At 66.2% G+C, this 57,671-nt stretch carries 48 protein-coding genes and 3 tRNA genes (1 of these 51 running past the window's edge); 11 read left to right on the forward strand and 40 right to left on the reverse strand.

Annotated elements, in window-relative coordinates:
* Positions 1 to 107: 107 nt before the first annotated feature.
* The 7 genes from ACREPD_RS07425 (at position 108) to ACREPD_RS07455 (ending at position 6,882) form a co-directional block, all read left to right on the forward strand.
* On the forward strand, positions 108 to 401 hold the full coding sequence (locus ACREPD_RS07425) for a DNA adenine methylase (RefSeq protein WP_431598724.1): 294 nt from the start codon (positions 108 to 110) through the stop codon (positions 399 to 401).
* 161 nt (positions 402 to 562) lie between these two features.
* On the forward strand, positions 563 to 1,000 hold the full coding sequence (locus tag ACREPD_RS07430; protein ID WP_431598725.1) for a hypothetical protein: 438 nt from the start codon (positions 563 to 565) through the stop codon (positions 998 to 1,000).
* Positions 1,001 to 1,220: 220 nt separating this feature from the next.
* Positions 1,221 to 3,353 carry a TonB-dependent siderophore receptor gene (locus ACREPD_RS07435; RefSeq protein WP_431598726.1) on the forward strand — a complete coding sequence of 711 codons (2,133 nt, stop codon included), beginning with the start codon at positions 1,221 to 1,223 and terminating at the stop codon, positions 3,351 to 3,353.
* Positions 3,347 to 3,646, forward strand: a complete 300-nt coding sequence (locus tag ACREPD_RS07440) for a hypothetical protein (protein WP_431598727.1) — start codon at positions 3,347 to 3,349, stop codon at positions 3,644 to 3,646. The genes ACREPD_RS07435 and ACREPD_RS07440 overlap by 7 nt, the downstream gene beginning before the upstream one ends.
* Complete coding sequence (locus tag ACREPD_RS07445) at positions 3,646 to 3,909, forward strand: hypothetical protein (RefSeq protein WP_431598728.1); 264 nt, start codon at positions 3,646 to 3,648, stop codon at positions 3,907 to 3,909. Before ACREPD_RS07440 ends, ACREPD_RS07445 begins: the two co-directional genes overlap by 1 nt.
* Positions 3,910 to 3,919: 10 nt before the next feature.
* Positions 3,920 to 5,482, forward strand: coding sequence for a PepSY-associated TM helix domain-containing protein (locus ACREPD_RS07450; protein ID WP_431598729.1), 1,563 nt, complete (start codon positions 3,920 to 3,922; stop codon positions 5,480 to 5,482).
* 323 nt (positions 5,483 to 5,805) lie between these two features.
* Entirely contained in the window at positions 5,806 to 6,882 is a 1,077-nt protein-coding gene (locus tag ACREPD_RS07455; protein ID WP_431598730.1) for a serine hydrolase domain-containing protein, read from the forward strand.
* Here the strand turns inward: ACREPD_RS07455 and ACREPD_RS07460 are convergent.
* Positions 6,851 to 8,458, reverse strand: coding sequence for a winged helix-turn-helix domain-containing protein (locus ACREPD_RS07460; RefSeq protein ID WP_431598731.1), 1,608 nt, complete (start codon positions 8,456 to 8,458; stop codon positions 6,851 to 6,853). The genes ACREPD_RS07455 and ACREPD_RS07460 overlap by 32 nt on opposite strands.
* Positions 8,459 to 8,534: 76 nt before the next feature.
* A complete protein-coding gene (locus ACREPD_RS07465) occupies positions 8,535 to 9,707 on the reverse strand; it encodes a glycoside hydrolase family 18 protein (protein ID WP_431598732.1) in 1,173 nt (390 codons plus the stop codon).
* A 196-nt stretch (positions 9,708 to 9,903) separates the two neighbouring features.
* On the opposite strand from ACREPD_RS07465, the gene ACREPD_RS07470 reads away from it, so the two are divergent.
* A complete protein-coding gene (locus tag ACREPD_RS07470) occupies positions 9,904 to 10,896 on the forward strand; it encodes a hypothetical protein (RefSeq protein WP_431598733.1) in 993 nt (330 codons plus the stop codon).
* Positions 10,897 to 10,981: 85 nt separating this feature from the next.
* Here ACREPD_RS07470 and pnp read toward each other — a convergent pair whose 3' ends face one another.
* From pnp to ACREPD_RS07620, 30 genes are all read right to left on the reverse strand, one after another.
* Positions 10,982 to 13,090, reverse strand: coding sequence for a polyribonucleotide nucleotidyltransferase (gene pnp / locus ACREPD_RS07475; protein WP_431598734.1), 2,109 nt, complete (start codon positions 13,088 to 13,090; stop codon positions 10,982 to 10,984).
* A 150-nt stretch (positions 13,091 to 13,240) separates the two neighbouring features.
* Positions 13,241 to 13,501, reverse strand: coding sequence for a 30S ribosomal protein S15 (gene rpsO, locus ACREPD_RS07480; RefSeq protein ID WP_421570586.1), 261 nt, complete (start codon positions 13,499 to 13,501; stop codon positions 13,241 to 13,243).
* Positions 13,502 to 13,665: 164 nt separating this feature from the next.
* Positions 13,666 to 14,574, reverse strand: coding sequence for a tRNA pseudouridine(55) synthase TruB (gene truB, locus ACREPD_RS07485; protein ID WP_431598735.1), 909 nt, complete (start codon positions 14,572 to 14,574; stop codon positions 13,666 to 13,668).
* A gap of 76 nt (positions 14,575 to 14,650) precedes the next feature.
* Positions 14,651 to 15,064: a 30S ribosome-binding factor RbfA gene (gene rbfA / locus ACREPD_RS07490; protein ID WP_431598736.1), complete on the reverse strand. Its 414-nt coding sequence runs from the start codon at positions 15,062 to 15,064 to the stop codon at positions 14,651 to 14,653.
* 67 nt (positions 15,065 to 15,131) lie between these two features.
* Positions 15,132 to 17,774, reverse strand: a complete 2,643-nt coding sequence (gene infB / locus ACREPD_RS07495; protein WP_431598737.1) for a translation initiation factor IF-2 — start codon at positions 17,772 to 17,774, stop codon at positions 15,132 to 15,134.
* Between the two features lie 95 nt (positions 17,775 to 17,869).
* Entirely contained in the window at positions 17,870 to 19,381 is a 1,512-nt protein-coding gene (gene nusA / locus ACREPD_RS07500; RefSeq protein ID WP_431598738.1) for a transcription termination factor NusA, read from the reverse strand.
* A 4-nt stretch (positions 19,382 to 19,385) separates the two neighbouring features.
* Positions 19,386 to 19,976: a ribosome maturation factor RimP gene (gene rimP, locus ACREPD_RS07505; RefSeq protein ID WP_421570580.1), complete on the reverse strand. Its 591-nt coding sequence runs from the start codon at positions 19,974 to 19,976 to the stop codon at positions 19,386 to 19,388.
* Positions 19,977 to 20,778: 802 nt separating this feature from the next.
* Positions 20,779 to 20,855, reverse strand: a tRNA-Met gene (locus ACREPD_RS07510).
* A 74-nt stretch (positions 20,856 to 20,929) separates the two neighbouring features.
* Positions 20,930 to 21,829 carry an RHS repeat-associated core domain-containing protein gene (locus tag ACREPD_RS07515; protein ID WP_431598739.1) on the reverse strand — a complete coding sequence of 300 codons (900 nt, stop codon included), beginning with the start codon at positions 21,827 to 21,829 and terminating at the stop codon, positions 20,930 to 20,932.
* 107 nt (positions 21,830 to 21,936) lie between these two features.
* Positions 21,937 to 22,902 carry an RHS repeat-associated core domain-containing protein gene (locus ACREPD_RS07520; protein WP_431598740.1) on the reverse strand — a complete coding sequence of 322 codons (966 nt, stop codon included), beginning with the start codon at positions 22,900 to 22,902 and terminating at the stop codon, positions 21,937 to 21,939.
* The gene (locus tag ACREPD_RS07525) at positions 22,899 to 23,741 is read right to left on the reverse strand and encodes an RHS repeat-associated core domain-containing protein (protein ID WP_431598741.1); all 843 of its coding nucleotides are present in this window, start codon (positions 23,739 to 23,741) and stop codon (positions 22,899 to 22,901) included. Before ACREPD_RS07525 ends, ACREPD_RS07520 begins: the two co-directional genes overlap by 4 nt.
* 167 nt (positions 23,742 to 23,908) lie before the next feature.
* A tRNA-Met gene (locus ACREPD_RS07530) sits at positions 23,909 to 23,985 on the reverse strand.
* Positions 23,986 to 24,133: 148 nt separating this feature from the next.
* Positions 24,134 to 25,594 (reverse strand): NADH-quinone oxidoreductase subunit NuoN, encoded by a 1,461-nt coding sequence (gene nuoN, locus ACREPD_RS07535; protein ID WP_421570577.1) that lies wholly within the window; start codon positions 25,592 to 25,594, stop codon positions 24,134 to 24,136.
* Between the two features lie 36 nt (positions 25,595 to 25,630).
* Positions 25,631 to 27,139, reverse strand: coding sequence for an NADH-quinone oxidoreductase subunit M (locus tag ACREPD_RS07540; protein WP_421570576.1), 1,509 nt, complete (start codon positions 27,137 to 27,139; stop codon positions 25,631 to 25,633).
* A 23-nt stretch (positions 27,140 to 27,162) separates the two neighbouring features.
* The gene (gene nuoL / locus ACREPD_RS07545; protein WP_431598742.1) at positions 27,163 to 29,388 is read right to left on the reverse strand and encodes an NADH-quinone oxidoreductase subunit L; all 2,226 of its coding nucleotides are present in this window, start codon (positions 29,386 to 29,388) and stop codon (positions 27,163 to 27,165) included.
* Between the two features lie 7 nt (positions 29,389 to 29,395).
* The gene (gene nuoK / locus ACREPD_RS07550) at positions 29,396 to 29,701 is read right to left on the reverse strand and encodes an NADH-quinone oxidoreductase subunit NuoK (RefSeq protein WP_068853402.1); all 306 of its coding nucleotides are present in this window, start codon (positions 29,699 to 29,701) and stop codon (positions 29,396 to 29,398) included.
* Entirely contained in the window at positions 29,698 to 30,357 is a 660-nt protein-coding gene (locus ACREPD_RS07555) for an NADH-quinone oxidoreductase subunit J (protein WP_431598743.1), read from the reverse strand. The genes nuoK and ACREPD_RS07555 overlap by 4 nt, the downstream gene beginning before the upstream one ends.
* 6 nt (positions 30,358 to 30,363) lie before the next feature.
* Positions 30,364 to 30,852 carry an NADH-quinone oxidoreductase subunit NuoI gene (nuoI, locus tag ACREPD_RS07560; protein ID WP_017355930.1) on the reverse strand — a complete coding sequence of 163 codons (489 nt, stop codon included), beginning with the start codon at positions 30,850 to 30,852 and terminating at the stop codon, positions 30,364 to 30,366.
* A gap of 3 nt (positions 30,853 to 30,855) precedes the next feature.
* On the reverse strand, positions 30,856 to 31,947 hold the full coding sequence (gene nuoH, locus ACREPD_RS07565; RefSeq protein ID WP_431598744.1) for an NADH-quinone oxidoreductase subunit NuoH: 1,092 nt from the start codon (positions 31,945 to 31,947) through the stop codon (positions 30,856 to 30,858).
* Complete coding sequence (gene nuoG / locus ACREPD_RS07570; RefSeq protein ID WP_431598745.1) at positions 31,944 to 34,187, reverse strand: NADH-quinone oxidoreductase subunit NuoG; 2,244 nt, start codon at positions 34,185 to 34,187, stop codon at positions 31,944 to 31,946. The genes nuoH and nuoG overlap by 4 nt, the downstream gene beginning before the upstream one ends.
* Entirely contained in the window at positions 34,184 to 35,524 is a 1,341-nt protein-coding gene (gene nuoF / locus ACREPD_RS07575; RefSeq protein ID WP_431598746.1) for an NADH-quinone oxidoreductase subunit NuoF, read from the reverse strand. The genes nuoG and nuoF overlap by 4 nt, the downstream gene beginning before the upstream one ends.
* A 3-nt stretch (positions 35,525 to 35,527) precedes the next feature.
* Positions 35,528 to 36,055 carry an NADH-quinone oxidoreductase subunit NuoE gene (nuoE, locus tag ACREPD_RS07580; protein ID WP_070207226.1) on the reverse strand — a complete coding sequence of 176 codons (528 nt, stop codon included), beginning with the start codon at positions 36,053 to 36,055 and terminating at the stop codon, positions 35,528 to 35,530.
* A gap of 94 nt (positions 36,056 to 36,149) precedes the next feature.
* Complete coding sequence (locus tag ACREPD_RS07585; protein ID WP_421570655.1) at positions 36,150 to 37,379, reverse strand: NADH-quinone oxidoreductase subunit D; 1,230 nt, start codon at positions 37,377 to 37,379, stop codon at positions 36,150 to 36,152.
* 89 nt (positions 37,380 to 37,468) lie between these two features.
* Positions 37,469 to 38,218, reverse strand: coding sequence for an NADH-quinone oxidoreductase subunit C (locus ACREPD_RS07590; protein ID WP_431598747.1), 750 nt, complete (start codon positions 38,216 to 38,218; stop codon positions 37,469 to 37,471).
* A 32-nt stretch (positions 38,219 to 38,250) separates the two neighbouring features.
* Entirely contained in the window at positions 38,251 to 38,805 is a 555-nt protein-coding gene (locus tag ACREPD_RS07595; RefSeq protein ID WP_019182677.1) for a NuoB/complex I 20 kDa subunit family protein, read from the reverse strand.
* Positions 38,796 to 39,152 (reverse strand): NADH-quinone oxidoreductase subunit A, encoded by a 357-nt coding sequence (locus ACREPD_RS07600; RefSeq protein ID WP_038691968.1) that lies wholly within the window; start codon positions 39,150 to 39,152, stop codon positions 38,796 to 38,798. The genes ACREPD_RS07595 and ACREPD_RS07600 overlap by 10 nt, the downstream gene beginning before the upstream one ends.
* Before the next feature lie 113 nt (positions 39,153 to 39,265).
* Positions 39,266 to 39,350 (reverse strand) — tRNA-Leu (locus ACREPD_RS07605).
* A gap of 65 nt (positions 39,351 to 39,415) precedes the next feature.
* The gene (gene secG, locus ACREPD_RS07610) at positions 39,416 to 39,856 is read right to left on the reverse strand and encodes a preprotein translocase subunit SecG (protein ID WP_421570570.1); all 441 of its coding nucleotides are present in this window, start codon (positions 39,854 to 39,856) and stop codon (positions 39,416 to 39,418) included.
* 60 nt (positions 39,857 to 39,916) lie between these two features.
* The gene (tpiA, locus tag ACREPD_RS07615; RefSeq protein ID WP_431598748.1) at positions 39,917 to 40,669 is read right to left on the reverse strand and encodes a triose-phosphate isomerase; all 753 of its coding nucleotides are present in this window, start codon (positions 40,667 to 40,669) and stop codon (positions 39,917 to 39,919) included.
* A gap of 130 nt (positions 40,670 to 40,799) precedes the next feature.
* Positions 40,800 to 41,735: an isopenicillin N synthase family dioxygenase gene (locus ACREPD_RS07620; protein WP_421570568.1), complete on the reverse strand. Its 936-nt coding sequence runs from the start codon at positions 41,733 to 41,735 to the stop codon at positions 40,800 to 40,802.
* 294 nt (positions 41,736 to 42,029) lie between these two features.
* Between ACREPD_RS07620 and ACREPD_RS07625 the strand changes: the two genes are divergently transcribed.
* Both ACREPD_RS07625 and ACREPD_RS07630 read left to right on the forward strand, forming a co-directional pair.
* A complete protein-coding gene (locus ACREPD_RS07625; protein WP_431598749.1) occupies positions 42,030 to 43,181 on the forward strand; it encodes a glycosyltransferase family 4 protein in 1,152 nt (383 codons plus the stop codon).
* Complete coding sequence (locus tag ACREPD_RS07630) at positions 43,168 to 44,022, forward strand: polysaccharide deacetylase family protein (RefSeq protein ID WP_431598750.1); 855 nt, start codon at positions 43,168 to 43,170, stop codon at positions 44,020 to 44,022. The genes ACREPD_RS07625 and ACREPD_RS07630 overlap by 14 nt, the downstream gene beginning before the upstream one ends.
* A gap of 691 nt (positions 44,023 to 44,713) precedes the next feature.
* Here the strand turns inward: ACREPD_RS07630 and glmM are convergent.
* From glmM to trpB, 5 genes are all read right to left on the reverse strand, one after another.
* On the reverse strand, positions 44,714 to 46,081 hold the full coding sequence (glmM, locus tag ACREPD_RS07635) for a phosphoglucosamine mutase (RefSeq protein WP_431598751.1): 1,368 nt from the start codon (positions 46,079 to 46,081) through the stop codon (positions 44,714 to 44,716).
* Entirely contained in the window at positions 46,081 to 46,959 is an 879-nt protein-coding gene (gene accD / locus ACREPD_RS07640) for an acetyl-CoA carboxylase, carboxyltransferase subunit beta (protein WP_431598752.1), read from the reverse strand. Before accD ends, glmM begins: the two co-directional genes overlap by 1 nt.
* 148 nt (positions 46,960 to 47,107) lie before the next feature.
* A complete protein-coding gene (gene trpA / locus ACREPD_RS07645; RefSeq protein WP_431598753.1) occupies positions 47,108 to 47,917 on the reverse strand; it encodes a tryptophan synthase subunit alpha in 810 nt (269 codons plus the stop codon).
* A gap of 1 nt (position 47,918) precedes the next feature.
* Positions 47,919 to 48,605, reverse strand: coding sequence for a hypothetical protein (locus tag ACREPD_RS07650; protein WP_431598754.1), 687 nt, complete (start codon positions 48,603 to 48,605; stop codon positions 47,919 to 47,921).
* Positions 48,602 to 49,828: a tryptophan synthase subunit beta gene (trpB, locus tag ACREPD_RS07655; RefSeq protein ID WP_421571069.1), complete on the reverse strand. Its 1,227-nt coding sequence runs from the start codon at positions 49,826 to 49,828 to the stop codon at positions 48,602 to 48,604. The genes ACREPD_RS07650 and trpB overlap by 4 nt, the downstream gene beginning before the upstream one ends.
* A gap of 95 nt (positions 49,829 to 49,923) precedes the next feature.
* Here trpB and ACREPD_RS07660 point away from each other — a divergent pair, with 95 nt between their 5' ends.
* Positions 49,924 to 50,814, forward strand: a complete 891-nt coding sequence (locus tag ACREPD_RS07660; protein WP_431598755.1) for a LysR family transcriptional regulator — start codon at positions 49,924 to 49,926, stop codon at positions 50,812 to 50,814.
* Positions 50,815 to 51,130: 316 nt separating this feature from the next.
* On the opposite strand, the gene ACREPD_RS07665 is transcribed toward ACREPD_RS07660, so the two are convergent.
* The 3 genes in view from ACREPD_RS07665 to ACREPD_RS07675 are tightly spaced (at most 43 nt apart) and all read right to left on the reverse strand, a layout consistent with a single transcriptional unit that may run on beyond the window.
* Positions 51,131 to 52,231: a toxic anion resistance protein gene (locus tag ACREPD_RS07665; protein ID WP_431598756.1), complete on the reverse strand. Its 1,101-nt coding sequence runs from the start codon at positions 52,229 to 52,231 to the stop codon at positions 51,131 to 51,133.
* A 43-nt stretch (positions 52,232 to 52,274) separates the two neighbouring features.
* Positions 52,275 to 52,997 carry a hypothetical protein gene (locus ACREPD_RS07670; protein WP_431598757.1) on the reverse strand — a complete coding sequence of 241 codons (723 nt, stop codon included), beginning with the start codon at positions 52,995 to 52,997 and terminating at the stop codon, positions 52,275 to 52,277.
* A protein-coding gene (locus tag ACREPD_RS07675; protein WP_431598758.1) for a DNA repair ATPase crosses the window boundary here: on the reverse strand, positions 52,994 to 57,671 show its 3' portion. The gene runs 689 nt beyond the window's last position; 4,678 of the gene's 5,367 nt are visible here — the last part of the coding sequence; the start codon falls outside the window, past its right edge — the gene reads right to left on this strand; it ends in the stop codon at positions 52,994 to 52,996. The genes ACREPD_RS07670 and ACREPD_RS07675 overlap by 4 nt, the downstream gene beginning before the upstream one ends.

The following is a 57,671-nucleotide window of genomic DNA, read 5'->3' on the forward strand; positions in this document are numbered from 1 at the left end:
GGCGGCACGTCAACGCAACACACGCGTTCGCCGCGTGCCTTTGGCCGAGACCCTGCGCCCTCGCGAGGACGGGGTCATTCTGACCAAACCCTATCTCAGACTGAGACATGTCCTTACCGATATTCCCCTGGCCTGGCGTCAAGCGCCGCCTGATCAAGCACCTGTATGCCCATTTCCCCGCGCACAACACCTATGTGGCGGCCTCTGCTGGCGGCGTGGCAGCTCTCCTTATGAGGCCGGTCCCCGCCCAGCTCGAAGCCCTCAATGACGTCAACAGCGATCTGGTGACCCTTTACCGGTGCGTCAGGTACCACCTGGAGGAGCTCGTCCGGATGTTCAGCTTGTCCTTGGTGAGCCGGCAGATGTTCGAATGGGCAGCCATGGAACGGCCGGAGAGCTGATCATCAAAAGCTGGGATGACAGGCAGACATCTTTGTTATAGCTGCAGGACAAACTGTAGCCAATCTCGAACACATGTATAACGTTGATTTTTAAAGCTTTTCCTCCTGATCGACCGGAGCTATAGTTCTGTCCGAACATCCCCTTACGACAAGGAAAAGACATGGCCAACACCGCTCTCAGTTCCTCTCACGCCCCGCTGCCGTCTGCTGGCGCCCCAGACCAAAACGCAGACAATTTGCTCAAGGCATTGGTTCTGGCTGCTCACCTGGGCTACCACGCCTCCGTGACGCTCATGGTGGGAGGTACTCTGGTGACGGGCACCATCATCGAAGGGGGAAGGTACTTGGACCACCTTCTAGACGCGGTGGCCCTGCCCACTGATGGCTCTGCCGAGGAGGTAAGGACTGCCTTAGGCAATTTCCGCGACGCGTATCTCCAGGGCCAAGTGTTTGAGGCAGGCAGATTGGGATTCATTCATTTGGAAGGCGCCAAGTTCTTCCTGCCCGGCGCCCCACAGCCACAGGTGGCCGATGGCGAGGGGGTGCTCTGGCGAGGGAGACTGGAGCAGGTCACCGGATTCTCGGTGGTCGCTTGCTAACACAGACACTATGAAGGCCCCGGACGGGGCCTTTTTTTGTGACTTTGAACGCCGTAATTGCGCGCTCGCAATCCAAGTGTCCGCCGTTAGCAATCCTCCTGTCCGCCTACAACCGGTTCACGCGCGGATGAACGGGGAGTTGTGGCGAACGAAAACAGCAATGATTACCATGTGCAGATCGCCCGCACCCCTTGCCGGGCCTGCCTTTCCAAGGATTGCCATGTCGTTTGCCGCCCCCACGGCCGCTGCCGCCCTGCCCCGCGTGCTCTGCATCGCCCTGCACGCCGCCCTGTTCGCCACCCCGGCGGTCGCCCTGGCGCAGGCCGGCGACGCGGCGCGGACGCTGGACACGGTGCAGGTCACCGCCCCGATTGCCACCGATTCGGGCAGCGCGACCAAGACCGATACCCCCCTGCGTGAGATCCCGCAGTCGATCTCGGTCATCACCGACCGCCAGATGCGCGACCGGGGCATCCACGGCGTGGAAGAAGCGGTGTGGTACACCGCCGGCGCGCAGGGCGGCCAGTACGGCGATGACACCCGCAGCGACTGGTTGCTGGTGCGCGGCTTCAAGCCGGCGCGCTACCTGGACGGCCTGGCCAGCGTGGAAGGCACCTGGACCGGCGAATCGCGGATCGAGCCGTACGGGCTGGAGCGCATCGACGTGCTCAAGGGCCCGGCGTCGGTCAACTACGGCGCGATGCCGCCGGGCGGCCTGGTCAACTTCGTCAGCAAGCGCCCGCACGCCAACCAGGCGCAGGAAGTGGAACTGCAGGTGGGCAACTACGGCCTGAAGCAGGCCGCGTTCGATATCGGCGGCGCGCTCAACGACAGCGGCACCGTGCTGTACCGCCTCACCGGCCTGGCGCGCAACAGCGACAACATGATCGACCAGGTGCACGACGACCGCTACTACATTGCCCCGGCGGTGACCTGGACGCCGAACGACGCCAACGCGCTCACCGTGCTGGCCCGTTACCAGAAGAACGACACGGTGGAGGCCGGCGGCTTCCTGCCCTACGAGGGCACCATGGTGCCGGGCGCGAACGGGCGCTACATCCGCCGCAGCTTCTTCGGCGGCGAGCCGGGCGTGAACGACTACACCAAGGAAACCGCCTCGCTCGGTTACGAATTCCGCCACGACTTCGGCGATGAAACGGTGTTCGCGCAGAACGTGCGCTACACCTGGGCCGAGGTGGATGCCAGCGCCGGCTCGCTGGGCCTGTTCGGCCTGGCCGCGCCGGGCAGCACCGAACTGGTGCGCTACTACTACCCGCGCATGAACACCTCGCGCAGCTTCGCCATCGACAACAACCTGACCTTCCACTTCGCCACCGGCGGCGCGGAACACACGCTGCTGGCCGGGCTGGATTACCGCCGCTCGAAAGACGACTACGCCTCGGCATTCGCCTTCGGCGCCCCGCCGCTGGATGCGTACAACCCGGTCTACGGCGCGCCGGTGACCGTGCCCGACTACAGCTCGCGGCAGGTGCAGACGCAGGGCACGCTGGGGCTGTACCTGCAGGACCAGATCCGCATCGACCGCTGGCTGGTGACGCTGGCCGGCCGCCAGGACTGGGTCGGCACCGATACCGACCAGCGCATCGGCACGCTCAGCTCGGCGCACCAGAGCGATGACCAGTTCTCCGGCAAGGTCGGCGTGAACTACCTGTTCGACAACGGGCTGAGCCCGTATGTGAGCTGGTCGCAGTCGTTCCAGACCACCATCGGCACCGACTTCGCCGGCAAGGCGTTCTCGCCCACCACCGGCGAGCAGGTCGAGGCCGGCATCAAGTACCAGCCCGACGGCGGCAAGCTGCTGCTCACCGCGGCGGTGTACCAGATCGACCAGGACAATACGCTCACCGTCGATCCGGACCACACGCTGTTCTCGATCCAGCAGGGCCAGACCCGCGTGCGCGGCGGCGAGCTGGAAGGCCGCTGGAACATCGGCCAGGGCCTGAGCGTGTATGGCGCCTATACCCACCTGGATGCGAAGGTGCGGCAGAGCACCGATGCGGCGTCGGTCGGCAAGCGCGTGGCGCTGGTGCCCAAGCAGAGCGCCTCGCTCGGCGCCGATTACACCTTCACCCAGGGCGCGCTGAGCGGCTTCGGCTTCGGCGGTGGCGTGCGCTACAACGGCGGCATCTACGGCGACATCTACAACGACTGGTACACGCCGTCGTTCACCCTGTTCGATGCGGCCGTGCATTACGACCGCGGCCCGTGGCGCGTGCAGGTCAACGCCAGCAACGTGACCGACAAGGAATACGTGTCGGCCTGCAACAGCAGCACGTGGTGCTACTACGGCTACGCGCGCACCGTCACCGCCAGCGTGCGCTACCAGTGGTAAGTGCCGACACGCTGGCGCTGCTGTACTGCGGCCTGGCCGGCGCGGCGTCGGCGTTTTCGGCGCTGGCGTTCTATGCCGCTTCGCCGCACTGCCGCTGGCCGCGCCTGCGGCGTGCCGGGCGGCTGGGCAACCAGCTCGGGCTGATCGCGGCCGCCACCTCGCTGTGGCTGTGGATGGGCCAGCTCGGGCTGGCCACCGGGTTCTGCGTCACGCTGGCCGGCTGGATGCTGACCGCACTGGTGCTGCCCTACCTGGCCGCCTGGACGCGGCCGGACGCGGAGGCGCGGCGCTGATGTGGGCACGTGCACTGGCCGGCCTGGTGGCTGGTTTCTTCGTGGCCGCCGCCGCGGCCGGGTTGATCGCCTGGCTGCCGCCGGGCCCGTGGCAGGCGGTGATCGTGCCCAGCATGGTCGCCTTCATTCCGTTGTGGATGCTGGCCGCGCTGTGGGCGTTTGCCTTCCGTACTGGCGTGCGCGCATGGGTGTGGCTGGGCGCCAGTGCGGCCACCGGCTTTGCATTGCTGTGGCTGCTGCGCCACTTCCACTGGGTGCAGTGAGGCCTATCCCATGAAATTCAGTTCGCTCACCCTGCGTACCTTCACCACCGTGCACACCTGGGTTGGCCTGGTGGCCGGCTTCGCGCTGTTCGTGGCGTTCTATGCCGGTGCGATCACCGTGTTCCATCATGACCTGCCGTTGTGGCAGTCGCCGCAGGGCATGGAGCAGCCGGCGCAGACGCTGGACGATGCGCAGCGGCTGCTCGATGGCGTGCTGGCCAAGCACCCCGATGCGCGCAAGCACGTGGGCATGACCTTCCCCGGTGCGGAAACGCCGCAGTCGATCGCGTACTGGCAGGACGCCAAGGGCACCTGGCTGTTCGCCTGGGCCGACCACGTGGACGGCAGCCCCACCCCGCCACAGGCCGGCCTGGCCGAGCTGGTCAACGAGCTGCACTACACGCTGGGCCTGCCGGTGGCCGGCATCTACCTGATGGGCGTGGTGAGCCTGTTGTACGGGCTGGCGCTGCTGTCGGGGCTGGTCATCCACCTGCCCAAGCTGGTGGGCGACCTGTTCGCGTTGCGCCCGGGCCGCAACCTCAAGCAGATGTGGCAGGACGCGCACAACGTGATCGGCGTGCTCAGCCTGCCCTTCCACCTGCTGTTCGCGGTGACCGGTGCGCTGCTGTGCCTGATGTTCCTGCAGATGGCCGCGCTCAATCCGTTGATCTACGACAACAACGTGCTGGCCGCGTTGCCGGCCGCGACCGATACCGCGCCGATCCGCGCACCGGCCAATGAACCGGTCCGTGCCGGCAGCCTGGCGATGCTGCATGCCCGCGCGATCGCGGTGGCCAACGACCAGGGCCAGGTGCGGTTCGAGCCGGCCTACCTGAAGCTGGCCAATGCCGGCGATGCCAACGCGGTGATCGAGATCACCGGCGACGGCGGCGTGTCGTTGGGGCCGCTGGGTGCGGTGGCGATGGATGCCAACACCGGCGACGTGCTGCATACCCAGCTGCCAGGCCGCCGCGATGCCAACCACGCCACGCTGGCCACCGCCTATGCGCTGCACTTCGGCGAGTTCGGCAACGGGCTGGTGCCGTGGCTGTACTTCGCGCTGGGGCTGGGCGGGGCGTTCCTGTTCTATTCGGGCAACCTGCTGTGGATCGAGTCGCGCCGCAAGCGCCGCCAGGCTACGCAGGGGCGCGCGCAGATCAACATGGCGCGGGCTACGGTGGGCGTGTGCATCGGGCTGTGCGTGGCGGTCTCGGCCGCGTTCGTGAGCGTGCAGCTGCTGGAGCACCTGGCGCCGGCGCACGCGGACCGTGGCATGCGCTGGGTGTGTTTCCTGGTCTGGGGCGGCTGCGCCCTGTGGGCGGCGCTGCGCAAGCCGGCCAAGGCGGCGGTGGAGCTGCTGTGGGCGGCCGCCATCGTGACCGCGCTGATCCCAGTGGTGCACGGCGCGATGAGCGGGCTGTGGCTGTGGACGAGTGCCATGCACGGCTATTGGCCGCTGTTCTGGGTGGACGGTGTGGCACTGGCGATGGCGCTGGGCTTTGCCGCGATGGCGCGCGCAACGCGGCGCCGCGCGGTGCATGGCGACCCGAACAGCGTGTGGGCGAACGCCTGATCATAGGGATGGGTTGGGGCCGACCACGGACAACGCTCGGAGCGTGCCTTGGTAGGGTCGGTTCCCAAACGACCGCCGATAGCGGTGATCGGTTCGGTAACGCATGACCTGCAACGGAGGTGCGCGCGGAATGCGTCGCCCCATTCGAGGTCATGCGTTACCGAATGCTGCGGCGTTATCGGCAGTCGTTTGGGAACCGACCCTACCGACAATTACATCGCCCGATGCAGGCCGGGCGGCGGTTTCAGAAATCTTCAGGCGCTTTTCCAGCACTTCAGATGCGCTGCTGGCGTAGTGGGCCCCTCACCCAAGGAGCTCCACCCATGCGTCGAACTGCACTGCGATTCCCCGGCCTGATCCTGTCCCTCGCCACCTGCCTGCCCCTCGCCGCCATGGCCGCGCCGGCCCGGCTGGACCCTGCCCCGCTCGCCGCGCTGGAGGCGGCCATCGCCAAGGAGGACATCAAACAGGTCACCAGCGTGCTGCTGCTGGTCGACGGCAAGGTGGCCTACGAGCACTACTTCAATGGCGCCGATGCGCAGACCCTGAACGATGTGCGCTCGGCCAGCAAGAGCGTGACCGCCCTGCTGGTCGGCGCGGCCATCGGCGACGGCCACCTGCCCGGCGTGCAAGCGCGCGTCTACGACTACTTCCCCGAATTCACCGCGCAGCACACCGTCGATCCGCGTCTGCTCGGCACCACGGTGGAAGACCTGCTCACCATGAGCAGCCTGTGGGAGTGCGATGACCAGAACCAGTTCTCCAGCGGCAACGAAGAGCGCATGTATGTCACCGAGCGCTGGCTGGACTTCGCGCTGTCGCTGCCGGTGAAGGGCTTCGCACCGTGGATGACCCGGCCCGAGGACAGCCCGCACGGCCGCGCGCATGCCTACTGCACCGCCAATTCGTTCGTGCTGGGCGCGGTGGTGGAACGGGCCACGAAGATGCCGCTGGCCGACTACGCCGCACAGGCGCTGGAGCGCCCACTGGGCATTGCCAACAGCCACTGGAACCGCTCCCCCGAAGGCATCGGCATGGGCGGCGGCGGCACGCGCTACCGCAGCCGTGACCTGGCCCGGTTGGGCGAACTGGTGCTGGCCGGCGGCCGCTGGCAGGGCAAGCAGCTCGTCCCCGCCGCCTACATTGCCGCCATGGTCCGCCCGCAGGCGGAGACCGATGACGGCAGCGACTACGGCTACCAGTGGTGGGGCCTGAAGCTGCCGGTGGACGGCAAGGAAACCACGGTGTGGGCGATGTCCGGCAATGGCGGCAACTACGTGTTCGTGATGCCGGAGAAGAAGCTGGTCGCGGTGGTCACCAGCCGCGCCTACAACCGCAACTACGCCCACCCGCAGTCGCGCCGCGTGCTTACCGAGTTCCTGTTGCCGGCGCTGCGCTGAGGCCGTCCAGATCGGTCGGGCGCCAGGCCGCTGCCAGCACCTGCGCCCGTTGCGCGGCCACGTCGGCATCGATCCGGGCCAGTAGGCGCTCCCAACCGGGCGCCTGCCGCAGCGGCAGGAACAGCGGCGTGACGCGCAGCCACGCCGCATCGCGGAATCCCGCGTCCACCGCGCGGTTCAGGTCGGCGACCGCCGCATCGGCATCGCCCTGCGCCTGGTGCAACAGCGCCCGCTCCAGGGCCGCATCCGGCCAACCATCGTCGGCCTGCCCGCTCACCGTGTGCAAGCGGCCGGCGATCCACTCCGGGGCCGGCTTGCCGGCCCCCTGCTGCAGGCCGGCCAGGGTCTGCCCCAGCGACTGCAGCGGACGCAGCAGACGGCCGCGCTCGAACGCCTCCGCCGCCCCCTGCGGGTCGCCACTCATCAACAGCAGTTCGCCCTGCAGCCGCTGCAGCTGCGGGTGCGGGGTGCCGCGTGCGAGTGCCTGGTCCAGCGCCTGCTGCGCCTTGTCCCGCTCGCCCATGTTCATCAGCGCACGCGGCCACGCGATGTTGCTGAAGACGTTGTCCGGGTATAGCTGGAAGTTGCGCGCATGCCGTCGTGCGGCGACGTCGGTGAAGCCAAGCAGTTCAAGTTCGCGCGCGACCTGCACGTCGCGGAAGCGGATCCGCTCGGGCGCGCGAAGACTGAGGTTGGCCTTGAGCGCTTGCGCAAGGTGGCCCTGCTCCTGCTGCAGGTACGCCAGCGAGGCGCGGGTGCGCTCGTCGTCGGGATCGCGCAGCAATGCCTGTTCGTAATCGGCCATCGCCTGCGGCATCGCGCCGAGACAATCGTGGGCATAACCGCGCAGCGCATGCGCCGCTGCATCGTCGGGTGCGGCCTGCAGCACCTGCCCGGCAAGCAGCAGCGCTTCCTGCGCGTTATCGTGCTTGCCGTTGAACAGGCAGGCGTCGGCCGCCAGCGCGCGCGCGAGGCCACGGCGCGCCACGCTCGAATCCGGATCGATCTGCAGCGCCTGGCGGTACAGCACGATCGCCCGTTCGTTGTTGCTGGCCTGGCCGATGCCGGCGTAGTACGCGGCGCGTTGCAGGACCGGATCGGCCGGTGAGCGCGGCACGCTGCCCGGCCACGCGACGATGACGGCGACGACGGCGCCGGCAGCCGCGACACCTGCGGCCAGCCAGACCCATCGGCGGTGACGGTTGCGCTGCGGCGCCTCGATGGCCGTCGCAGCTGCTGCAGCCACTGTCTGCGCTTCGGGCGTGAACGGCTGCACGGGCGCGCACAACTGATACCCACGGCCGCGCACGGAACGCACGTAGCGCGGCTGGCGGCTGTCATCGCCCAAGGCCTGGCGCAGCAGTTTCACCCGCTGGCTGATGGCATCTTCGCCCACCACCGCCGGCGCCCACACCTGCTGGGCCAGCGTGTCGAAGTCGACCACGTCGGTGCCGTGCTCCAGCAGGCAGTCCAGCAGGCGCCAGCTGAGCCCGCTCACCGGCAACAACTCGTCGCCGCGCCGCACCTGTTGCGAGGCGCGGTCGATATGCAGATCCAGCAGCTGAACGCTCGTCATGCCGGCAAGCATAGTGCAGGCCCGCCCGGGGCGTTACACCCCAGCAACCCCGGGTGCAATCAGCGCGCGGTCAACGTCACTTGAACGGTGCGGCCATGGCCTTCAACAGGCTGGCCTGGTCGTCGTCGCCGGTCAGTTCCCAGGTGAACACGCCGCGCAGTTTCTGGTCCTTGGCATAGTCCGCGCGCAGCGCGATCGAGGTCGGGTCTTCGTAGCTGATGAAGACCTTCTCCGCCGCATTGAACAGCCACGGGCTCTGCGCCACCGGATGCCAATGACGCCGCCAACCGGGCTTGTCCAGGAACTCACGCTGGATGCGGCGCCAGTCGCCTGCATCGAACGGCGCGCTGTAAGGCTGGTACAGGCCGTCGGCAGATTCGGTGGTGACCTTGAAGCCGCGCCCATAGAACGGCACGCCCAGCACCAGCTTGTCATCCGGCACGCCGTGCTGGCGGTAGTACTGTACGGCGCCTTCCACGCTGTTCCAGCGGCGCTGCTCCGGTGCGAGCGGGTCCTGCGGCACCTCGCGCAGCGGTGCGTTGAAGGTGGACACCTTGGAGAACCCGGTGCCCATGTCGTAGCTCATCAGGTTGATGAAATCGAGCGCCTTGCCCAGTTCCTTCAACTCATAGCTGAGCGCGGGATCGTACGGGCCGTCGGTCTGCACGCGGCCAGCCGGCAGCGCGGCGGTGAGCAGCCGGTGCGGGCCACGACCGCCGTCGAGCTCGTCCAGCTGCCTGCGGAACTCCTGCACCAGCAGGGTCATGTTGTGGCGGTCTTCAGGACGGTCGGTGATCTCCAACGGGCCGCCGGAGACCGGGAATTCCCAGTCGATATCCACGCCGTCGAAGCTGCCGCGATGCTGTTCGAAGAACAGCGCCACGCAGGAGCGCACGAAGCGTTCGCGGCTCTGTGCAGTTAGCGCGGCGTCGGAGAACCCGCCGGCGTTCCAGCCGCCGATGGAAATCATCGAGTGCAGCTGCGGGTGTTCGCGCTTCAGCGCGGCCAGCGCCTTGAAGTGCGCCGGCGCATTGTCATCGACCACGCACTTGCCATCGTCGATACGGGCGAAGGCGTAGAACAGGTGGGTCAGCGTATCGGCGGGAATCGCGGACACCGGGTAACGCTCTGCCGAGCCGCCGGGGTAGTAGGCGCCGATCACGGCGTTCGACGGCGTTGCGGCATGGCTGGCGAGCGGGAGCGCAACCGCGATGGCGGCACCCAGCAGGGAAGCAGATAGACGGGACATGGCAACTCCGGGGACCAGGATGGGCCAACGTTAACAAGGCGCGAGGCGTCGTGGCCGGATGTCCTGCGAATCTGTCCAGCGGACACGCCTACGGCCGGTGCGGCGGTCACGTAGCGACCCGCAGGTGACCAGAGGCGGTGGCATGACGGCAAGCAGCCCAGCTATCGTGTGCACTACTTTCCCGCATGCGATGACCATGGACGATCCGGTTGAATCCGCCGACAAGGCAGCGCTCAACGCGCTGTACGACCGCGCCTACGCCACCTTCGACAACGGCGACCTGCACCAGGCCAGCGCGCTGTTCGGCGAACTGACAGTGCACCGCCCCAATGTCGCCTACCTGCACTACATGCGCGGGCTGGCGCACAAGTATCTGCGCGACTGGCCGGCGTCGTTGGAGCACAACCTGCGCGCGCAACAGGTTGAGGAAGAATTCGACGAGGCCTCTGCCTGGAACGCCGGCATTGCCGCCACCGCGCTGGGCGACTGGGCCGAGGCCCGCCGGCAATGGGCGCAGTGCGGCATCAACGTTCCGGACGGAGACGGCCCGATCGAGTCTGATTTCGGCATGGTCGCGGTGCGGCTCAATCCGTGGGGCGCTGGCGAGACGGTATACGCGCGCCGCATCGACGTGGTGCGCGCGCGGTTGTTGAACGTGCCGCTACCCGAGAGCGGGCACCGGTTGTTCGACATTGTGCTGCACGACGGCGCCAAGACCGGCGAACGCGTGTCCGGGGACCGCACCTATCCGGTCTTCAACGCGCTGCAGACGCTGCAGCGTTCGGACCACCGTACGTATGTGGCGTTTGTGCAGTGCCCGACCGTGGAAGACAAGGAAGCGCTGGAAGCTGCGGAACTGCCGGGCATCGGCTTCGTGGAAGACTGGACGCATTCAATCCGGCACCTGTGCCTGCGCTGCAGCTATGGCGTGGGGCATCTGCAGGAGCACCCGAAGGATGCCACCGATGCGGGCAACGATGACTGGAAGGTGGAGCGTCAGCTGGGAATCGGTGCGCAGGGCAAGGCGGCGGTGGAACGCCTGCTGGCCGATTGGGTGGCCGCTGGGCCCGGGCGGCGGGTGGATGCGATCAAGAGCCGGGAGGTCGAGGCTGAGGGGCCTGCCGAGGGGTCGGTGTGGTGGCGGGGGTTTGAGGACGAGGATGATGATCAGGATCAAGATCAGAAGTAAAAAAAACGGGCCTGAAGGCCCGTTTTTTCTTGACGGGGTGACGACCAACGGTCGTCACCTACCCTCGTAATCAGCCTTCGGCTGATTACTCGGCCGAGGCGCCTTCGCCTTCCTCGACGGCCTTCATCGACAGGCGGATACGGCCCTGCTTGTCGACTTCCAGCACCTTGACCTTGACCACATCGCCTTCCTTCAGCTTGTCGCCGACCTTTTCGACGCGCTCGCTGGAGATCTGCGAGACGTGGACCAGGCCGTCCTTGCCCGGCAGGATGGTGACGAACGCACCGAAGTCCATGATCTTGGCGACCTTGCCTTCGTAGATGCGGCCCGGCTCGACGTCCGAGGTGATCTGCTCGATGCGGGCCTTCGCAGCCTGCGCAGCGATGGCGTTGACCGAGGCGATGACGATGGTGCCGTCATCCTGGATGTCGATCTGGGTGCCGGTTTCCTTGGTGATGGCCTGGATGGTGGAACCACCCTTGCCGATCACTTCGCGGATCTTGTCCGGGTGGATCTTGATGGTCAGCAGGCGCGGCGCGTAGTCCGACAGCTCCTGACGCGGTGCGGTCAGGCCGTGGGCCATTTCGCCCAGGATGTGCAGACGGCCAGCCTTGGCCTGCTGCAGTGCCTGCTTCATGATCTCTTCGGTGATGCCTTCGATCTTGATGTCCATCTGCAGGGCGGAGATGCCCTCAGCGGTACCGGCGACCTTGAAGTCCATGTCGCCCAGGTGATCTTCGTCACCCAGGATGTCGGACAGGACGACGAAGCGCTCGCCTTCCTTGACCAGACCCATGGCGATACCGGCCACCGGCGACTTGACCGGCACGCCGGCGTCCATCAGGGCCAGCGACGAGCCGCAGACCGAGGCCATCGACGAGGAGCCGTTGGATTCGGTGATTTCCGAGACCACGCGGATGGTGTACGGGAAGGCTTCCAGCGACGGCATCACTGCCAGCACGCCGCGCTTGGCGAGACGGCCGTGGCCGATTTCGCGACGCTTCGGGCCCATCATGCGGCCGGTCTCACCCACCGAGTACGGGGGGAAGTTGTAATGGAACAGGAAGTTGTCCTTGTACTCACCGGACACGGCATCGATGACCTGGCCATCACGGGCGGTGCCCAGGGTGATGGTCACGATGGCCTGCGTTTCACCGCGGGTGAACAGCGAGGAACCGTGGGTACGCGGCAGGATGCCGGTCTTCACGGCGATCGGGCGGACGGTGTCCAGTGCGCGGCCGTCGATGCGGACCTTGGTGTCCAGCACCGAGTTGCGCATGGTGCTGTATTCCAGCTCGCCGAATTCCTTCGACAGCTCGGCCGGGTTCCAGCCTTCAGCGGCCACGCGGCCAGCCAGCGACTCGACCACGTCCTTCTTGATCGCCGAGATGGCGTCACGGCGCTGCAGCTTGTCGCGCACCTGGAAGGCTTCGCCCAGACGCGGGCCGATGGCTTCCTGCAGGGCGCTGATCAGCACGTCGTTCTTGGCCGGGGCGACCCAGGTCGACGGCTTGGTGCCGGCTTCCACGGTCAGCTCGTTGATGGCGTTGATGACCTTCTGCATTTCGCGGTGACCGAAGGTCACGGCGCCCAGCATCACGTCTTCGGACAGCAGCGCGGCTTCGGATTCCACCATCAGCACGGCGTTGGCGGTACCGGCCACAACCAGCTCCAGCTCCGAATCCTTCAGCTCGGTCACGGTCGGGTTGAGGATGTACTCACCGTTCTTGTAACCGACCTTGGCAGCGGCGATCGGACCCTTGAACGGGGTGCCGGCCAGCGACAGGGCTGCCGAGGCGCCGATCAGGGCAGCGATGTCGCCATCGATGTCCGGGTTCAGCGACATCACGGTGGCGATGATCTGCACTTCGTTCTTGTAGTCTTCCGGGAACAGCGGACGGATCGGGCGATCGATCAGGCGCGAAATCAGCGTCTCTTTTTCGGTCGCGCGGCCTTCGCGCTTGAAGAAGCCACCCGGGATACGGCCACCGGCGTAGAACTTCTCCTGATAGTCACAGGTCAGCGGGAAGAAGTCCTGGCCCTCACGCGCGCTCTTGGCAGCCACGGCGGAGACCAGCAGCACGGTGTCGTCGAACTTGACGATGACGGCGCCACCGGCCTGACGGGCGATTTCGCCGGTTTCAAGCGTGACGGTGTGCTTGCCGTACTGGAAGGTTTTGGTGATTTTTGCCACGGGGGATGTCCTTGGGGAAATGCTGTCTTCGAATGGACCGCGGGCGACCCTTGCCGCCGACGGGTGACCGGAAGTCCGGTCCTGGCGTTTGATGCGGTACTGCCAAAACAAAACCGCGGCGCATTCCTGCGCCGCGGTGGGGATTCTTGCTTAGCGACGCAGGCCGAGCTTTTCGATCAGGGCCTTGTAACGCACGCCGTCTTTCTTCTTCAGATAGTCCAGCAGGCTGCGGCGGCGGTTGACCATCTGCAGCAGACCGCGGCGGCTGTGGTGATCCTTCTTGTGGGTCTTGAAGTGGCCGGTCAGCAGTTCGATGCGGGCGGTCAGCAGGGCGACCTGGACTTCCGGGGAGCCGGTGTCGGTGGCGCTGCGCTTGTTGTCTTCAATGACTTTCTGGGTGTCGACGGACATGGTGTTGTTTTCTCTTGGATGCGTGGCCCGCAGAAACGTCCCATTGACGTACCGCGCGACTCGCCGTTAACGAAAGGATGAATCCGCAGAATGCGGACAAGCCTGAAAAGGCCGCGAAATTGTAACGGTGATGGCCCCCGGGGACAAGCGCCGGGTAGCCGGGCTCACAGGTTGAAACACCGCTGCGGGGACAGCCGGCCGTTCTCGTCGACCTGCCCGAGCCCCAGGATGTGGGCATCCGGGCCGTACACAGCCACGGTGCCCTGCGCCCAGGCCGGATCGCGCAGGCGCTGGCCCACGCTGAAGCGCGGTGCCTGTTCAGCATCCAGCTCCACCTGCGGATAGCCCGCCAGCCCGGCGCCCAGCGGCAGCAGCAGGGCTTCCATGGCGGCCTCGTCGCCCTGCTCCGCCAACGCACGCAGGGCGTCGAGGGTGACCATGGGGGCGTCGCGGAACGGGTCCACCCACAGCCGCCGCAGGCCGGCGATGTGCGCGCCGCAACCCAGAGTTTCACCCAGGTCGCGGGCCAGGCTGCGGATGTACGTGCCTGAACCGCAGGTCACGCGCAGGCGCAGGCGGGTGGGCTGCTGGTCCAGCACTTCAATGGAATGGACCTCGACATCGCGCTCGGGCGCGTCGATGGTCTCGCCCCGGCGCGCCTTCATGTAGAGCGGTTCACCGCCCTGCTTGAGCGCCGAATAGATCGGTGCACGCTGTCGTATTTGACCCGTCAGCGGCGCCAGTGCGGCGTCCAGCTGCGCAGGGGTGATCGCCGGCACCGGGCGCTCGAGCAATACGATGCCGTCCGAATCGTCGGTATCGGTGGTCTGGCCCAGCACCACCTCGGCGTCGTAGGCCTTGGCCGCGCCCAGCAGCAGGCCGGCGATCTTGGTGGCCTCGCCGAAGCACAGCGGCAGCAGGCCGGTCGCCAGTGGATCCAGGCTGCCGGTATGGCCGCCCTTCTCGGCGCGGAACAGGCGGCGCGCCACCTGCAGCGCGGCGTTGGAGCTCATGCCGGTGGGCTTGTCGAGCAGCAGGATGCCGTCCAGGCGACGGAAAGTAATTTTGGGCATGGGTTCCGCCGGGGTCTATCGCGCAGCCAGGCATGGCCTGGCTCTACGTGACAACAGCCCTTTCGGGCTGTTGTTTTTATTCGGGTTTGGTGTCGCTGCCGTCGTCGTCTTCGGCGTCGGCCTCGCGGCTTTTCTCGGCCGCGACGGTGTCGGGCAGCTCACGCAGGATGTTGTCGATGCGCTCGCCACGGTCGACCGAATCGTCGTAGTGGAAGTGCAGCTCCGGAACGTGGCGCAGCTTCATGGCCTTGGCCAGGTCCATGCGCAGTTCCCAGGCCAGTTCCTTCAGGCCCTTCATCGCTTCGGCCGAACGCTCCGGCATCAACGCGGTGACGAAGATCTTGGCATGGGCCATGTCACGGGTGATTTCGACGTCGGAAACGCTCACCGAAGGCAAGCCGTGCACGCGCACCAGGTTGTGCACAAGCGTACCCAGCTCACGGCGGATCTGGGCGGAAACACGGTCGGTTCGATGGAAGGTTTTCGGCACGAGGAACTCTTTGAATGGGGTTGCGGTTTACGGCAGGGCCCGACCGTGGGTCGGGCCCCGTTCCACATTACAGGGTGCGCGGCACTTCGATACGCTCGAAGCACTCGATCTGGTCACCCGGCTTCACGTCGTTGTAAGCCTTCACGCCGATACCGCATTCGGTACCGTTGCGGACTTCCTCGACGTTTTCCTTGAAGCGGCGCAGCGATTCCAGCTCGCCTTCGAACACCACCACGCTGTCGCGCAGGACGCGGATCGGCTTGCTGCGCTTGACCGTGCCTTCGATGATCATGCAGCCAGCGACCGCACCGAACTTCGAGCTGCGGAACACGTCGCGGACCTGCGCGATACCGATGATCTCTTCGCGGATTTCCACGCCGAGCAGACCGGAAGCCACCTGCTTCACCTGATCGATCACATCATAGATGATCGAGAAGTAACGCAGGTCAACGCCGTTGGATTCGATGATGCGACGGGCCGAAGCGTCCGCACGCACGTTGAAGCCGATGACGGTGGCCTTGGAGGCGACGGCCGAGTTGGCGTCCGACTCGGTGATGCCGCCCACGCCGGAGTGGATCACGTTGATGCGGATGTCGTCGTTGGACAGTGCCACCAGTGCCTGGCTCAGCGCCTGCACCGAACCCTGCACGTCGGCCTTGATCACCAGGTTCAGCACCTGCTGGCCATCGCCCTTGCCCAGGGTCGCCATGATGTCTTCCATGCGGCTGCCGGCAGACTGCACCAGGCGCGATTCACGGCGCTTGGTTTCGCGCTGCTGCGCGACGTCCTTGGCCAGGCGCTCGTCCTCGACCACGACGAAGTCGTCGCCTGCATCCGGCACGCCGGACAGACCCAGCACCTGCACCGGAATCGACGGGCCAGCCTGGTCGGGCTGCTTGCCGGTTTCGTCGAACAGGGCGCGCACGCGGCCGTACTGGATACCGCAGACCAGGTAGTCGCCCTTCTTCAGCGAACCCTGCTGCACCAGCACGGTGGCGATCGGGCCACGGCCCTTGTCCAGCGAGGACTCGATGACCACGCCGCTGGCGCGGCCTTCGGCCGGCGCCTTCAGTTCCAGCAGTTCGGCCTGGATCGAAATCGCGTCCAGCAGGTCGTCGATACCGAGACCGGCCTTGGCGGAGATTTCGACCATCTGGGTGTCACCACCGAAGTCTTCGGACACGACCTGCTCGGTGAGCAGCTCGTTCTTGACCCGCATCGGGTCGGCACCGGACTTGTCGATCTTGTTGATGGCCACGATCAGCGGCACACCGGCGGAGCGGGCGTGCTGGATCGCTTCCTTGGTCTGCGGCATCACGCCGTCGTCGGCTGCAACCACCAGCACCACGATGTCGGTCAGCTTGGCACCGCGGGCACGCATCGAGGTAAACGCAGCGTGGCCCGGGGTATCCAGGAAGCTGATGACGCCCTTCGGCGTTTCAACGTGGTACGCACCGATGTGCTGGGTGATGCCACCGGCTTCGCCCGTGGCGACCTTGGTGCGGCGGATGTAATCCAGCAGCGAGGTCTTGCCGTGGTCGACGTGACCCATGATGGTCACCACCGGCGGACGTGCCACCGGCTGGCCCTGCTCACCTTCGTTCAACGCCAGCAGCGCGTCTTCGGCGTCGTTGGTGTTGGCACGGATCACGTTGTGGCCGAGTTCTTCGGTCACCAGCGCGGCGGTGTCATGGTCGATGGTCTGGGTGATGGTGGCCATCACGCCCATCTTGAACAGCGCCTTGACCACATCGCCGCCCTTGACGGCCAGCTTCTGGGCCAGGTCGGCCACGGTGATGGTGTCGCCGATGGTCACGTCACGCACGATCGGTGCGACCGGCCGTTCGAAACCATGGGCACCACCGCCGCTGCGCGACTGGTTGCTGTCGCGGCGACCGCCGTGCTGCACGCGCCCGGTCGGACGACCGCGCGAGTTGCTGTTGTTGCCGCGACGCGCGCGATCGGCGGCCGACAGATGCAGCTGGCCGGCGAACCGGTTGCCACCATCGTCGTCGCGCTTGGCGCCCGGGCGGTTGTTGTTGTTGTTCGAGTTGCGGTCGTCTGCACGTGCAGCCGGACGGGCCGGCGACGGCGCGGACGGACGCGCGGCACGGGCCGGCGCTTCGCTGGCAGCCGGGCGGGCCGCAGGCGCTACCGGTGCCGGCGGTGCATTCTTCGCCGCTTCGGCAGCGGCTTCAGCCGCCTTGCGCTCGGCTTCGGCGCGTTCCTTCGCGTCGATCTCTTCCTGGCGCTTGCGTGCGATTTCTTCGTCGCGCGCACGGTCCTTCTCGGCCAGTGCGCGCTGTTCGTCCAGATTGCGCTGGCGGGATTCCTCCAGCTTGCGCAGGATGTCGGCGCGCTCCTCATCCGGCGTCATCGCCTTGCCACTGGCGTCCTTGGCGTAGGTGCGCTTCTGGCGCACTTCCACGTTGACGGTGGTCTTGCTGCGGCCGGCGCTGACGGTCACTTCCTGCACCTTGCGACGGTTCAGGGTGATCTTCTTGGCGGCGTCGTCGGCGTTCTCGACGGGCTGCTCTGCCTTGCCATGCGAACGACGAAGGAAGCCCAGGAGCTTCACCTTCTCGGCGCTGGTCACGACCTGGTCGGGACCGCTGAACTTCATGCCCGCTCCGGCAAGTTGTTCAAGCAGTTTTTCGACCGGCGTATTGACCAGTTCGGCAAGCTTGCGGATGGTGGTTTGCTGCGACATTCGGATCCTATGATCTGGTTGGCGCTCCTCCGAAACGGGCGAAGGCAGCGCGGAGTCTAAGCCCTGATCGGGTCAGGGCACTGTTCATCGCTGGCTCATTCGCCGCGCTCCAGGCGGGCGATCTCCTCGGCTCGGGCGGCAAGGACAAGGGCGACGGCGCGCTCCTGATCCATGTCCTCGATGCCGAACTCGAGGATCTCGTCGGCGGCCAGGTCCGACAGGTCCTCACTGGTACGCACGCCATGGCTGGCCAGGGCGTAGGCGGTTGCCTCGTCCATGCCTTCCAGGGCGAGCAGGTCTTCGGACGGCGAACCGTCTTCCATACCCTCTTCCACCGCCAGCGCTTCGTTGAGCAGCGCGTCGCGGGCACGGGCACGCAGCTCTTCGACGATGTCTTCGTCGAAGCCTTCCACGGCCAGCAGTTCGCCGATCGGGACGTAGGCGATTTCTTCCACGGTGCCGAACCCTTCGGTCACCAGGATGGCGGCGATTTCCTCGTCCACTTCCAGCTTGTCCATGAACAGCTGGCGGGCAACGCTCTGCTCGGCCTCGGACTTGGCGGTCACCTGGTCCTGGGTCATCACATTGAGCTGCCAACCGGTCAGGCGGCTGGCCAGGCGCACGTTCTGGCCGCCCTTGCCGATCGCCTGGGCCAGGCGCTCTTCCGCCACGGCCAGGTCCATCGAGTGCTTGTCTTCATCGACGATGATGGACTGCACTTCCGCCGGCGCCATCGCATTGATGACGAAGGTGGCGGGGTTGTCGTTCCACAGCACGATGTCCACGCGCTCGCCATTGAGCTCGTTGGACACGGCCTGCACGCGCGAACCGCGCATGCCGATGCAGGCACCGATCGGATCGGTACGCGCATCGTGGGCGAGTACGGCGATCTTGGCGCGGTCGCCCGGGTCGCGTGCACAGGCCTTGATCTCGACCAGGCCCTGGCCCACTTCCGGCACTTCGAGCTTGAACAGCTCGATCATGAATTCCGGCGCGGCGCGGCTGATGAACAGCTGCGGGCCACGCGGTTCCGAACGGACTTCGGCCAGGTAACCGCGCACGCGGTCGCCAGCGCGCAGTACGTCGCGCGGAATGCCCTTGTCCTTCGGAATGAAGGCCTCGGCGTTGCCGCCCAGGTCCACATAGATGTTGCCGCGCTCGGCGCGCTTGACCACACCGGTGACCAGTTCGCCCACGCGGTCCTTCCACGCATCGACCACCTGCTGGCGCTCGGCTTCGCGCACGCGCTGGACGATCACCTGCTTGGCGGCCTGTGCGGCGATACGGCCGAAGTCCGGGTTTTCAATCTGCTCTTCGATGTAGTCGCCTACTTCCACGCCTTCGGCTTCGTCGATGGCATCCATCAGACGCACCTGGCGGTCGGGCGATTCCATCACCACGTCATCGGCCACCACTTCCCAGCGGCGGAAGGTTTCGTAGGTGCCGTCCTTGTGGTCGATCGACACGCGCGCCAGCACTTCCTCATCGGGATAGCGCTTCTTCGCGGCCGACGCCAGTGCTGCTTCGATCGCATCGAAGATCACTTCACGCGGAACGCCCTTTTCATTGGCGACCGCATCCACTACCAGCAAAAGTTCCTTGCTCATTGGCTCACTCCGCGCGCGGCTTCTTGGCCGCCGGCTCGTTGGATGGTTTCTTGTTCGCCTTGCCACCCTGCTTGGGCGCCGGGCCAGTCGGTTTGGTCGGAGCCAGGCCGAGAGCGGCCCAGTCCGGCATGATGCGTGCCTTCTCGATATTGTCGACGTCGGCGGTAAACGGGGAATTGTCGACCTTGAAGGTGACGGTGTTCTGCTCGGCATCGACGCCGAGGATTTCGCCCTGCAGGCGACGGCGGCCGTCCTGCGGCAGCTTCAGCGTGACCTTGGCCGACTCGCCCACCGCGCGCTCGAACTGCTCGAAAGTGAACAGCGGGCGGTCAACGCCCGGCGAGGACACTTCCAGCGTGTAATTGGCGGTGATCGGATCTTCCACGTCCAGCTGGGCCGACACTTCGCGGCTCACGCGCTCGCAGTCGTCGATGTTGACGACGCGCTCGGGCTGTTCAGCCAGCGGCACGTCGATGTACAGGCGCAGCGTTGCACCGCCCGGGGCAGTCAGATATTCCACACCCAGCAGCTCGAGACCCAGCGACTGAACGGTGGGGGCGAGCAGATTCGCGATTTCGGTTGCCTTGTCGCTCACAGTCTGCCTTGATTCGTTGAAAGAGGTACTGGGCCGGCCAGTCACGCTGGACCGCTCCCACTGAACATGTTCCGGAAACAACAAAGGGCCCGCTGGGCCCCTTGTCCGGTACAACTCCGGTCATGCTGGATTCCGGTTGCAGACCATGCGCGGTGCATGATGCTGCGAGCCCAGTCTTCCGGGGGGTCACGGCGCCCTGAAGACAGGTCGTCGTTCCTGGAAGCCGGTCGCGAGCCCCTTCACATCCATGAAAGCGATGAATTCAGGGAACCCGCCAAGCCGCTGATGATAGCGGTTGCACCGCGCTGGTGCAATGGCCTGCGCCTGATCCCGCCCTGCCCGGCGGTCGCCTGTTCCGCATGGCCGGGTGCCGGCCGCCGGCTGCCGCCTGCACCGCATGGCCGGCTCCCGGCCACCGCCGGCACCGCAGGGCCCGCTGCGGGCACCATCATGCTACGGCCCGCGACGGTAGGGTCGCGCCCCGGCCGACTGCACGGAAACGGCCACCACCCGTTAACGGCATGAAAACTGAACGAAACCGCCCCAATGCATGACGAACGCAGAGGCCTGCCCCGTTCCATGGTCATGCAGTCCCCGAACGGTGCGCGGCCCCGGGCAGTCGGCTGGGGCGCGACCCTACCACCAGCCACGGTCACCCGCGCCACCCATTGCACCGCCACGCGAAATGCGGCCCGCACCGCCCACGCGCGCACGCACGCAGCCCAATCAAACACAACGAAAAAAGCGACCTCGTTGCCGAGATCGCCTTTTCGTCTACTGCATCTGCACTGCAGAATTTCTGTGGTAGCGGGGGCAGGATTTGAACCTGCGACCTTCGGGTTATGAGCCCGACGAGCTGCCAGACTGCTCCACCCCGCAGCAGAAGCGGAATTGTAATGGAACCTGGCATTGGCCGCAACCCCCTCAGTCACCCTGACTTCTTCCCGACTGTCTCAAGGGGGCGCGCCACCGCGGCGGCGCGCGCCGCGCACCCACGCCGCCTGATGGAGCTCCGTGTTGCGAATCGCCGTTGCCGCCCTCTCGGCACCCTGCTGGGGGTAGAACATCATCGACCTGCGCTGCCCGAATGCCTTGAGCTTGCCCCAATCCACCTGGACCGGCCCGTAATACGCTTTGACCTTCGCCTGCATTTCGTTGGCGATCACTTGCCCCTGAGGCGCCGCGCCGTCTGCAGAATGGCACGACAGGAATTTGATCTGCTTCCGACCATCAACCCCATGCTGCCTGAGCACTTTGCTCATCTGTATCCCATCAAGTGCCTGGTCCCCCACCGCCGTGACGTGCCGGCCACCATGAACCGAAACGGCCACATGGCTACGCCGCTGCTTGATGCTCAAGGCACCCTCCGGCTTGAATGGCACCGGCCGGTTCGAACGAATCGAACGAATCGAACGAAACGCATGCACTCCTCCCACCACCATCGAAGCGACGCCAAGCGCACCCGCTATCGCGCCAAACATGCGCGCCTCTCTGCCCTTTCCCTGCCCGTCCATCACCACTGCCGCAACCCCCATGCCCACCGCACCCACTGCCATCAGCGCCGCCATCGGCACCAGGAATTGCCCGCTCGGATCCGTGTGATTGACAGGGTCGCAACTGCAATAGGCATAGCTGTTGATGCCGCCCTCGTCGAATGGACTCATGCTGTCGGGGCTGTGAAACCGCATCAGCACCGGGTTGTACACGCGATAGCCGTTGCCGAGGAATTGCCAGCAGCCGCCCGGCTCATGCAGCTCGCCGTTGTAGCCAAGCCAACCCCAATTCTGCGAGAGAAGAAACGCGCCTTCTCGGCCACTTCGACCAGACGAATAGGTGTGAGACGGTGACGACATGGCAGACCCTCGATGCGCTTCGCGCTCGCGTGTCCCCCGACGATGCAGATCAATACGCCCGGCCAGATCACGGTGCGGTGAAGAGTGTTTGCCTTCTCTGGCAAGACTCATTGGGTCCTGAGTCGCTGCATTGCGCGCCGCACTCGCCACCTCGCAAGCGTGTACCGATGCAGCACTCTATTCATGGCCGACGTTCCCGCCTTCAACAGCCCTGACTGCGGTTCAAAGGCTTTCATGCGACCTTCTCCGGTGTTGACCAGCCTGGACCGAAACGGGTATGCCAATACCTGCGCACCGGTCTTGTTTGAGAGAACCTGGGCCTGCGAGGCCAAACGTCCTCCGGCCGCCGACTCACATGACACCATGAGTATTCTTTTGAAGGGATAGTCAGGCCCTAAGCCAGTTTTGAGTTGCTGCGCAAGCCGCGACCCGTTCACCAGGCCCTGCGCCTGCGTGACCCCCGCCGCCCCATGCGCGACAAAAATGTCGGCAGGCGCTTCAGGGTGATAGGTCACTCCCCCGAGAATGACCGGGTTCCTGCGCATCTCTGGCGTGATTACTTTGTTCAACTCCCGCACGGCTCTGCGCGAGGCCGACGCTTGGACGGAAGACATACGGGCGTATCCAAGGCCTGCTGCAGCACCTGCGGCGAGCGCAACGCCCCCAAGAATCCCCGCCAGTTTCGAGTTTCCTGCGGCGGCCGATGCCACGGCCCCCACGGTACCGACGACGCTTCCGATGGCCGCTGCGCCGAACAGGTATTGAAGGAAATGACCCGTTGGATCGTCGCAGTTGATCGGATCGCCACTGCAGTAGGCGTAGGTGTTGATGCCGCCCTTTCCGAATGGGCTCAAGCTGTCCGGGCTGTGAAACCGCATCAAGACCGGGTTGTACACGCGGTAGCCGTTGCCGAGGAATTGCCAGCAGCCGCCCCGCTCATGCAGCTGACCGTTGTAACCAACGCGAGCCGCGCTGCCCGGTGGCGCATCTGCACGGCGTGCGCCGCCACCTGCGCCCTGAGCCTCCATGGGAGATGATCGCGGCAGGGCGATCTCCTCGCGCGTCCCGCTCATGCGCGAACACCGTCCCGGATTCGCGCGGCCTCAGTCGTGGAACCGCGCAGAGGCCGATCCACTGACCCAACGTTCCCCGTGCGACGGCCCTGACCGGGCGGCGGCGGGGCAAGACGCTTCTGACGAAACGATGCAGGCGTGGGTGGAACGCCCATTGATGCGACTGATGGTCCTCGCGTTGGGGGCAAAGAGAACGAGACACGCGTTGTGGTGGTGGAGACAGAGATGGACCTTGAGGGGATGGCATCAGGTATCGGCGTTGCAGGCGGCCCCGCCTCACCCACGACTGCCGGGGCGGCTGTCGACTTCTGCACGGCAGTCGCCGACGACTTTGCAGGCGCTGCGAAAGGCTTGCGCTTCATCCAGGCATAACGCGCGCCCATGAGCGCACCGGTGGCCGCTATGACGGCGCCGGCGACCGCGAACGCCCGCTGCTTTTCGTTGGGCGACGCCACCGCCAAGCCTACCGCTGCCAACGAAGCCGCAGTTGCCACGAAGATCGGCGTCACCAGCGGAGTGCGCAGCTTGAACTGCAGCAGGTTGGCCGCGAACGCAGGGAAAGACCAGTGTCCATCCGGGTCCGCACGGTTGACCGGGTCGCACATGCAGTACGCATAGGCGTTGATCCCACCCCTGCCGAACGGACTCACGCTGTCCGGGCTGTGGAACCGCATCAGCGCCGGGTTGTATACGCGGTAGCCGTTGCCAAGGAATTGCCCCCCCCCCTCGGGGTCGTGCAGTTGGCCGTTGTAGCCAAGCCGACCGGGAGTGCGCCAGTGGGGAGGCGCGCCATTGTGGCTGCTTCCAGCCGGCGCAGGCCGGGGAAATGATGGCGACACGGCACAGCCTCGCTGTCCAATACTGCGTGTGTCCCCCGACGACCCAATTCAATACGCCCGGCCCGATCAAGGGGTCGTGAAACGAAAAAGGGGCGTGAAACGAAAAAAGCGACCCCGTTGCCGGGATCGCTTGATTCGTCCATCACCCGGCTTGCACCGGGTCGATATGGTAGCGGGGGCAGGATTTGAACCTGCGACCTTCGGGTTATGAGCCCGACGAGCTGCCAGACTGCTCCACCCCGCAACGGAAGTGTTTGAGTTGGATTAGACCCGGTCGATCACTAACAGTGATCAGTACCAGTTCCGGTGCAGCAACGATGTTCTGGCGAAACCGCTGCATCAACAACTCAGGAGACGAATATTACACTACTTGCGCAGTTTTGTATCGTTTTTTATGCAAGATGCGCAAAAGCCTGCTGGCACCAGACCATGATCGGGTTCCACGCAAGACCCAAGGCCAGCAGCGCCAGCGCGTTCACGCCCAGCACCACGCCCACCACACGGTCGTTGTTGGCCGGCAGCGGCTCGCCCACCGGCTCATCGAAGTACATGACCTTGATGACGCGCAGGTAGTAGAAGCAACCGATCACGGCGCAGATCACGCCCAGCAGGGCCAGCCACAGCATGCCGCCTTCGACGGCCGCGCCCAGCACCGCCAGCTTGGTCCAGAAGCCCAGGAACGGCGGGATGCCGGCCATGGACGCCATGATGCACAGGACCAGGCCTGCCATCCACGGATTGCGTGCGTTGAGGCCCTTGAAGTCTTCGATCTTCTCGGCTTCGAAGCCATTGCGCGACAGCGCGATGATGGCGCCGAAGGCTGCGGTCGACATGATCGCGTAGCTCAGGGCGTAGAACAGCGCCGCCGCGTAGCCGCGCTCACCGCCACCGGCGATGCCCATCAGCAGGAAGCCGATGTGCGACACGGTGGAGTACGCCAGCATGCGCTTCAGGTTGGTCTGCGCGATCGCCATCAGGTTGCCGATCACCAGCGACAGCGCCGCCAGGCCACCAATGAGGTACTTCCATTCTGGCGACAGCGGGCCCACGCCCACTTCCAGCAGGCGGTAGGCCATGCCGAATGCGGCCAGCTTCGGGGCCGAGCTGATGAACAGCGCAACCGGAGCCGGGGCACCCTGGTACACGTCGGGCAGCCACATGTGGAACGGTGCGGCGCCCAGCTTGAAGGCCACGCCGGCAATCATGAATACCGCGCCGGTCAGCAGCAGCACCTTCTCGTCCGTATGCGGGATGGCCGCATTGATGGCGTCCAGGTGCAGCGAACCGGTGGCGCCGTAGATCAGCGACATGCCGTACAGCAGCAGGCCCGAGGCCAGCGAACCCAGCACGATGTACTTCATCGCCGCTTCGGTGGCCAGGCCGTTGTCGCGGTTGCTGGCAACCAGGGCGTAGGAGCACAGCGCCAGCAGTTCCAGGCCCAGGTACACCATGAGCAGGCTGCCGGCCGAGACCAGGATCATCATGCCGGCGGTGCCGAACAGGATCAGCACCGGGATTTCGCCCTGGAACAGATCGCGTTCGCGCAGGTAGCTCCAGCCATAGACCAGGGTCAGGCCGCTGCAGAGCACGATCACGGTCTTCATCACGTCGGCCGCGGTGTCGCGCACGAACATGCCGTGGAAGACCTCGCCCTGCCCGCCCACACCAGTGGCGAGCATGAACAGCACGACCGCCAGCGCGGCGACCGAGAACAGGTGGGTCCAGATCTTGTTCTCTTTGCTGATGAACAGATCGAGGATCAACAGGGTGAACGCGCTGCCGATCAGCACCAGCTCGGGAGCGAGCGGCGGCAGGTCAGCGGCGGTCAATGGCAACAGCGGCGAGGTGGTCATCATCAAATCCTGGAATCAATACTCTCGACGGCCCGATTACAGCAGCTTGCTGGATGCGATCTGCATCGCCAGCTTCGCGATCGAGGGCTCCATCAGGTCGGTCAGCGGCTTCGGGTACAGACCCAGAGCCAGCGTACCCACGGCGAACACACCCAACACCAGCCATTCACGGCCGTTGATGTCCTTCAGCTCGGCAACATGGGCGTTGGCCACTTCACCGAAGAACACGCGCTTGTACAGCCACAGCGTGTAGGCGGCGGTGATGACCAGCGTGCTTGCTGCCGCCAGTGCCAGCCACGGATTGCGCTGGAAGCTGGCCATGATGATCATGAACTCGCCCACGAAACCGCTGGTGCCCGGCAGGCCGGCATTGGCCATGAAGAACAGCATGGCGAAGGTGGCGAACCACGGCATCACGTTGACCACGCCGCCGTAATCGGCAATGCGGCGGCTGTGCATGCGGTCGTACAGGACGCCGACGCAGGAGAACATGGCACCGGACACGAAGCCGTGCGACACCATCTGCACCATCGCACCCTGCAGGCCCAGGCGGGCGGCGTCCGGGTTGCCGGCGTCACGCACCAGCCAGAGGGCGATGAAGGTGCCCAGGGTGACGAAGCCCATGTGCGCGATCGACGAATAGGCGATCAGCTTCTTCATGTCGTCCTGCACTAGGGCGACCAGACCAACGTAGATCACGGCGATCAGCGACAGGGTGATCACTAGCCATGCCCATTCCTGCGACGCGTCGGGGACGATCGGCAGGTTGAAGCGCAGGAAGCCGTAACCACCGATCTTCAGGGCGATGGCGGCCAGGATCACCGAACCGGCGGTGGGCGCTTCCACGTGCGCGTCCGGCAGCCAGGTGTGCACGGGGAACATCGGCACCTTGACCGCGAAGGCGATCAGGAAGGCGAAGAAGATCCAGGTCTGCTCCTGGGCCGACAGCTGCAGCTGGTACAGGTCGGCCAGCTGGAAGCTGCCACCCTTCAGGTACAGGTAGATCAGCGCCACCAGCATCAGCACCGAGCCGAGGAAGGTGTACAGGAAGAACTTCAGCGCGGCGTAGATGCGGCGCGGGCCGCCCCAGACACCGATGATGAGGAACATCGGGATCAGCATCGCTTCGAAGAACACGTAGAACAGCATCGCGTCCGTGGCGGCGAAGATGCCCACGGTGACGCCTTCCAGGATCAGGAAGGCGGCCACGTACTGGTTGACGCGCTTGTCGATCGCGCTCCAGGCGCCGATCAGCGCCAGCACCGAGACCAGCGTGGTGAGCAGGATCAGCGCGATGGCGATGCCATCCACACCCAGGTTGTAGCCGATGTCGTAGGCGGGGATCCAGGCGCGGGTTTCGACGAACTGCAGCGCGTCGTTGCTCACGTCGTAACCGCTGAGCAGGAACAGGCTGGCCGCGAAGGTCAGCACCGCCACGCCCAGCGACGCCCAGCGGGCGGTCTGCGCATCACGGATGGCAAGGATCAAGGCACCGCCGAGGATCGGCAGCCAGATGAGAACACTGAGTAGAGGCCAGTTCGACACGTCTTCTTATTCCGTACAGGTCATCAACGCAGGTAATGCATCAGGACGCCCAGGAGGGCAATCAGGCCGATGATCATCGCGAAGGCGTAGTGATAGAGGAAACCGGATTGGGTGCGACGCAGCAGGTTGGCCGCCAGATCGATCAGGCGTGCCGAACCGTTGACCACCACACCATCGACGATGTTCGTGTCGATCGCGCGCGAAACCTTGCCCAGCTTGATGCCGCCACCGGCGAAACCGCCGATCCAGAGCTTGTCGAATCCGTACTTGTTCTCCAGCACCGACACCAGCGGGGCGAAGGTCTTGCGGGCCTTCGTCGCCAGTTCCGGCTTCCACAGGTAGAACAGTGCGGCCAGCAGGAAGCCTGCCACGGTCAGGAAGAAGGCCGGAGCCATCATGCCGTGCAGGGCGAATGCCACCGGGCCATGGAACTCTTCGGCCAGGGCGCCAATGGTGTTGCGCGCCGGGTCGTAGAAATCGACCACGCCGGTGAAGAACGAATGCACCTGGCCCGGAATGCCGTGCTCGGCATGGTGGCCGGCCCAGTCGGTGCCGTACAGCATCGGACCGATGCTGAAGAAACCGATGAGAACAGACGGGATCGCCAGCAGGATCAGCGGCAGCGTCACCACCCACGGGGTTTCGTGCGGCTCATGCGGACCGTGGCCATGGCCGTGGCCGTGGTCGTGGTCGTCATGGTGCGCGTCGCCGTGGTGGGCATCGGCAGCGTGGGCATCGGCATGCGCGTCGGCGGCATGGTGATCGTCATGGTCGTGACCATGCGCGTCGTCATGATGCGCGTCGCGGAAGCGTTCCTTGCCATGGAAGGTCAGGAACAGCAGGCGGAAGCTGTAGAAGCTGGTGACGATCACGCCACCCAGCACGGCCCAGTAGCCATAGGTGGCCACCCAGCTCGAGGAGATGTGCGCGTGGTGCTCGGCCGCCTCGATGATGGTGTCCTTCGAGTAGAAGCCCGAGAAGAACGGCGTACCGACCAGGGCCAGCGTACCGATCCACATGGTGATGAAGGTGATCGGCATGTACTTGCGCAGGCCGCCCATCTTGCGCATGTCCTGCTCGTGGTGCATGGCGATGATCACCGAGCCCGCACCCAGGAACAGCAGCGCCTTGAAGAAGGCGTGGGTCATCAGGTGGAACACGGCGGCCGAGTAAGCCGACACGCCCAGCGCCACGGTCATGTAACCCAGCTGCGACAGCGTGGAGTACGCGACGACGCGCTTGATGTCGTTCTGCACGATGCCGATCAGGCCGGTGAAGAACGCGGTGGTGGCACCGATGAACAGCACGAAGTTCAGCGCGGTCTGCGACAGCTCGAACAGCGGCGACATGCGGGTGACCATGAAGATGCCCGCGGTGACCATGGTCGCAGCGTGGATCAGGGCCGAGATCGGGGTCGGGCCTTCCATCGAGTCCGGCAGCCACACGTGCAGCGGAACCTGGGCCGACTTGCCCATGGCGCCGATGAACAGGCAGATGCAGATGACGGTGGCGATCGACCAGATCACCGGCTCGGCGGTCACCTGCCAGGAGGTCAGGCCGAACAGGTTGATCGTGCCCGACCACACCTGCAGCTGCGCTTCCGGATGGGCCAGGATCGGCGCATTGGCGAACACGCTGGCGTAGTCCAGGGTGCCGAACACCCACAGCACGCCGGCGATGCCGAGGATGAAGCCGAAGTCACCCACACGGTTGACCAGGAAGGCCTTCATGTTGGCGAAGATGGCGGTCGGGCGCTTGAACCAGAAACCGATCAGCAGGTACGACACCAGGCCCACCGCTTCCCAGCCGAAGAACAGCTGCAGGAAGTTGTTGCTCATCACCAGGGTGAGCATCGAGAAGGTGAACAGCGAGATGTAGCTGAAGAACCGCTGGTAGCCCGGGTCATCCTGCATGTAGCCGATGGTGTACACGTGCACCAGGAACGACACGAAGGTGACCACGACCATCATCATGGCGGTCAGCTTGTCGATCATGAAACCGACATGCGCCGAGTACTGGCCGACTTCGAAGAAGGTGTAGATGTTCTGGTTGAACGGCTGCGCGCCGCCCCACAGCAGCTGGTAGAACACGTAGCTGGACAGCAGGCAGCTGACGCCGACACCGAGGATGGTGACGGCCTGGGCGCCTGCGCGGCCCACCTGGCGACCGAAAAGGCCGGCGATGATGCTGCCGAGCAGCGGTGCAAGCACCACTGCAATCAACAGACTCTTGGAGAGAGTAATTTCCATCTACGGATCAGCCCTTCAGCGAATCGACTTCGCCGACATTGATGGTGCGGCGGGTACGGAACAGGGTTACCAGGATCGCGAGGCCGATCGCGGCCTCGGCCGCGGCCACGGTCAGGATGAAGAAGACGAACAGCTGTCCGGCCGTATCACCCATTTCACGCGAGAACCCGACGAAATTGATGTTCACCGACAGCAGCATCAACTCGATGGACATCAACAGCACGATGATGTTCTTGCGGTTGAGGAAGATGCCGGCAAGGCTGATGCAGAACAGCAGCGCGCCAAGGGCCAGGATATGACCGAGGGTGATCATGGGTTGGCCTCCTCGTTGCTGGACGGCTTGGTGAGGGTGTGGACCACCGGCTTTTCGGCATCCATCTTGACCACGCGCAGGCGGTCATGGCCCTTGACCATGGTCTGCTCGGTCGGGTTCTGGGTCTTCAGGCCGGTGCGGCGACGCAGGGTCAGCATCACGGCGGCAACCACGGCCACGGTCAGAATGACGGCGGCGAACTCGAACGGCAGCAGGTATTCAGTGAACAGGCTGCGCGCCAGCCAGGTGATGTTGGAGCTGTCGGCGGCGAGCGCGGCGGCGTTGTCGGCCGGGAACGGGTTGACCGCCCTGCCCTTCACGCCGATCAGGATCAGCATCTGCACCAGCATGGTGACCGCCACGATCAGCCCGATCGGCAGGTAGCGCACCCAGCCTTCGCGCAGGTTCGAGGCGTCGATGTCGAGCATCATCACCACGAACAGGAACAGCACCATGACCGCACCGACGTAGACCAGCACCAGGGCCACGCCCAGGAACTCGGCCCCGACCAGGATCCAGATGCAGGCCACGGAGAAGAAGGTCAGGATCAGGCACAACACGGCATACACCGGGTTGCGCACGCTGATCACCGCCACGGCGGAAATGCCCGCCACGATGGAGAAGACCCAGAAGAAAATATTTACCCAATCCATCATGCGACCTCAGCGGAAAGCGGCATCGGCGGCACGACGCTCGGCGATTTCGGCTTCAAGCCGATCACCGATGGCCAGCAGCTGCGGCTTGGTAACGATGTTCTCGCCACGGTTCTCGAAGTGGTACTCGAGAATGTGGGTCTCGACGATCGAGTCCACCGGGCAGCTTTCCTCACAGAAGCCGCAGAAGATGCACTTGAACAGATCGATGTCGTAGCGGGTGGTACGGCGGGTGCCGTCTTCGCGCTTGGCCGAATCGATGGTGATGGCCAGCGCCGGGCACACCGCTTCGCACAGCTTGCATGCGATGCAGCGTTCTTCGCCGTTGGGGTAACGGCGCAGCGCGTGCAGGCCGCGGAAACGCGGCGACTGCGGGAACTTTTCCATCGGGTACATCAAGGTGTACTTCGGCTTGAAGGCGTACTTCAGGGTCAGCCACAGACCCCCGAGCAGCTCAAGCAGCAGCAGGCTTTTGAAGTAATGGGTAATTCGATTCATCACTTAGACGCCCTTCTGGATCACGCCGTAGAACACCATCACAGCCGTAACAGCAATCCACGCGATGGTGAGCGGGATGAAGACCTTCCAACCCAGACGCATGATCTGGTCATAACGGAAGCGCGGGAAGCTGGCACGGAACCAGATGTAGGCGCTGGCGAAGAAGAACACCTTCAGCAGCAGCCACGGGGCACCACCCTTCCAGATCCAGTCGATCCACGGCGAGATGTCTGCCGTGATCCAGCCCTGGAACGGGCTCAGCCAGCCGCCGAGGAAGAAGATCGAGATCAGGAAGCTGATCAGGATCATGTTGGCGTATTCGGCCAGGAAGAACAGCGCGAACGCACCACCGGAGTACTCGACCATGTGGCCGGCGACGATTTCCGATTCGCCTTCCACCACGTCGAACGGCGCGCGGTTGGTTTCGGCCACGCCGGACACCCAGTACACGACGAACAGCGGGAACAGCGGAATCAGGAACCAGTCGAAGAAGCCGGAGTTGCCGGCCTGCGCCATCACGATGCCGCTCAGGTTCAGGCTGCCGGCCGCGATCATCACACCGACCAGGGCGAAGCCCATGGCGATTTCGTAGCTGATCATCTGCGCCGAGGCGCGCATGGCACCCAGGAAGGCGTACTTGGAGTTGGATGCCCAACCGGCCAGGATGATGCCGTACACGCCCAGCGAGGTCATCGCCAGCAGGTACAGCAGGCCGGCATTGGCGTTGGACAGCACGATCTGCGCGTCGAAGGGCACCACCGACCAGGCCGCGAAGGCCGGTGCCAGGGTGATCAGCGGCGCCAGGATGAACATCGCCTTGTGCGAGCTCGCCGGCTGGATGATTTCCTTGAACAGCAGCTTGAAGACGTCGGCGAAGGCCTGGAAGATGCCCATGCCCACGTACATCGGCCCGTGGCGGACGTGCATCCAGCCGATCAGCTTGCGCTCCCAGACGACGTAGAACGCCACCGAGATGATCACCGGCAGGGCGATCACCAGGATCTTCAGCACGATCCACAGCAGCGCACCGATTTCACCCAGGCCCAGGAGCCACTGGTGGAGCGGGTCGACCGCGTTCAACAGCAATTCGTTCATGCAGCCACCACCGTTACGCGTGCGGCACCCAGCGGTGCGGTTGCACCGTGGCCCGATTCAATCCAGACCGCGCCCGCAGCGACGCGGGCGTCGACCACCACCGGCAAGGTGGCCTTGCCGGCATCGGTGCCGACCTTGGCCATCTGCCCTTCCACCAGCTGCAGGCGGGCGGCGTCATCGGCGTTGAGCACGATGCGCGGCGCGGCATTGAGCGGGTGCGACTGCAGCGCCTGGGCGCGGCGGACGACCGCGTCGGTGCGGTAGATCGCGGCGGTCGAGGCCACTTCCAGGCCCTCGCCCGCCACCTGCGTTGCCGCCGAGGTGGAGACGTTGACGCTGACCGGGGCCAGGCTGGCGCGCAGGCCGGCCAGGTCGGTGAATTCGAAGCCGGCCAGGGCCAGCTCGCCGCCCAGCGCACGCAGCACGCGCCAGCCTTCACGGGCCTCGCCCGGCAGCTTGCCGCCGGCGCGTGCCGACTGCTCGCGACCATCGAGGTTGGTCAGGGTGGCGTCGATTTCCGGCAGTGCGCCGATCGGCAGGATCACGTCGGCCACGTCGCGGGTCGAAGCGCAGGCGAACTGGCTGAAGGCCACCACCTGCGCACCGGCCAGTGCCTTGCGGGCAGCGGCGGCGTCGGCGAAGTCCAGGCCCGGCTCGATGCCGTACAGGGCATACGCCTTGCGCGGCTGGGCCAGCATGGCGTTGACGTCCTTGCCGGCCGGCAGCACGCCAGCGCGGGTCAGACCCACGGCATTGGCGCCCTGCGGGATGCGGCACAGCTTGGCACCGGTGGCGGCGGCGAAGTCACGCGCGGCGGCGCGGATCGCGGCAGCCTGCGGGTGGTTTTCGGCGATGCCACCGACGATCAGCACGGCGTTGCCGGTCACGGCCTGGCGCAGTTCGGCGTTGCCCAGGGCATCGACGAACTTCGACGGGGCCACGATCTGCTTGCCGGCCAGCTTGAAGGCGAAATCGAAATCCACCGGGTTGATCGCGTGGATCTTCGCGTTGCGCGTGGTCTGCGCCTTGCGCAGGCGGGCATGCAGCAGCGGCAGTTCGTGGCGGATGTTGCTGCCCAGAACCACGATGCTGTCGGCGCCTTCGATCTCGGCCAGCGACAGGCCGAAGACGTCGGCAGTGGCGGCGTCGGAGAAGTCGCGGTTGTTGATGCGGTGGTCGATGTTGGTGGTGCCCAGGCCGCTGGCGAGACGGGCCAGCAGGGCGCCCTCCTCGTTCGAGGCCGACGGGTGCACCAGCACGCCCAGGTCGTCACCGCGGTTGGCGGTGAGGATGTCCTTGGCGGCGGCCAGGCCTTCGGCCCAGCTCACTTCCTGCCATTCGCCATTGACCTTGCGCAGCGGCTTGACGGCGCGGTCGGCGCTGTACAGGCCCTGGTGCGAATAACGGTCACGGTCGGACAGCCAGCATTCGTTGACCAGTTCGTTGTCGCGCGGCACCGAACGCAGCACTTCGCCGCGGCGCACGTGCAGGAACAGGTTCGAACCCATCGCGTCGTGGTAACCCAGCGATTCGCGTGCGGTCAGTTCCCACGGACGGGCGCGGAACTGGAACACCTTGTTGGTCAGCGCACCGACCGGGCAGACGTCGACGACGTTGCCGGACAGTTCGGTGGTCAGCGGCTTGCCGTCGTAGGTGCCGATCTGCAGGTTTTCGCCGCGGTACATGCCGCCCAGTTCATAGGTACCGGCAACGTCGGCGGTGAAGCGGACGCAGCGGGTGCACTGGATGCAGCGGGTCATTTCGGTGGCGACCAGCGGACCGATGTCCTCGTCGGGCACCACGCGCTTGCGCTCGTTGAAGCGGCTCACCGAACGGCCGTAGCCGAGCGAGACGTCCTGCAGCTCGCACTCGCCGCCCTGATCGCAGATCGGGCAGTCCAGCGGGTGGTTGATGAGCAGGAACTCCATCACCGAACGCTGGAACTTGAGGGCCTTCTCGCTGCGGGTGGCGACCTTCATGCCATCCATCACCGGGGTGGCGCAGGCCGGCGCCGGCTTCGGCGACTTCTCGACGTCCACCAGGCACATGCGGCAGTTGGCCGCGATCGGCAGCTTCTCGTGGTAGCAGAAGCGCGGGATCGGAATGCCGGCCTTGTCGGCGGCCTGGATGATCATCGAGCCCTTGGGCACGACCAGGGACTGGCCGTCGATCTCGACGGTCACATGCCCTTCCGGCACGATCGCCGGGGTGCCACCAGGATTGTTGGGTTGCGCGCTCATGCGGCGGCTGCCTCCACCTTCTTGCCGTCGACCATCGAATGACCGTTGACGATGTAGTACTCGAATTCGTCCCAGAACTGGCGCAGGAAGCCCTGGATGGGCCATGCCGCCGCTTCACCGAACGCGCAGATGGTGTGGCCTTCAATCTGGCCGGCCACTGCCTTCAACTGGTGCAGATCTTCCATGGTCGCCTTGCCGGCGACGATGCGCTCCAGCACGCGGTGCATCCAGCCGGTGCCTTCGCGGCACGGGGTGCACTGGCCACAGGATTCCTTGTGGAAGAACTGGCTGATGCGGCAGGCGAACTTGACGCAGCAGACGCTGTCGTCCAGCACCACGATGGCGCCCGACCCCAGACCGGTGCCGAGGGCACGCAGGGTGTCGTAGTCCATCTGCAGGCCCTTGAGCTCTTCGGCCTTCAGCACCGGCATCGACACGCCGCCCGGCACTGCGCCCTTGAGGGTGCGGCCCGGCTTGAGGCCACCGGCCATTTCCAGCAGCTCGTCGAAGGTGGTGCCCAGCGGCACTTCGAAGTTGCCGCCCTGCTGCACGCAGCCGGAGACCGAGAAGATCTTCGGGCCGCCGTTCTTGGTCAGGCTCAGGCCCTGGAACCACTCCGGACCGTTGCGGATGATCGCCGGCACCGAGGCATAGGTCTCGGTGTTGTTGATCGTCGACGGCTTGCCGTACAGGCCGAAGTTGGCCGGGAACGGCGGCTTGTAGCGCGGCTGCCCCTTCTTGCCTTCCAGCGATTCCATCAGCGCGGTTTCTTCGCCGCAGATGTAGGCGCCGGCGCCGAGGGCACCGTAGATGTCGATGTCGACACCGCTGCCCAGGATGTTCTTGCCCAGCCAGCCGTTCGCGTACGCGTCGGCCAGCGCCTGCTCGAAGTTCTCGAACGGCTCGTGGTGGAACTCACCCCGCAGGTAGTTGTAGCCCACGGTGCTGCCGGTGGCGTAGCAGGCGATCGCCATGCCTTCCACGACCGAATGCGGGTTGTAACGCAGGATGTCGCGGTCCTTGCAGGTGCCCGGCTCGGATTCGTCCGAGTTGCAGAGGATGTACTTCTGCATGGTGCCCTTGGGCATGAAGGACCACTTCAGGCCGGTCGGGAAGCCGGCGCCACCACGGCCGCGCAGGTTCGACTGCTTGACCATCTCGATGACCTGCTCCGGCGAGATCTTCTCTTCGATGATCTTGCGCAGGGCGGCGTAGCCACCGGTCTTGAGGTAGCTTTCGTACGACCACGGGGTGTCGTAGTGCAAGGTGGTGTAGACCACCTGGTGCGGCAGCGGTGCGGGACCGACCGGACCCTGGGGTGCGTGATGATGTGCCATGTCTTACTCCAACCCGTCCAGCAGCTCGTCGACTTTCTCGACGGTCAGGCGCTCGTGGTAATGGCCATTGATGACCATCATCGGCGCACCGGCGCAACCGGCCAGGCATTCTTCTTCACGCTTGAGGTAGATGCGGCCATCGGCGGTGGACTGGCCGGTCTTGCAGCCGAGCTTCTTCTCGGCATGCGCAACCAGGTCCTCGGCGCCGTTCAACCAGCAGCTGATGTTGGTGCAGAAGGCAACGTTGTGGCGGCCGACCTTCTCCAGCTCGAACATCGAGTAGAAGCTGGCCACTTCGTAGGCCCACACCGGCGGCAGGTCCAGGTACTTGGCCACGCCGGCGATCAGCTCGTCGGTCAGCCAGCCTGCGTTCTGTTCCTGCGCGGCGTGCAGACCCTGCAGCACGGCCGAGCGCTTGCGGTCCGGCGGGAACTTGGACAGCCAGTGATCGATGTGCGCGCGCGTCTTGTCGCTCAACACCACCATCGGGTCGACGTCACGCGCCGCTTCGAAATTACCCGTCGCCTTCATCGGCCGACCTCAGCAGATACCAAATCGTTAAGAACCAGAACCTGCAGCGCCGGCAGCAGCCGGCGGGTGTCAGGCGTCGTGCATGCGGTTGCCATTACCGGTCCACCTCGCCGAACACCAGGTCGTAGGTGCCGATCATGGCCACCACGTCGGCCAGCATGTGGCCGCGCACGATGGAGTCGATCGAGGACAGATGGGCGAAGCCCGGCGCGCGCAGGTGCACGCGGAACGGCTTGTTGGCGCCATCGGACATCAGGTAGCAGCCGAATTCGCCCTTGGGCGCTTCGACGGCGGCATAGGTTTCGCCGGCCGGAACGCAGTAGCCTTCACTGAACAGCTTGAAGTGATGGATCAGCGCTTCCATGTCGTCCTTCATGTCCTCGCGGCTGGGCGGCGCGACCTTGAAGTTCTTGACCATGACCGGGCCGGGGTTGGCACGCAGCCACTGCACGCACTGCTTGATGATGCGGTTGGATTCGCGCATCTCGGCCACGCGGACCAGGTAACGGTCGTAGCAGTCGCCTTCCTTGCCCAGCGGGATGTCGAAATCGACGGCATCGTACTTGGCGTACGGCTGCTTCTTGCGCAGGTCCCAGGCAACGCCCGAGCCGCGCAGCATCACGCCGGTCATGCCCCAGGCATGGGCCAGTTCCGGGGTGACCACGCCGATGCCGACCGTACGCTGCTTCCAGATACGGTTGTCGGTGAGCAGGGTTTCGTATTCGTCGACGCGACCCGGGAACTCGACGGTGAAGTTCTCCAGGAAGTCCAGCAGCGAACCTTCGCGCGAGGCGTTGAGGTTCTTCAGGGCCTTGCCCTTGTGCCAGCGCGATTCCTTGTACTTCGGCATCTGGTCCGGCAGGTCGCGGTAGACGCCGCCCGGGCGGTAGTACGCCGCGTGCATGCGTGCGCCGCTGACCGCTTCGTAGCAGTCCATCAGCTCTTCGCGCTCGCGGAAGGCGTACAGCATCACCGCCATCGCGCCCAGGTCGAGCGCGTTGGACCCCAGCCACATCAGGTGGTTCAGGATGCGGGTGATTTCGTCGAACATGGTGCGGATGTACTGGGCACGCTCGGGCGCTTCGATCCCCATCAGGGTTTCGATGGCGCGCACGTAGGCGTGCTCGTTGCACATCATTGACACGTAATCCAGGCGGTCCATGTAACCGATGGACTGGTTGAACGGCTTGGATTCGGCCAGCTTTTCGGTACCACGGTGCAGCAGGCCGACGTGCGGGTCGGCACGCATGATGGTTTCGCCGTCCATTTCCAGGATCAGGCGCAGCACACCGTGCGCGGCCGGATGCTGGGGACCGAAGTTCATCGTGTAATTGCGGATTTCCTGCCGGGCTTCGGCGGGATTGCTGGCGAAGGCCTGGTGGGCCTGCGGCTCGAGCTTGCTCAGATCAGCACTCACTTTACTGCCTCCGTCTGCGCGCTTTCGCCGGCAGCGGTCTGGAAACGGGCGTCGTCACGGATCACGCGCGGCACGCCGACACGCGGCTCCACCGAGGTGACCGGCTCGTAGATCACGCGCTTCTTTTCTTCGTCGTAGCGCACTTCGACGTTGCCGATCAGCGGGAAGTCCTTGCGGAACGGATGCCCCACGAAGCCGTAATCGGTCAGGATGCGGCGCAGGTCCGGGTGACCTTCGAAGATCACGCCGAACAGGTCGAACGCTTCGCGCTCGAACCAGTTCAGGCCCGGCCACACCTCGGTCAGCGAGGCCACCACCGGCAGTTCCTCGTTCGGCGCAAAGCAGCGGATGCGCATGGTGAGGTTGTGCTGGTAGGAACGCAGCTGGGCGACCACGGCGAAACGCTGCAGCGGAATGGGCTGCGCCTGGGTGCCGTCGCTGGTCTCGCGGGTGGGGAATTCACCCCACGCGAAACGGCCGACCGACTTGCCCTCGACGCCACGGCTGAAGCCGTGCGAGGAGACATCGGAGGTGTCCCACTCGTCACTGCCATAGCCGAGGTAGTCCAGGCCGCACAGGTCGACGGACTGCTCGAAACCGAATTCGTCGCGCAGCGCCAAACCCGTGGCATGCCAGTCAGCGGCGGGCACTTCCAGCGTCACTTCGCCGCGGGGTTCGACCACGAAGACCTGCGCACCGGCAAAGCGTGCGGAAAGTCGGTCGATGAAGGATGCTTGCTCTGCCATGGGGGCTTGGCGTGCTCTTGTCAGGAGGAATGTCAGCGGGCGATGGTCTGCGTACGCCAGATCTTCTTCTGCAACTGCAGGATCCCGTACACCAGCGCTTCGGCGGTAGGCGGACAACCGGGGACATAGATGTCCACCGGTACCACGCGGTCGCAACCACGCACTACTGCATACGAGTAGTGGTAGTAGCCGCCACCGTTGGCGCAGCTGCCCATGGAGATGACCCACTTCGGGTCCGGCATCTGGTCGTAGACCTTGCGCAGGGCCGGAGCCATCTTGTTGACCAGGGTGCCGGCCACGATCATCACGTCGGACTGACGCGGCGACGGGCGGAACACCACACCGTAGCGGTCAAGGTCCAGGCGCGCGGCGCCGGCATGCATCATTTCAACCGCGCAGCAGGCCAGACCGAAGGTCATGGGCCACATCGAGCCGGTACGTGCCCAGTTCAACAGCGCATCAACGCTGGTGGTCACATAGCCCTTCTCGAGCAGCGGGTTGTCGCCTTCGGGGCGCAGGATGTCATCGACCCGCCCTTCCGGGACCGGGTTGTTCATCAGGCCGTCGAGCGTCTGAATTACTCCCATTCCAGCGCTCCCTTCTTCCAGACGTAAATGAAACCGAGGAAAAGCATGCCCACGAACAGGCCCATCGTGACCAGCGAACGTGCGCCCAGCTCCATGAAGACCTGGGTCCACGGCACGATGAAGATGATTTCCAAGTCAAATACGATGAACTGGATCGCGATCAGGTAGTAGCGCACATCGAACTTCATGCGCGCGTCCTCGAAAGCCTCGAAGCCGCACTCGTACGGCGAGAGCTTTTTAAGATCTGGACGACGGGGACCGAGGAATCGGCCGACCAGCATCAGCGAAACGCCGATACCGGTGGCAACGATCAGAAACAGCAGAGACGGCAAATATTCGGCCAGCACAGCGATTCTCTCTTGCCTCTGCCGCTACGCCTGCAGGCGTGTTGGCATGGGGGAGTGGACGGGTACCGCTACCTGGCGCTTTGCGCGCCAGACGGATCCGCTTACAAACAAAATGGTGCCCAAGAGGGGACTCGAACCCCTACGACCTAAGTCGCTACCACCTCAAGGTAGTGCGTCTACCAATTCCGCCACCTGGGCTTACGTGTCACACCGGGAGCATTTCCTATTGGACTCCCCCGATGCGCCGCATATTGTAACCGTCTTCAGCGAGTCTGGGTGCCTTCCGAAGGCTTTTCTTCACCCGATTTCGGCGTTTCCGCCTGAGCCGGCACAGTCGCCTGCGGAACCGGCTGCTGGACAGCGGTTTCCGGGGCCTTCGGCACGACCGGCAATTCACCCGCCGGGGTCGCCGGCGCGGTTGCGGCCGGAGCCGACATCACGCCGAGGTCCTGCTGGACGCCCGGACGCGAACCATGGCTGGCGTACCAGGCCATGAACAGGCTGATGCCGAAGAACACCACGGCCAGCCACTTGGTCGACTTGGACAGGAAGTTGGACGCGCCACGCGCGCCGAACACCGTGCCCGAGGCGCCGGCACCGAAACCCGACCCTGCGGCCGCGCCGGAACCACGCTGCATCAGGATGAGCGCGATCATGGCCACCGCCACCAGCACGTAGACCACATTGAGGATCAACATCAGCATTTCGAATCCGCCCTCGGACATGTAATGCCGACGGTCAGCCGGCAATGTTGCTTAATTTAATTAGGTGGCCGCCGCATGGACGATGGCCAGGAAATCCGCGGCCACCAACGAGGCGCCGCCGACCAGCCCTCCATCGACATCGGGCTGCGCGAACAGTTCCCCAGCGTTGTCGGGCTTGACGCTGCCGCCGTAAAGGATCGGCAGCGAATCCGCAATTCTAGCATCGAGCTTGGCCACTTCGCCACGGATGAACGCGTGGACCTGCTGGGCCTGCTCCTTGGTGGCGGTCCGGCCGGTGCCGATGGCCCAGACCGGCTCGTAGGCGACCACGGCATGCTGGAAGCCGGCGGGGCCCACCAGCTCAAGCACGGGGGCCAGCTGGCTGGCGATGACCGCTTCAGTCTGGCCGGCTTCACGCTGGTCCAGGGTTTCGCCCACGCACAGGACCGGCACCAGGCCGGCATGCAGGGCGGCGGCGAACTTGCGCGCGACCAGCTCGCTGCTCTCGTGGTGGTACTGGCGGCGCTCGGAGTGCCCGACCAGGCCGTAGCGGGCGCCGACTTCGGCCAGCATGGCGGCGGAGACCTCGCCGGTATAGGCGCCCTTCTCGTTGGAGCTGACGTCCTGGGAGCCAAACGCCACGGCCCGCCCCTCGAAATCGGCCACGAGCTCGCCCAGGTAGGGCAGCGGCGGCAGGATCACCACCTCCACCCCGTCCTTCGGCAGGCGGGCGACGATGTCGCTGACCAGGTCGGTCGCGAATTGGCGGCTGCCGTGCAGCTTCCAGTTACCGGCGACGATCGTGCGGCGCATGGCGGGCTCCTTTTGGGTATCAGCCGGCAATGATACCGGATGTAACGAATCGGCGTTTCCCGAAAACGCTTACATTTCAAATGGATATTGAAATATGGAACGGAAAAGGCCGCCTTGCGGCGGCCTTCTCTTACTTCAGCTTGATCTCGCGCAGGCGCTCTTCGAGGAACCCGTGGGCGGTGATCGGCTCCGGGTAGCGGCTCGGGTTTTCCGGGGTGATGCAGGTCGGCAGCACGTCGATCAGGAAGTCCGGGTTCGGGTGCAGGAAGAACGGCACCGAGTAACGCGGCTGGCGCGCCTGTTCGCCCGGGGGGTTGACCACGCGGTGGATGGTGGACGGGTACACGTGGTTGGTCAGGCGCTGCAGCATGTCGCCGATGTTGACCACGATGGTGTCCGCATCCGAGGTGAACGGCACCCACTTGCCTTCGTGAGACTGCACTTCCAGGCCCGCGGCGCTCGCCCCGACCAGCAGCGTGATGAAGTTGATGTCGCCGTGGGCGCCGGCACGCACGTTCGGGATGTCGTCGGCGGTGATCGGCGGGTAGTGGATCGGGCGCAGGATGGAGTTGCCGTTATTGGTCTTGTCCGCGAAGAAGTCGATCGGCAGGCCGATGTGCAGCGCCAGCGCCGAGAGCACCCGCGAGCCCAGCTTGTCCAGTTCCTGGTACAGGCCGTAGCCCTTCTCCTTGAAACCCGGCACCTCGCTCGGCCACAGGTTCGGGGCCATCACGTCACGGTACTTGGAGTCGTCCGGAATCTCCCGGCCGATGTGCCAGAACTCCTTCAGGTCGAAATGCTTGGAGCCCTTGGCGGTCTCCACGCCGAACGGGGTGTAGCCGCGCGCGCCGCCGGTACCCGGCAGGTGGTACTGCAGCTTGGTGGCTTCGGGCAGGGCGAAGAAGGCCTTGAACACGTCATAGGCTGCGTCAATGTCGGCCTGCGGAATGCCGTGGTTGCGTATGCCTGCGAAACCCCATTCGCGGTAGGCCGCGCCCAGCTCTGCGACGAAAGCGTCGCGGTCGCTGTCGAAACGGGTGATATCGAGGGTGGGGATCTGGCTCACAGCGGTTCCTGGCTTGTTCGAGGTGGGAAACGTGGCCACGCCTGTGGCCCGGCTGAACATTGTGCCAGATCGGACGATAGACACCTTCGATACATTGATACATATCGATACAATGCGCCCTGCCCGGCCACGCGCCACCGCCGGGCGGCCAGGGACGCCAGCCACCGCCACGTCTTCCGACTCCCCTATCTGCGCAGACCGTGCATGGACGCCGGCCCGGTGGCAGCGGCCTGCCCGCCTGACCCGATTCCGCACGCACTGACGTTTACCGACTACACCCTTGGACCGTTCATGATGAACACACCCCTCAAGATCCTGCACACGGAAGCCGCCAAGGGATTCGGCGGCCAGGAGATCTACATTTACCGGCACATGCTGGCCATGCGCGAGCGCGGCCACGACGTGTCGCTGTTGTGCCAGCCCGGCGCCCGCCTGGGCGAGATGGCGCGTGAGGCCGGCTTCACGGTGCACGCACTGAAGATGGGCGGCCTGCTGCGCCTGCTGCGCGGGATCTGGTCGGTATCCCGGCTGGTCAAGCGCAACGCCTATGACGTGGTCAATACGACCAGCCGCCGCGACGCGCTGATCGCCGCCGCCGGTGCACGCCTGGCCGGCGCGCCGTTGGTGGTGCGCTCGCGCCACCTGATGAGCCCGGTCAATTCCCTGCTCACCTACACCGGCCTCCCGCACCGGGTGCTGACGGTCAGCAGCTTCGTGAAGCAGTTGCTGGTCCACCGGGGTATCGAGGACGCGCATATCGGCATCGTGCCGCCGATCGCGGTGCCGCCGCAGTGGTCGCAGGTGCAGAACGACGACGCCTGGCAGTGCCTGCAGGACACGCGCGCAGAGGTACGCCGCGAGCTCGGTTTCGACGATGACCAGATCGTGGTCGGCTGCGTGGCGGTGCTGCGCGAACCCAAGGGGCACGCCGACCTGCTGCGCGCGATCGCGCCGCTGTGCCGCCGCCATCCCAATCTGCAGTTGGTGATCGTCGGCGACGGCCAGCCGATGATGGACACGCTGAAGGCACTGCGCGAGTCGCTGGGCATCGCCAATCAGGTGCACCTGCTGGGCTACCGGCTGGGCGCGTGCCGGCTGATGACGGCGTTCGACCTGTTCGCGCTGGCCAGCCACAAGGAAGCGGCCGGCACGGTGTTCCTGGAAGCGGCCTATGTGGGCGTGCCGATCGTGGCGACCCGGGTGGGCGGCGTGCCGGAAATGCTGGTGGAAGGCAGCAACGCACTGCTCGCGCCGCTGGGCGACGAAGCGGCGCTGACGCGTGCGCTGGAGACGCTGGTGGAACAGCCGGAGCGCCGCCGGCAGATGGGCCGCGCGGGATGGGAGTGGATGCGCAGCGCGCACCGCTTCACGCCGACCGGTCACACGGAGGCGACCGAATATTATTATCACCAGTGGCTGAAGGAACTGGGACATGGCGAACGCTAGAACGGTACCGGTATTGATGCACCACCACGTCTCGCCTTCGCCGGGGATGATTACGGTGTCGCCGGAGAATTTCGAGAGCCAGATCGCCTGGCTGGCGCGCAACGGGTGGACGTCGCTGACGCTGGAGCAGTACGCCGGCTTCCTGGCGGGCAAGCCGGTGCCGCGCAAGTCGATCGTGATCACGTTCGATGACGGCTATCTGGACAATTGGGTCTACGCGCACCCGATCCTGCAGAAGTACGGAATGCACGCGGTGGTGTTCGTGGTGACTGGCTGGATGGGCGAAGGCCCGCTCCGCCCGCACGCCGGACAGCCCGGCGCGACGCTGCCCGACACGCCCGATCACCGCGGCTGCGAGGCGGCGATCCTGCGCGAGAACCGCTGCGACGATGTGATGATGCGCTGGAGCGAGGCGCGCGCGATGATCGCGGCCGGCACGTTCGAGGTGCATTGCCACACGCACACGCACACGCGCTGGATGAAGCAGGACATCAGCCGCGAGCAGAAGCGCGAGGGCATCGCCGGCGACCTGGCGAAGGCGCGCATCGTGCTGCAGGAACAGCTCGGCGAGGTCTCGGACACGCTGTGCTGGCCCTACGGCGATTTCGACGAGGACTACTTGCCGATCGCACGCGAGCAGGGGTTCCGCTACCTGCACACCACGCACCCGTTCGGGCGCAACGTGGTCGGCGGTGATCCAGAACACATCTACCGTTTCGCAATCCGCAACCGCCCGGCCAGCTGGCTGCGCAAGCGCATCGCCTGGAGCTACCACCCGCTTATCGCGCCGGTGTTCAACCGCTTCAAGGCCAAGCAGAAGAAGATGGTGCCGGGGCCCTGAGCCTCACGCGGTTGCAAAGATCGCGACGCGGTTGCACATATCGCCACGCGATTGCAAAGATCGCGTAGAGCCGGGCTCTGCCCGGCTGCTTCACGCATTTGAGCGAACAGCCGGTGGGCAGCGTGATCCGCGATTTGGCGGGACGGTGCGGGTTTGCGGGGGACGCTGCAAGTACGTCCATGTAAGCTCAGTCGCCGCATCCATGCGGCTCATGCCCCCGCAAACCCACCCCGACCCGCCTTTGACAGTGTGTCGTTGCCAGGGGAAAAGCGGTCGCGCCGGCCGTTGGCCGCGCCTCGTTTCGCCAGGTTCAATGCGTTACCGGGTGTTGACGGGTTCACGGCAGTTGTCTTGCGACCAACCCTACCGACGATGCGTGCGGTGCGGTGCGGCGCAGCGCGACGCGGCGCATTTGATTTCCACTGGCCACCGATCACTGTCAAAGGCGGGTCGGGGTGGGTTTGCGGGACTGTAGAAAACATGGATGTTTTCTACAAGCCTCCATGGACGGATTCACGGCGTGTCCCGCAAACCCGCACCGTCCCGCCAAATCCAGGAAACCGCTGGCCACCCGCTGTTCGCTCAAATGCATGAGGCAGCCGGGCAGAGCCCGGCTCTACGAGCGGCTGGCAACGCTAAAAGAAAAACCCGGCCGAAGCCGGGTTTTTCATTGCTGCGTGATCCCACAGGATCAGGCAGCTGCAGCGGTCTTTACGGCGGCGGACAGGCTGTCCAGGGTGGCCTGCATCAGCTCGGCCGTGTCGGCCTCTACCGTGACGCGCACTACCGGCTCGGTGCCGGAGGGGCGCAGGAACGCGCGGCCCCTGCCCTTTACGGCTTGCTGCGCGGCGGCCAGCGCCGACTGCACGCCGTCGGACTGCACGATCGCCTTGGCCGACACGCCGGCCAGGCGGACGTTGACCGTCTTCTGCGGCACCCGGGTCAAGCCGACCAGCGACTCGCGCAGGCTCTTGCCTTCGCGGCGCAGGACTTCCAGCACCTGCAACGCACTCACGATCGCGTCGCCCGTGGTGGCACGGTCCAGGCACAGCAGGTGACCGGAGGCTTCGCCACCGAGCACGCCGCCGCCTTCGACCAGGGCCTGGTGCACATAACGGTCGCCGACATTGCTGCGCTGGAACGGCAGGCCCAGGCGCTCCAGCGCCTGCTCCAGACCGAAGTTCGTCATCAGCGTGCCGACCACCGGGCCGCGCAGGCGACCGCTGCTCTGCCACGAGGGCGCGAGCACATAAAGCAGATCGTCGCCGTCGACCGGGTTGCCCTGGTCGTCAGCCATCAGCACGCGGTCGCCGTCGCCGTCGAACGCAATACCCAGATCGGCACCGACCTCACGCACCTTCGCCGCGAGGTTGTCGATGTGCATCGAGCCGACGCCGTCGTTGATGTTCACCCCGTTCGGCTCCGCACCGATCGCCACCACCTCGGCGCCCAGCTCGCGGAACAGCAGCGGCGCGATGTGGTACGTGGCGCCATGCGCGCAGTCGAGCACGATCTTCAGCCCGCGCAGGTCGAACTTGCGCGGCACGCTGGCCTTGCAGAACTCGATGTAGCGGCCCACCGCATCGCGGCCGCGTGCGGCCTTGCCCAGGCGGTCCGAGTCGGCCGTCGTGAACTCGGTATCCAGCGCCGCTTCCAGCGCCAGCTCCGTGGCATCGTCGAGCTTCTCGCCATCGGCAGAGAAGAACTTGATGCCATTGTCATAGTGCGGATTGTGCGAGGCACTGATCACGATGCCCGCGTCCGCACCCAGCGTGCGGGTCAGGAACGCGACCGCCGGGGTCGGCATCGGCCCGAGCAGCTGCACGTCCGCACCGGCGGCGACCAGCCCGGCCTCCAGCGCGGCTTCGAACATGTAGCCGGAAATGCGCGTGTCCTTGCCGATCACCACCACCGGGCGGTGGCCCGGACGATGGCCATTGCGCTCGGTCAGCACGCGGCCCAGCGCATTGCCCAGGCGCAGCACGAAATCGGCGGAGATCACACCCTGCCCGACCCGACCGCGGATGCCGTCGGTGCCGAAATACTTGCGCGCCCCCATCAGGCAGCCACGTCCGGTGCCGGCTGGCGGCCCAGCAGGGCCAGCAGCTCAGACAGGCGGTCGCGCAGCTCGCGGCGGTCGCAGATCTGGTCGATGGCGCCGTGTTCGAGCAGGAACTCGGAACGCTGGAAGCCTTCCGGCAGCTTTTCACGCACCGTCTGCTCGATCACGCGCGGGCCGGCGAAGCCGATCAGCGCCTGCGGCTCGGCGATGTTGATATCGCCCAGCATCGCGAACGACGCCGACACGCCACCGGTGGTGGGATGGGTCAGCACCGAGATGTACGGCAGACCCGCCTCGCGCAGGCGACCCAGCGCGGCCGAGGTCTTGGCCATCTGCATCAGCGAGAACAGGCCTTCCTGCATGCGCGCGCCGCCGCTGGCGGAGAAGCACACGTAGGGGGCACGCAGCTCCAGCGCCTTTTCGGCCGCCAGCGAGAAGCGCTCGCCCACCACCGAACCCATCGAACCGCCCATGAAGGCGAAGTCGAAGGCCGAGGCCACCACCGGGCGGCCCTTCAGCTGGCCCTGCATGGCGATCAGCGCGTCGTACTCGCCGGTGTTCTTCTGCGAGGCCTTGATGCGCTCGCTGTACTTCTTCTGGTCCTTGAACTTCAACAGGTCGGTCGGGCCCAGGCGGGCGCCGATCTCGCTGGTGCTGTCCGCGTCGAACAGCGAGGCCAGGCGCGCGCGGGCGCGGATCGCCATGTGGTGGCCGCACTTGGGGCAGACTTCGAGGTTCTCTTCCAGCTCAGGACCGTAAAGCGCGCTGCCGCAGCTGCTGCACTTTTCCCACAGGCCCTCGGGGACGCTGCGCTTCTTGCTGGGGACGTTGTCGGTGCGGATGCCCGACGGCATCAACTTGCTGAGCCAACTCATGCGGGATGACACTTCCGTTCAGGGCGGCCCGAAAGCCGCAAAGGCGGACAGTCTAGCTCACCCGTTCCGTGGCCGGGACCCCCTGCCGGCGGGGGGGGAGCCGGCGTGAAAACCATGCTGGGCCGTACGTTGCGGCCAAGGGCGGGCCTCATTCGTCCAGGGCCTCACGCAACGGCTGCAGGAAACTGCCCGCCACGCGCGCGGCGTCGCCCGCATTGGTGGCCTCGCCCAACGCCGCCACCAGCGCGCTGCCGACCACCACGCCGTCGGCCTCGACCGCCATCGCCGCCGCGCTGGCCGCGTCCTTGATGCCGAAGCCGGCCACCACCGGCACCGACGAACGGCTGCGCAGGTCGCGCAGGCGCGCACCCGCCGCGCTGCTGTCCAACCGCTCCGACGCACCGGTGACACCGGCAAAGCTCACGTAATACAGGTAACCGCGGGCCATGCCGGACAGCAGGTCCAGCCGCGCGTCGGCCGTGGTCGGCGAGGCCAGCAGGATCAGCGCCAGGCCGGCGGCATTGAAAATCTCCAGGGTCTCGGCCGCCTCTTCCGGCGGCAGGTCGACCAGCAGCACGCCGTCCACCCCCGCGGCGATCGCCGCCTCGGCGAAGCGCGCGGTGCCGTGGATCTCCACCGGATTGAGGTAGCCCATCAGCACCACCGGCGTGGTCGCATCGTCGCGCCGGAACGCGCTCACCGTCTCCAGTACGTAACGCAGGCCGGCGCCGCGGGCCAGCGCGCGCTCGGAGCTGCGCTGGATGGTCGGGCCGTCGGCCATCGGGTCGGAGAACGGCACGCCCAGCTCGATCACGTCGGCGCCGGCCGCCGCCAGCGCGTGCATCACCGGCACGGTGGCCTCCAGCCCCGGATCGCCGGCGGTGATGAAGGGAATCAGCGCCTTGCGGCCGCTGGTGCGCAGCTGGGCGAAACAGGCATCAATACGGTCAACAGGCATCTCAGGCACATCCTTCAATCAGTTCAACGGCGCCGCTGGCGCCCCAGTACAACTTCGATATCGTCCCGTCGAAGATCTCCAGCCGGATCGCCAGATCCGAACCGGGGTCCTGCCAGGTCAGGTATTCGCCCGTTTCCGGGTCATAGGCATGCGGTTTGCGGGTGCTGCCAGGCGGCAGGCGCTTGAGCGCTTCCTCGCGCGACATGCCCACCCGCAGCCCGAACGGCCCGGGCTGGGTGATCGCCTCGGCCGAGCCGTCAATGGTGTCCAGGTCGAAGCGCTGCACGTGGTCGTTCTCGACCATCATCGACACGCCTTCGGGCAGGCTGCCGCGCTCGTAATACTCGCAGGCGCCCTTGCCCAGCCCGTCACCCAGGCCGGCCGAATGCCACGCGCCGTCCGCATCGGTTGCGGTGAAACGCTGACCGATCACGATGTCGCCCGCATGATCGAGCGCCACCGACACCACGGCAGGCGCGTCATCGGCAGCCTCGGCGGGTGCCGGCTCCGGTGCATCCTCGAACGGGCGGTTTTCCACCCCATCATCATTGCTGGCCGGCACGCGCGCGGGATCAATCGGCGCCGGTGCGGCCGGCGTGCCCGCCAGGACCGGCGGGTCCGGCGGCGTACAGGCGGTCAGACCGACCACGATCAGCAGCGCACTTCCTTGGCGCAGCAGTGGATTCACAGGACCAGACCCTCGCGCGCGGCGATGGTGTGCACGTCCTTGTCGCCGCGACCGGAAAGGTTGCACAGCACCAGCTTGTCGCTGGGCAGCTCGCGCGCCAGCTTGATTGCCTGCGCGACGGCATGGCTGGATTCCAGCGCGGCCAGGATGCCTTCGCTGTGGGCCAGCTGGTGGAATGCGGCCAGTGCCTCGTCGTCGGTGATGCCGACATACTCCGCGCGGCCGGCGTCGGCCAGGAACGCGTGCTCGGGCCCGACACCCGGATAATCCAGGCCGGCCGAGACCGAATGGGTTTCGATGATCTGCCCGTCGTCATCGCAGATCACGTAGGTGCGGTTGCCGTGCAGTACGCCCGGGCGGCCGGCCGCGATGGACGCGGCATGGCGGCCGGTTTCGATGCCGTCGCCGGCCGCTTCGGCACCGACGATGCGCACCTCGCGATCATTGAGGAAGGCATGGAACAGGCCGATGGCGTTGCTGCCGCCGCCGACGCACGCGGTGATCGCATCGGGCAGGCGGCCGTAGTCGGTGAGCATCTGCGCGCGCGCCTCGCGGCCGACGATGGCGTTGAAGTCACGCACCATGCGCGGGTACGGATCGGGACCGGCCACCGTGCCGATGATGTAGAAGGTGTCGCGCACATTGGTCACCCAGTCGCGCATCGCTTCATTGAGCGCGTCCTTGAGCGTGGCCGAGCCGGACGTCACCGGCACCACCGTCGCGCCGAGCAGCTTCATGCGGTAGACGTTGATCTTCTGGCGCTCGATGTCGGTGGCGCCCATGTACACCACGCATTCCAGGCCCAGCCGCGCGGCCACCGTGGCGCTGGCCACGCCGTGCTGGCCGGCGCCGGTCTCGGCGATGATGCGCTTCTTGCCCATCCGCGACGCCAGCAGCGCCTGGCCGATGGTGTTGTTGATCTTGTGCGCGCCGGTGTGGTTCAGGTCTTCGCGCTTGAGCAGGATCTGCGCGCCACCGACCTGCTTGCTGAGCCGCTCGGCGTGGTAGATCGGGCTGGGCCGCCCCACGTAGTGGGTCAGGTCCTTGTCATAGGCGGCGATGAAGGCGGGGTCGCGGCGCGCCTCGTCATAGGCGGCGGCCAGTTCCTGCAGCGGCCCGATCAGCGTTTCGGCGACGAAACTGCCGCCGTAGCGGCCGAAATGGCCCTGCGCGTCGGGATAGGCGTGGAAATCTGCGATGGGGGATGCGGGGGATGCGGACATGACGCGACAGCCGGTTGAGACAGGCTGACAATTTAGCGCACATATCCCGGCCGGAATATCGATATTATCTGCGACGAACCGTCAGGAAAACTCACATGACCGAGATCCCCCTGCCGCCGCTGAACGCCCTGCGCAGCTTCGAGGCCGCCGCCCGCCTGGGTGGCGTGGGCCGGGCCGCCGAGGCCCTGCACGTCACCCACGGCGCGATCAGCCGCCAGTTGCGGCTACTGGAGGAGCACCTGGGCGTGGCGCTGTTCGAGCGCGATGGCCGCGGCCTGCGCCTGACCCGGGCCGGCGTGGAGCTGCAGGCCGCCTGCGAGGGTGCCTTCGACCAGATCCGCGCGGCCGTGGTCGGGCTGCAGCGGCGGCAGCGGCCGGAGGCGCTGGTGCTGGGCTGCAGCGGCAGCATCCTGGCGCGCTGGATGATTCCCCGCCTGCCCGCCCGGCAGGCCGAACTGCCGCAGGTGCCGCTGCACTGGTCGGCGCAGGACGGCAGCTTCACCGAGCAGCAGCAGGCGCTGGATGCCGTGCTGCTGCTGGCGCAGCCGCCCTGGCCGCGCGGCTGGCAGGTGCGCGAACTGGCGCCCGAACGGGTCGGCGTGGTGGTCAGCCCGCAGCATCCGGCCGCCGCGCGCCTGCGCGGGCACCCGCCGGCAACGCTGCTGGCCGAGCCGCTGCTGCACACCACCTCGCGCCCGCAGGCCTGGCCGGCGTGGGCGGCGTCGCATGGATTGGAGCCTTCCGGGCTGCAGTTGGGCACCGGGTTCGAGCATCTGTACTACCTGCTCGAGGCGGCGGTGGCCGGCCTCGGCGTGGCGATCGCGCCGGAGCCGCTGGTGGCCGACGAGCTGGCGGCGGGACGGCTGCTGGCGCCATGGGGATTCGGCGCCACGGGCGGGTTCTGGGTGTTGGCCACGCCGGAAGGCACGGCGGATGCGCGGGTGGATGCCCTGGCGGAATGGTTGCGCGGGCAATTGGACCGGTGACGCGCAGCCACGCATGGCGTGGCTCTACCGGACCGGCGCCCATGGTTCATAGATCCCGATCCCAATGGGCCCGTAAACGTTCGTAGCCCCGAAGAGAACGGCAGGAGCCGTTCTCAACGGCGCGCCGCGCCGGCCCGAAGGGTGCCCGCCAGGACGGCGGGCATAACGTTGGCCGGACACCGCGCGTAGCGCGGCACAAGCGTCCGAAGCCGATGCAATGCGGCGCCGACCACCAAACCGGCGTTTAGACCAGAACGAAGTCACCCGTCAGACGTTCATGACCCCGGAACGAAGAGCATCCGGCCAACGGCCGGCGCTACCCGGCGGTCGGCTGCGCCAGGCGCGCCTGCACATCGTCGCGCAGGCGGGCCAGCTCGACTTCGGCCTGCTGGCGCTGCTGCATGCCTTCGCGATGGATGGTGCGCACTTCCTCCACCGTGGCGATCAACTGCTCATGGGTATGACGCAGCGTGGCCACGTCGATGACCGCGCGCTGGTTGGCCTTCGCGGTTTCCACCGAGGTCTGCCGCATCAGATCGGCGTTGCGCCGCATCAGGTCATTGGTGGCATCGTCGATCGCGTTGGACAGCTCCACCGCACTCTTCTGTTCGCTCAACGACAGCTGGATCGCGAACTGGCGCTTCCACGACGGGATCGTGATGTCGCGCACCGTGTTGAACTTCTCGATCAGCTGGATCGCGTTGGCCTGGATCAGGCGGATCATCGGCAGCGACTGATCGGCCGCATGCTGCATCACCACCAGGTCGCCCACGCGCTTGTCGAGCAGGCGCAGCGCATTGTCCAGTTCGCCCTGGCGGATGCGCACCTGCGGGTCCTCACTGCCGACGTTGCCCTGCTGCTCGCTGCGCAATTCGGCCAGCCGCTGCTTGCCGGCCGCGATGTGCAGGCCCAGCGCGTGGCGCTCTTCGCGCACGATGTCGTGCATGCGGTCGAACTCGCCGACCCGCTGTCCCATCAGTGTCTGCTGCGCGCCCACATCGCCCAGCAGCTGCTCGATCTGCCGGTTGGTGTCGCTGAATTTCTGTACCAGCTCGCCTTTCGACGCACGCAGCTTGTCGATCAGGCCGCCGATCACCGGCACCTTGGAGCGTTCGGTCAGGCCATCAAGCTTGAGCGAGCGCGCGATGCGCACCACTTCGCCGAGCTTGTCGCCGCTGCTGTCCAGGTCACGATTGCGTACCTGGTCGAGCAGCTGGCTGGAGAACGCCGCCGTCTTGGCGGCCGCCTCGCGCCCGAACACCTGCAGGTTGCCCGGGCGGATGTCCTCCAGCCCGCGCCCGATCTCGGCGATCTTCGGCAGGTCCTCGCGGACCAGGCCCAAGGCCTGCAGCGTGGCGTCGTCCACCGCCTGCGCCGGTACGGGCAGCGCTGCGCTGTCCTGCGTTTCCTGGGTCATGGATGCGTCTCCTTGAAAGTGGCGTACGGGCGGTGCACGAAAGTCATTCCAGTCTAGCCTGCGCCGAGGCGACCTCGGCGGCGATCTGTGCCTGCAGCTGCGCGGCCTGCGAGTCGCGCTGGCGCTGGCCGTCAGCTTGGCGTGCCAGCACCGCCTGCTGCCAGGCCGGCAACAGGAGGTCGGCGATGCGGCGGAAGCGGGCCAGCAGCGCCTCATCCTGCGCCTGCAGCAGCTGCCATTGCGCGGCTTCGGTCTGCTGCAGCACGGCCAGCCGGCGCAGGTGGTCAACTCGCTGGGCGATAACCGCCTGCAGGCCGTCGGACAACTCCGGCATCTGCGCTGCAGCGGCCGCCGCCCACGCGTCCAACGCCAGCGCACCCTGACGGGCCTGCTCAACGGCAACCGCGCGCAGCGCCCCCTGCCCCTGCACCGCGCGGGCGCAGTCCTCGGCCTGCACCAGCAGCAGGCCCAGCCGCGGTCGCCACGCGTCGCCGTCCTGCTGGTGCTCCACGTCGCGGCCGAGCAGCCGCCCCCACCAGCCGGTCTGCCGGCGCAGCTGGCCAGGATCGGCCGACTGCAGCGTGCGCGCGATCTGCGCCAGCAGCGCAATCAAGCCCTGCCCGGCAGCCGCGTCTGCCGCCGGACGCGCCGCGTCACGCGCGGCCACCGCCTGCAGCAGCACGTCGCCGTAACGCGACAGCGCGGCCGCGTCGGCAGCGACCGTGGCCGGCGGTGCCGGCAACGCGGGCAGCGCCCCGTCACTCATGCAGGCGCATCACCGCCGCCGCGCTCCCAACGCGGCGGTAGGTTCGATTCGCCGTAGAAGTGGCGCATCAGCGCCTCGTCCAGCGCCCGTTCTTCCGGCGTGGAGGCCCGCTTGGGGCGCGCACCGGCGCGCGGCGCCGGCCCGTTCTCCATCTGCTGGCGCACCCAGGCGGCCAAGAGCGCCAAGGTCTCCCCGGTACGCAGCTGCTGCTCATGCGAATCGCCGAGCAGTTGGAGCAGCGGTGCCAGCCCGGCCTGCAGTCCGCTGGCCAGCGGTTCGGCCAGCGTTGGGGCCGCGACCGGTGCGACCGGCGCAGCGGCAACCGCCACCGGTTCCGCGCGTGCGGCCGACAGCCGTTCCAGCGCGGCCAGCAGGGCCGGCCATGGCGCAGGGTCGGCCGCGGTCACCGGTGCCGGCGGCGGCAGCTGCAAGGCGCTGGCGATATCGGCCAGCTGCGCGACCACGCGCCCGCCGACATCCGCATCGCCGGCACCCATCGCCTTGTTGCGCAGGAAATCACGCTTGATCTGCTGCCAGCGCGCGGCGGCGGCGGCGTCAAGCGTGCCGCGCAGCTCGGCGAGCTTGAGCAGGTTCTCTTCGGCGCCGGTGGTCAGCAGCTGGGCCTCGCCCACGTAGTGGTCGGAGATGAGCTGCTGTAGCTCGGCGTCGTTCATCACCGGGGAGATCTTCTCCGCCAGCTTGTTCATATTGCGGTAGCTGCCCTGCAGCCGGAACGGCGGCTCGGTGCGGTAACGGTCGTCCTGCGCGGCACTGGCGATGTACTGCTGGTTGACCCGGTAGACCACGTCGCGCACGCGCAGCATGCGCTGCAGGGTGCCGACGATCTCGTTGATCTCCGCGCCGCTGTAGGCATGGCTGAGCGCGTTGGTGGACACCTCCTTGCCCATCGCCCGCTCGACCAGCAGGTACAGGTCGGCCATCTCGCGCGTGGCAAGCGGGGCCAGCACCGGGTTGGAGGTCAGGCTGTTTTCGATGTAGCTCAGGGTGAAGGCGTCTTCCATGCCGCCGAGCACATCGCCGAGGTTGTAGATGTCGGCACGGTTGGCCAGCATGTCCGGAATCTTGAACACCTCGCCGGACTCGGTGTACGGGTTGCCCGCCATGACCACGCAGAACTTCTTGCCGCGCATGTCATAGGTGCGGGTGCGGCCGCGCCACACGCCTTCGATGCGGCGGGTGCCGTCGCACAGCGAAATGAACTTCTGCAGGAACTCGGGATGGGTATGCTGGATGTCGTCGACATACAGCATGGTGTTGTTGCCCATCTCCAGCGCCAGGTTGAGCTTCTCCAGCTCCTGCCGCGAGGTGGCGTCCGGCGCCTGCGCCGGATCGATCGAACGCACCTCGTGCCCCAGCGCCGGGCCGTTGATCTTCATGAAGACCAGGCCGAGCCGGTGCGCCACGTACTCCATCAGCGTGGTTTTGCCGTAACCCGGCGGCGAGATCATCATCAGCAGGCCCATCAGGTCGCTGCGCTTGTTCTCGCCGACCGTGCCCATCTGCTTGGCCAGGTTGTCGCCGATCACGCCCAGGTAGACGTCGTTGATGAGCTTGTTGCGCACGAACGAGGACAGCGGCCGCGCCTTGAATTCGGACAGGCGCAGGGCGTCGCGCTCGCGCGCGACGATGCGCTGGCGCACGCCCTGGTAAGCATGGAACGCCGGCACGAACACGCTGGCGTGCTGCTGCAGGCGGGCCATGAAATCGTCCAGCGACAACGACAGCCGGCCCTGCACGACGCGCGCATGCTCACCCAGCAGGCCGTCGACCGTGACCTGCAGGACGGCGTCCGAGGCACGCGTGCGCAGCGCACGCTGCACCAGCAGCAGTGCGGCCGCTTCGTCGGCGTAGCCGGCGTGGTCGGTGAACGCCGGCAGCGTGCACAGTGCGCGCAGCCACTGCCCCGCCAGCGCCCAGCGCGCCGCCAGGCCGTCCTGTTCGCGGGCCAGGGCGCGTTCGAACACCTCGCGCTGCCCCGCCGCCTGCAGTTGCTTCGACAACGCATCCAGCAGTGCCAGCGCATAGCGGCTGGTGCTGAAGACCGGCTCGCCGGCGGCGAGTTCCGCGCACAGGTAGGCCGCTGCGGCATGGTGGTCCGCCGCCGTGAACGGCAGCTGCCGTGCCTCGGCGAACGCAGCCAGGGCCGCGCCGACTTCGTCGCGCAGGGCCTGCTGGCCCTCGCGCGAGCCGAACAGCTGGGCGATCGCATCGGCGCCAGCCTGGCGCGCCGGCCATTGCACGACGGCCTCATCGCGCTGCTGCTGGGACCAGAACAGCATCGCCAGCGCGCGCGCACGTGGCGCATGCAACAGCGTGCCCGCGGCCTGCTGCAGCGGCAGCAGGGCGCGCAGGATCGCGCTGGCATCGTGGTCGTGGATGCCGCGCTCGTAGCCTTCGCGGTAACGCGGCGCGGCGAAGTCGCGGACGATTTTGTCCAGCGCCTCGGGCTCGGCGGCGCTGTGCTGCAGGGCTGGTAGATCCAGTCCGTCGCGCCCCTCCATTGCCGCCTGCAGCACGCTGCCGGCCAGGTACTCGCCGCGATACAGCGCGGCGGATTCCGAATCCAGCCCGACCTGCCAGTACGGCTTGAGCTCGGCCAGTTCGGGGTCGTGCAGCGGCTCGAGGAAGTCGGTGCCGGTCAGGTGGATGGCCAGGGTGTCGCCACGCGGCAGCAGGGTCAGGTCCAGCGGCTGGGTGTTGACGCTGAAGCGATGCCGCGGCCCGAGCCGGACCACGTTGCCACCGGCCTCGAACAGATCGCTGCGGTCGCGCAGCGCGCGCACGGCCTGGTCGCGCACGCCCTTCAGGCGCGACTCGATGTCGTCGGCCTTGACGCTGTCGCGCAGCTCACGCAGGCGCTCGGCCAGTTCACGCAGCTTGAGCACCAGCGGGTCGCCGGCGAAGAACGCATTGAGCTCATCGGCGCTGGCGAAACGCTCGGTGCGCTTGGCCAGGCCGTCCAGGATGCGGCTGGCCGCGTCGAGCACCGAACGCGCCTTGCGCTGGCGCTCGTCGAGCAGGGCCTGCTTGTGGGTCTCGAAGGCTTCGATCAACTCCTCGCGCTTGGCCAGGATGTCGCCGAGGAACTGCTCGTGTTCGCCGAACTGGCTCTCCAGTTCTTCCAGCTGCACCAGCAGCCGCGACATCTGCTCGTCGGCGCGCTCGGGGTCGGTGGCCATCGCCAGCGCACTGGTGATGGCCTGCGAGAACAGCGCGAACTGGGCGGCGAACTGGGCCACCGCCTCGGCCGAACCCAGGCTGCGGCGGCGCTGCTCGGCGCGCGCGCGCGACTGGTTCAGCCGGGCGTACACGGCCGAGATCGCCTCCACCACGCGGGTGCGCTCGGTGGCGTCATCGACCTTCAGCCCGGCCATCAGCCCGGACAGCATGTCCAGGTCGGCGGACATGGCGCGCATGCCGGCCAGCTGTTCGTCCAGCACGCGCGCGCTCTGCGCCTGCTGGGCGGCCTCGTCCAGCGCCTGCAGCCGCACGCCGAACGGCGCCAGCGCCGTCTCGCCGGCAAGGAACGTCCCCGTGGCGGCACCGACGCTGTCCTGCGCCTTCTGCAGGGCCGCGGTCATCGCATCGATCGCGTCGGTGTCGATGTAGCGGTAGTCGCGGATGGTGAGCAGCTGGCCGCGCTGGGTCGAGATCGCGTTGAGCGCCTCGACGAAGGCCTGCACTTCGTTCCAGTTCTCCGGCTGCAGACGCGCCAGCAGCGCCTTCTGTGCGGCCTGCGCCTGGCTCATCGCCTGCGCCGATTGCTGGCGGATCGACTGGACCTTCTCGTACTCGTCCAGCACCGATTCGCCGGTGCTGCTGATCTCGCGCAGCAACCCGGCCGCGCCTTCGCTCTGCGCGTCGTCCAGCCAGTGGTGGGCGTCGAACATGCGCCGGGTGTCCTGCACCAGGCGCTGGTAACGCTGCACCGAGACATCGTCGCCTTCGATGGCGCGCGCCAGGTCGAACAGGTTCGAAATGCCGCGCACCAGTTCGGCGTTGCCGATGCGGCCCATGAAGGTGTTGCCCGGCGGCCGGCTGGCCGCGAATTCGTCGGTGCTGAACGGGGTCTGCCAGACCTGCATCGGGTGGATGCGGGTCGGCTCGGTGCCTTCGGCATGGAACAGCACCATGCGCCCGTCATGCATGAACGCGTAGCCGTGGCCGAACACCGGGTTCTGCAGCACGCGCTGGATGGTGTTGTACACGAACAGCGCCGAGCGCCCGCCTTCGCGCTCGTAGAAGATGTAGAGCACGTCCTCGCCGTTGGGCGAGCGGATGGCACGCTTGAACTGCATGCCCTGCATGGACGCATCGAACGCCTTGTGCTCGCCGCTCTGCAGGTAATAGCCACCCGGGAAGATGATGCCGTGGTCTTCCGGCAGCTGCACGCAGGCCTGCACGATCGCGTCGTTGCGCACGATGGTGCCGGTGAGCGTGTTGTAGATCAGGCCACGCCAGACCGTTTCGCGGTACGGCAGCACCTTGAGCAGGATCAGCGAACCGACCCGCGCGAAATCGAACTGCGCGTCGTCCAGCGACTGGGTGCTGTCGTCCACCGGCTCGGCGTAGATGCCCTGCCCGCTCTCGGTGTTGTTCTCGACCTTGATGGTCAGGTCGCCACCGGTGGTCTCGACGAACAGGGTGTCGAGG

The organism is Stenotrophomonas sp. (assembly GCF_050737075.1).
Lineage (GTDB): Bacteria > Pseudomonadota > Gammaproteobacteria > Xanthomonadales > Xanthomonadaceae > Stenotrophomonas.

Bases quoted from the DNA above. Each gene is read 5' to 3' on its own strand.
- ACREPD_RS07470 (WP_431598733.1), top strand. From the start codon at position 9,904: ATGGACGATCCGGTTGAATCCGCCGACAAGGCAGCGCTCAACGCGCTG.
- ACREPD_RS07590 (WP_431598747.1), bottom strand. From the start codon at position 38,218: ATGGCAGAGCAAGCATCCTTCATCGACCGACTTTCCGCACGCTTTGCC.
- trpB (WP_421571069.1), bottom strand. From the start codon at position 49,828: ATGTCCGCATCCCCCGCATCCCCCATCGCAGATTTCCACGCCTATCCC.
- nuoE (WP_070207226.1), bottom strand. From the start codon at position 36,055: ATGAAGGCGACGGGTAATTTCGAAGCGGCGCGTGACGTCGACCCGATG.
- truB (WP_431598735.1), bottom strand. From the start codon at position 14,574: ATGCCCAAAATTACTTTCCGTCGCCTGGACGGCATCCTGCTGCTCGAC.
- ACREPD_RS07555 (WP_431598743.1), bottom strand. From the start codon at position 30,357: ATGATGGATTGGGTAAATATTTTCTTCTGGGTCTTCTCCATCGTGGCG.
- accD (WP_431598752.1), bottom strand. From the start codon at position 46,959: ATGAGTTGGCTCAGCAAGTTGATGCCGTCGGGCATCCGCACCGACAAC.
- secG (WP_421570570.1), bottom strand. From the start codon at position 39,856: ATGCTGATGTTGATCCTCAATGTGGTCTACGTGCTGGTGGCGGTGGCC.
- rpsO (WP_421570586.1), bottom strand. From the start codon at position 13,501: ATGTCCGTCGACACCCAGAAAGTCATTGAAGACAACAAGCGCAGCGCC.
- ACREPD_RS07455 (WP_431598730.1), top strand. From the start codon at position 5,806: ATGCGTCGAACTGCACTGCGATTCCCCGGCCTGATCCTGTCCCTCGCC.
- ACREPD_RS07625 (WP_431598749.1), top strand. From the start codon at position 42,030: ATGAACACACCCCTCAAGATCCTGCACACGGAAGCCGCCAAGGGATTC.
- ACREPD_RS07450 (WP_431598729.1), top strand. From the start codon at position 3,920: ATGAAATTCAGTTCGCTCACCCTGCGTACCTTCACCACCGTGCACACC.
- nusA (WP_431598738.1), bottom strand. From the start codon at position 19,381: ATGAGCAAGGAACTTTTGCTGGTAGTGGATGCGGTCGCCAATGAAAAG.
- ACREPD_RS07595 (WP_019182677.1), bottom strand. From the start codon at position 38,805: ATGGGAGTAATTCAGACGCTCGACGGCCTGATGAACAACCCGGTCCCG.
- nuoF (WP_431598746.1), bottom strand. From the start codon at position 35,524: ATGGCACATCATCACGCACCCCAGGGTCCGGTCGGTCCCGCACCGCTG.
- ACREPD_RS07460 (WP_431598731.1), bottom strand. From the start codon at position 8,458: ATGACGAGCGTTCAGCTGCTGGATCTGCATATCGACCGCGCCTCGCAA.
- ACREPD_RS07515 (WP_431598739.1), bottom strand. From the start codon at position 21,829: ATGTCGTCACCGTCTCACACCTATTCGTCTGGTCGAAGTGGCCGAGAA.
- tpiA (WP_431598748.1), bottom strand. From the start codon at position 40,669: ATGCGCCGCACGATCGTCGCCGGTAACTGGAAGCTGCACGGCAGCCGC.
- nuoI (WP_017355930.1), bottom strand. From the start codon at position 30,852: ATGAATCGAATTACCCATTACTTCAAAAGCCTGCTGCTGCTTGAGCTG.
- ACREPD_RS07585 (WP_421570655.1), bottom strand. From the start codon at position 37,379: ATGAACTTCGGTCCCCAGCATCCGGCCGCGCACGGTGTGCTGCGCCTG.
- ACREPD_RS07430 (WP_431598725.1), top strand. From the start codon at position 563: ATGGCCAACACCGCTCTCAGTTCCTCTCACGCCCCGCTGCCGTCTGCT.
- ACREPD_RS07435 (WP_431598726.1), top strand. From the start codon at position 1,221: ATGTCGTTTGCCGCCCCCACGGCCGCTGCCGCCCTGCCCCGCGTGCTC.
- ACREPD_RS07465 (WP_431598732.1), bottom strand. From the start codon at position 9,707: ATGTCCCGTCTATCTGCTTCCCTGCTGGGTGCCGCCATCGCGGTTGCG.
- trpA (WP_431598753.1), bottom strand. From the start codon at position 47,917: ATGCCTGTTGACCGTATTGATGCCTGTTTCGCCCAGCTGCGCACCAGC.
- ACREPD_RS07520 (WP_431598740.1), bottom strand. From the start codon at position 22,902: ATGAGCGGGACGCGCGAGGAGATCGCCCTGCCGCGATCATCTCCCATG.
- nuoH (WP_431598744.1), bottom strand. From the start codon at position 31,947: ATGAACGAATTGCTGTTGAACGCGGTCGACCCGCTCCACCAGTGGCTC.
- ACREPD_RS07630 (WP_431598750.1), top strand. From the start codon at position 43,168: ATGGCGAACGCTAGAACGGTACCGGTATTGATGCACCACCACGTCTCG.
- nuoK (WP_068853402.1), bottom strand. From the start codon at position 29,701: ATGATCACCCTCGGTCATATCCTGGCCCTTGGCGCGCTGCTGTTCTGC.
- nuoG (WP_431598745.1), bottom strand. From the start codon at position 34,187: ATGAGCGCGCAACCCAACAATCCTGGTGGCACCCCGGCGATCGTGCCG.
- nuoN (WP_421570577.1), bottom strand. From the start codon at position 25,594: ATGACCACCTCGCCGCTGTTGCCATTGACCGCCGCTGACCTGCCGCCG.
- ACREPD_RS07445 (WP_431598728.1), top strand. From the start codon at position 3,646: ATGTGGGCACGTGCACTGGCCGGCCTGGTGGCTGGTTTCTTCGTGGCC.
- nuoL (WP_431598742.1), bottom strand. From the start codon at position 29,388: ATGGAAATTACTCTCTCCAAGAGTCTGTTGATTGCAGTGGTGCTTGCA.
- infB (WP_431598737.1), bottom strand. From the start codon at position 17,774: ATGTCGCAGCAAACCACCATCCGCAAGCTTGCCGAACTGGTCAATACG.
- ACREPD_RS07660 (WP_431598755.1), top strand. From the start codon at position 49,924: ATGACCGAGATCCCCCTGCCGCCGCTGAACGCCCTGCGCAGCTTCGAG.
- ACREPD_RS07670 (WP_431598757.1), bottom strand. From the start codon at position 52,997: ATGAGTGACGGGGCGCTGCCCGCGTTGCCGGCACCGCCGGCCACGGTC.
- glmM (WP_431598751.1), bottom strand. From the start codon at position 46,081: ATGGGGGCGCGCAAGTATTTCGGCACCGACGGCATCCGCGGTCGGGTC.
- ACREPD_RS07425 (WP_431598724.1), top strand. From the start codon at position 108: ATGTCCTTACCGATATTCCCCTGGCCTGGCGTCAAGCGCCGCCTGATC.
- ACREPD_RS07665 (WP_431598756.1), bottom strand. From the start codon at position 52,231: ATGACCCAGGAAACGCAGGACAGCGCAGCGCTGCCCGTACCGGCGCAG.